This window comes from Mycobacterium sp. MUNTM1 (genome assembly GCF_054660795.1).
This window is the reverse complement of sequence record NZ_BAAGDE010000051.1, coordinates 1-44,351: the sequence shown is the minus strand read 5'-3', so window position 1 is coordinate 44,351 and position 44,351 is coordinate 1. Positions and strand designations below refer to the sequence as shown.

Here is a 44,351-nt window from a genome sequence, read left to right as displayed (position 1 = left end):
GACGCCGCCCCCGCGGCGGCGGCTCCGGGGTTCGGTCCTGACACGCCGCCCACGCAGGACTTCATGTACCCGTCGATCGGCTCCAACTGCCTGGCGGACGGCACCAGCGCCATCGCGACCGCGCTGTCGGTGGCGGGGCCGGCCAAGATCCCGGCGCCCGGCCCGGGCCCCGGCCAGACCGCCTACGTGTTCACCGCCGTCGGCACACCCGGACCCGCGGAGGTGCAGAAGCTGCCGCTGAACGTCACCTGGGTGAACCTGACCACCGGCAAGTCGGGAACCGTCGCCTTACAGCCGCGTCCGGACATCAACCCGGAGGGTCCGACGACCTTGAGCGCGATTGTCGACACCGGCTCGGGCAGCATCATGTCAACGATCTTCGGGCAGGTCACCACCAAGGAAAAGCAGTGCCAGTTCTTGCCCACGATCGGTTCGACGGTGGTGCCGTAACCGGTCGGCGCCGCCACCGTCTCGTCGCCTGCGCATGCGCGTGTCCCCGACCGGGGGCACGCGCATGCGCGTCGGGGGGACGCTAGTACGCCATGAACAAGATGGCGTCGCGGTCGTACTCGAGGCCAGGATGAGCGCTGGCGAGGTGAGCCTGAGTCAGCTCGACCAGTTCGTCCTCGTCCTTGCCGACGATGGCTTCGCCGCACGGACACGTTATGTGTGTCTTCACGTTGTCGCCCTTCCCTTCTGTGGACCTGCTACTTCGCCGCTTTGGCTGCTGCTTTCATCTGTTTTTTATAGGCGCGCACTTTCCCCATCGACTGGGCGTCGACGATGTCGGCGACGGATATGTGCGAACCGGCCTTGCCGAAGTCCCCCGCCGCCGCGCGCCAGCCTTTCGGTGTCACGCCGTACTGCTTGCCCAGCAGTGCCAAAAAGATCTGCGCCTTGATGTCGCCGAATCCGGGCAGTCCCTTGATCCGCCGCAGCAGCTCGCTTCCGTCGGGGTCGCCCGCGCTCCACAATCCGGCCGCGTCGCCGTCGTAGCGGTCCACGATGATCTGCGCCAGCGTCTGGATGCGCTTGGCCATCGACCCCGGAAAGCGGTGTATCGCAGGTCTTTGCGAGCACAATGCGGCGAATTTGTCGGGGTCGTACTCCGCGATTTCGGCGGCATCGAGGCTGCCCATCCGGTCCGCGATCCGTTTCGGCCCGGCGAACGCCGTCTCGAAAGGGACCTGCTGATCCAGGACCATCCCGATAAGCAACGCCAGCGGACTCTCGTCGAGCAGCCTGTCGGCCTCAGGATCTTGGGCGAGGCAAATTTTCACCGTCAACGATCTTCCTTTCGCTGAACATCCTGGGACCGCGGACCCATCGGTCGCAAGACTACTCACCAGCGATGACCGCGTTATCGTGGCGTGGTGGTGGACGAGGGCAAGTTGGCGCTGATGCTGGCGCGCGACGAGTTGCGTCAGCTCGTCAACGCTTACTGCCGGGCCGTCGACCGCGCCGACTACGACACGCTGCGCAGCCTGTACCACCCCGAGGCGACCGATTCGCACGGCTCGTTTTCGACCGGTGGCGTCGAACAGTTCATCGCGCAGCTGCAAGCGGCGGAACCGTATGTGCGTGTCTCCCAACACAACATCACCACGACGAACTTCGTGGTCGAGGGTGACACGGCGCGCGGTGAGATCTACTGCCTGGTGTTTCACACGTTCGCCGGCCCCGAGCACCACGTCGACGTCATCATCGGCGGGCGCTACCTGGACACCTACGCCAAACACGACGGCCGCTGGAAATTCGGTCAACGCACCATCGTGGCGGACTGGGCATATCAAAACGACCCGTCCCGGGTGGACTTCGCACACCCCAGCACCCGGGGAAGCCTGCGCGGCCAACCCGGCCAAGCCGACCCTTCGATCGGCCTGTTCACCGCGCCGGAAGGCTGATGCCCGCGAAACATTCTGGCGCACATCATGTTTCGCGAGCGACCGTCAGCCGCTCTTGCGGCGGAACTCACGGCGGCTGCCCACCGCCCCGTGCGCCCGCGATTGCTTGCCGGCGCCGTCCTTGTGGTCGGACCCGCTCGGGGATTTCGCCATCTTGCGGTCCAGGGCTTCGCGGAATTTGCGCTTGGTGTCGTCGTCGGACCCGAGCGATTCAGCGGCCCCCGAAGGCTCCGACGACGCGGAACCCTGCCGGGCATTCGATTCAGCCATACGGGGCAGCCTAGCCCGGGTTTGGGAGAAACGGTCGGGTACGCGGCGCGGCTACCGCATGCCCGGCGGCATGCCGTACAGATGCGAGATCGGCAGCGTCAGCAGCACCCGCCGGTCGGTGACCATCGCCTGCCGGTATTCGTCCCAATCCGGGTGTTCGCCGGCGATGTTGCGATACAACGCAATCAGCGCCTCCACGGTGTCGTCGTCCGGCGCGGCAGCGGGCGGCGTCAGCTCGGCGGTGCCCTCGGCGACGGCGTACGACCAGCCGTCGTCGGCGTCGACCAGGATCGAGGCCCGCGGATCCCGACGCAGGTTGCGGGTCTTGGCGCGCGGCTCGGTGATCGACACCTGGATCGCCACGCTGCGCGGGTCGAAGTGATAGCTCACGTTCGACAGCTGCGGGCGCCCGTCGCGCTTGATGGTGGCGAGCACCCCCAGGGAGTGTCCGCTGATCAAGGCCAGCAATTTGTCGTCGAAGACTTGGCGTCCCATGACGAAAGCCTACGTCGCGGACGGCCGGAGCGGCCCGGGCTATTTGTCGCGCGGCCGACCTGGTGGAATCGGGGCATGACCAAGTACGCGGCGTTCCTGCGTGGCGTCAACGTCGGGGGCGTCAACCTCAAGATGGCCGAGGTGGCGGCCGCGCTGACCGAGGCGGGGTTCACCGGTGTCCGCACCGTCCTGGCGAGCGGCAACGTGCTGCTCGAGTCGAGCGCCGGCGTGGCGTCGGTGCGCAAGAAGGCCGAAGCCGCGCTGCGCGACCGCTTCGGCTATGACGCGTGGGTGCTGGCCTACGACATCGACACGGTGCGCGCGGTGGTCGACGCCTACCCGTTCGAGCGTGAGGTCGACGGCTATCAGTCCTACGTCACGTTCGTCACCGATACGGCAGTGCTCGATGAACTGACAGCGCTCGCCGCGGTGGACAAAGACGCGGTTACCCACGAGAAGATCCGCCGCGACGACGGCGTCATCTACTGGCAGGTCCCCAAGGGCGGCACGCTGGACAGCCGCATCGGTAAGACGATGGGTAAGCCGCGGTACAAGTCGTCGACCACGACGCGCAACCTGCGCACGCTGGACAAGGTGCTGCGCTGACCCTGAGCTAGCAAACCGGCCGTGCGCCAAGGGTTTTCGGCACCCGCCGGGCACCCGTCACTCGTCGGGCACCGCTTCGATGTAGCGCACCGCGTCGGCCTTGCCCAACCCCAGTCCGCGCGCCACCCGGACGTACTCGCGGGCCGCGGCCGCCATCGCGGCGTCGGTCGGGTCGTAGCGGGCGATGAAAGTGCCGAAGCGCCCGCGGGTTTCGATGATGGCGGAGCTCTCCAGCTCGCGGTAGGCGCGCGCCACGGTGTTGACGGCGACGCCGAGCTGGCCGGCCAGGTCCCGCACGGTCGGCAGGCGGGTGCCGGGCGGCAGCGCGCCCTCCCGAACTCCGTCGATGACCTGCGTCCTGAGCTGGTCGAACAACGGCTTGCCCGCCTTCATGTCGACCTTCAACCAGTCACCCAGCTCCACCCGTCCAGTATCCCCCACCCCCGGCTATCTTGGTGAGATGCGAGTAGCGGTGCTCAGCGGCGCGGGGATCTCCGCCGAAAGCGGTGTGCCGACCTTCCGCGACGACAAGAACGGATTGTGGGCCCGCTTCGACCCTTACGAGCTGTCCAGCACCCAGGGATGGCGCGACAACCCGCAGCGGGTCTGGGGCTGGTATCTGTGGCGTCACTACCTGGTCGCCGACGTCCAACCAAATGCGGGTCACCGCGCCATCGCCGCCTGGCAAGACGACGCCCAGGTCAGCGTGATCACCCAGAACGTCGACGACCTGCACGAGCGCGCGGGCAGCCGGTCGGTTCACCATCTGCATGGCAGCCTGTTCGAATTCCGTTGTGCGCGTTGCGGTACGGGCTATTCCGGTGCGCTGCCCGCGATGCCCGAACCGGCGCTGGAGGTGGAGCCCCCGGAATGCCACTGCGGCGGGCTGATCCGGCCCGACATCGTGTGGTTCGGTGAGCAGCTGCCCGACGAGCCGTGGCAGCGGGCCGTCGAGGCGACCGAGACCGCCGACGTCATGGTGGTGGTGGGGACCTCGGCGATCGTCTATCCGGCGGCCGGGCTGGCCGAGCTGGCGCTGTCCCGCGGCACCGCGGTCATCGAGGTCAATCCCGAGGTCACGCCGCTGTCGGGCAGCGCGACGATCAGCATGCGTGCGACGGCCAGCGAGGCGCTGCCCGGTCTCCTGCAGCGGCTGCCGGCGCTGCTGAACTGACGGGCCGGCCGTCAGGGCCGGTGCGCGCGGCCGAGCAGGAGCTCGGAGACGGGCATCGGCGCCCAAACCGGCAGCGTGAATTCGCGCCGCGACGTGTCGATTTCGAAGCCCGCCTCGACGATCGAGCGCTCGGTGTCGCGGTGGGTGTGGCAATTACCGAACAGCCGCGGCCACAGCGTCGCATCGGCGAAACGCTGAAAGCGGCCCCGCGCACCGGCACTGGCGATGTGCTCGAGATAGCGCAGCTCCCCGCCCGGTCGCAGCAGCGAGTAGAGGCGCCGCAGCACGCCGCCGGGGTCGCGCACCGAGCACAGCACCAGCGAGCACACCACCGCGTCGAACGGCTCGCCGCCGCTGAACGCCTCGGCCGTCTCGCCGGTCACCACGACGCGCGTGGGTACCGCCTCCGCCGCGGCCCGGGCCTGGGTCGCCAGCCGCGGTTCGGGTTCCACCGCGACCACCTCGTCGACCGAGTTTGGGTAGTGGGGAAAGTTCGTGCCGATGCCCGCGCCGACTTCCAGCACCCGGCCGGACAGGCCGGCCAGATTCTCCCGGCGCAGGGCCCGGATCGCCTCGGCTTCATGGGTGGCGACGACTGGCCAGACGCGCGCGAAGAAGGGGTTGTCGACGACCACCGTTGTCATATATCTGTGAACCTTCCGACTCGGATGAGCCCCACAATAGGGTCCGCGATGACGAACCGGTTGGCGTTAAACGGAATTAGGCACCGGTTCGCCCACCGGTGCGCGGAGCTCGACGGCTTCCGCGGCCGGCTCGAGGTATTCGGGGATCTCTTCGGCGCCGCCCTCGCTGATGCCGAACCGGTCATGCAGCCACGCCAGAGGTTTGGGCGCCCACCAATTCCATCGACCCATCACGTGCATGAAGGCCGGCACGACCACCATCCGCACCAGGGTGGCGTCGGCGAACACCGCGAGCGTCAGGCCGAGGCCGAACATCCGCATGAACGAGACGTGGGCGGCGATCAGCGCGGCGAACGACATCGACATCACCAACGCGGCCGCGGTGATCACCCGTCCGGTGCGGGCGACGCCGAGCGCCACGCTCTCGTCGTTGGCGGCGTGGGCCTGCTTCGCGGTCGGCCTCGCCGGACGGGCGGCGCCGGACGCCAGCCAGTACTCCCGGATCCGGGAGAGCAGGAAGACCTCATAGTCCATGGACAGCCCGAAGGCGATGCAGAACAGCAGCACCGGCATGTTGGCCACCAGCGTCCCGCTCGGCGTCGTCCCGAGCGCACCCAGGTGACCGTCCTGGAAGATCCACACCAGCGCGCCGAACGCCGCCGTCAGCGACAGGAAGTTGCAGGCCAGCGCCTTGGCCGGCAGCAGAACGCTGCCGGTGAGCAGGAACAGCAACACGAAGGTGATCGCCGCCATCAACCCGAGAACCAGCGGAAGCCGGTCGGTCACGGCGTCGACGCTGTCGCGGTTGACCTGTGCGACCCCGCCCATCTCGACGGATCGGCCGCCGGGTCCGGGCACCTCGTGCAGCCGTTTGAGCTGGGTGTCGTTCGCCGTGGAAAACAGCGGCGCCGTGCTGCTGACGGTCAGGAAGGCGCTGCCGTCGTGCAACCCGGTGGCCCCGGCCGGCGGTCCCACCCGGTTGCCGGCCGCGAAGGTGCCGCCGGGCGCCGCCACCGCTGACACGTCGGCAACCCGCGACAGATCGGCGGCGTAGTTGTCGAAGTCCGCCGGGCCCAGGCCGGTGGCGTCGGGGATGACGATGGGCACCGATGTCGCCGAGTCGCGCGCGAAATCGTTGCGCAGCTGGTCGCCCACCTGATGTGCCGACGCCGACCGCGGCAGCACCCGGTCGTCGGGGAAGCCCCACGTGACGCGCAGGAACGGATACCCGAGCAGCAACAGCAGCGCGACGACGGTCAGGCCGATCGGCGCCCAGCGGCGCATCACGAACTTGGTCGACCGATACCAGAACAGCTGCTCGACGGGTTTGTGCAGCGGCTCGGGACGGCCCAGCATCCGACGCCCCAGCCGGCGGACGTTCAGGGCGTCCAGCCTGGGGCCCAGCAGCACGATCGCGGCCGGGGTGATCACGATCGAGGCGGTCGCGACGAAGGCGACGGTCGCGACGCCGGCGTAGGCGAACGACTTGAGGAAGTACATGGGGAAGGCCACGGTCGCCGACATCGACAACGCCACGGTGATCGCGGAGAACAGCACGGTTCGCCCGGAGGTGGCCATGGTCCGGACGAGCGCTTCGTCGCGGTCGTGGCCCTCGGCCAACTCGTCGCGGTAGCGGCTGACGATCAGCAGGGTGTAGTCGATGGCCAGCGCCAGGCCCAGGGCGGTGCTCAGGTTGAGGGCGAAGATCGAGACCTCGGTGGTGAAGGTGATGAGGCGCAACACCGTCATCGACCCGACGACGGCCAGCGCCCCCAGCGCCATCGGCAGCGCCGCGGCCAGCAGGCCGCCGAACACCCAGATGAGCACCAGGAAACTCAGCGGCAGCGCAATCATCTCCATGACCAGCAGGTCGGCCTGGTTCTGGGTGTTGATCTGCGCGTACTGCATCGCCGCGCCGCCCGCCCGGACGGTGACGCCGTCGCGGTCGTGGATGAATTGGTCCGCCAACGTCTGCGCGTTGCTCTGGGCGTAGTTCTCGCCGCCCTTGAGGTTCACCACGACGAGCCCGGACTTGCCGTCGCGGCTCACCAGGTCGGCCGAGGCCTGGGGCGGTGCGGTCCACGGCGACGAGACGTTGTAAACCAGCGGGGACTTCTGCAATTGGTCGACGAGGTCGGCGCCCACCTTGCGGGCCTGCTCGCTGTTGGTGCCGCCCGGGGCCGTCACCAGGATCAGCACCTGCTGGCCGCTCTGCCCGAACTTTTCGCTCAGCACGCTGATGGCGCGCGCCGACTCGGAGTCCGGGTCCTGGAAGCCGCCCGGCGACAGGCTCTTGGCGACCGGGACGCCGAAGATGGCGGCGGCGATGAAAACCAGCACACCGGTCGCGATGATGCGGCGCGGCGCCCTGATGGCGACTCGGGCGATTCTTTGCAGCATGTCGTGCCCTTCCGCTGCCGGTGCCCCATTGCGCCTGGCCGCTGGCTTTTCCCGCGACAACCTAGCAAACGCTAATTTCCACGCGTCAAACAGCGTTCCCCTTAAGCACGCAGTCGGGTGCCTGAAGAGTTCAACGCCAGAGTTTTAAACCGCGCCGACGGTAAGAGTCCGGCCAGAAAAATGTGCCGTAATTAAGCAGCTCAGGGCCTAAATCGCTGCGCGGGCGCCGGTCAACCTACTTGCCGGTAAATTGCCAAGATTTTCCGAATCGTGACTCAAAGATTCCTTAATGGTGGCCCATACGCTCAGTGTCATGTGGATCGACGACACAAGTGCCGACGTCATCAAAGTTGACTTCGAAGCCCTCTACCACGGCGACGTGCTGGTGGAAGGCGAGACCTCCGAGCAGTTCGACGAACTGCAAGCGGCGAGCTGAGGCAGACCATGAGCATGCTCGCACGGCTGTTGATGGCCGAACCCAACGTCAGTCGGTGGTTCCGTAAGTAACCATCATTCCTGGATTTCACGAAAGCCTCCCGCGGATGCGGGGGGCTTTCGTGTTGTCCGTGCGTATTGTCCTTGCGGCTCAGCGAGGCGCCATGCGAATGGCGCCATCCAAGCGGATGACCTCGCCGTTGAGCATCGGGTTCTCGACGATGTGAACGGCCAGGGCGCCGTACTCGTCGGGGTCACCCAGCCGGGCGGGATGCGGCACCTGCTTGCCCAGCGAGGCCTGCGCCTCCTCGGGCAGCGAACCCAGCAGCGGCGTCTTGAACAGGCCCGGCGCGATGGTCACCACGCGGATGAGCTCGCGCGACAGGTCGCGCGCGATCGGCAGGGTCATGCCGACGACGCCGCCCTTGGACGCCGAGTAGGCGGCCTGGCCGATCTGGCCCTCGAACGCGGCGACCGAGGCGGTGTTGATGATGACGCCGCGCTCCTCTCCGACCGGCTCGGTTTTGGCGATGCGCTCGGCGGCCAGCCGCAGCACGTTGAACGTGCCGATCAGGTTGACCCCGATGACCTTCTTGAAGCCGTCCAGCGGGAACGGGCCGTCCTTGGACAGCGTCTTGATGGCGTTGCCGATGCCGGCGCAGTTGACGTTGATGCGCAGCGTGCCCATCGACTCCGCGGCGTCCAGCGCCTTGCCGACGGCGGCCTCGTCGGTCACATCGGCCTCGACGAAGCGGGCGCGATCGCCCAGCTCGCGGACCGCGTCTTCGCCGCGCAGGTCGATGACCACCACCTGGGCACCGCGGTCGAGCAGTCGCTTGGTGGTGGCCAGGCCCAGGCCTGACGCTCCCCCGGTGACGACGGCAACGGCGTCTTTGATCTCCATCCGAGTCCTTCCTGATCCGTTTGAGTCCAGCCAACTGGTTGGTTGGGACTATACCCAGTCCCCGAGCACCGCTTCGGCGTCGGCCACCGGCGCCGCGGGACGCGGCGTCTCCGGTGCGGTGCGGGAGAACCGCGGCGCCGGCAGCGGCTGCAGGCCGCCGTCGACCTCGTAGAAAGTGTTCCGCTCGGTGATGTGCGGCTCGGTCTGCACCTCGCCGAACGCCAGGATCGGCGTCACGCAGGCGTCGGAGTCGGCGAACACCTTGGCCCAGTGGTCGCGGTCCTGGCTGCCGAACTTCTCGGTCAGCACCGCCCGCAGTTCGGGCCAGCGGCTGACGTCGTTCTGGCCGGGCAGGTCGGCGCCGTCCAGGCCGAGTCCGGCCAGCATGGCGGCGTAGAACTGCGGTTCGATGGCGCCGACCGCGACGTAGCGGCCGTCGGCGCATTCGTAGGTGTCGTAGTAGGGGGCGCCGCCGTCGAGCAGGTTGGTGCCGCGGGCGTCGGTCCACATGCCCGAGGCGCGCATCTGCCACATCATCTGGATCAGCACGCTGGAGCCGTCCACCATCGCGGCGTCGACGACCTGCCCCTTGCCGGACGTCTGGCGCTCCCACAGCGCGGACAGGATGCCGAGCAGCAGGAACATCGAACCGCCGCCGAAGTCACCGACCAGGTTCAGCGGCGGGACCGGCCGCTCGTTCGCCCGGCCGATGGAGTGCAGGATGCCATTCAGCGAGATGTAGTTGATGTCGTGACCCGCCTGCTGGCTGCGCGGGCCGGTCTGGCCCCAACCGGTCATCCGGGCGTAGACCAGCCGGTCGTTGACCTTGGCGCAGTCCTCGGGGCCCAGTCCGAGCCGCTCGGTGACGCCGGGACGGTAGCCCTCGATCAGCACGTCGGCCTTGGCGATCAGCTTGAGGACGAGGCCTCGGCCTTCGTCGGACTTCAGGTCGGCTGTCACCACCCGCCGGTTGCGCATCATGGCGTCCTTGGCGACGCCGCCGGGACCCGAGGACGGGCGATCGATACGCACCACGTCCGCGCCCAGATCCCCCAGGATCATCGCCGCGTGCGGGCCGGGGCCGATACCGGCCAGCTCGACAACTCGCAGTCCCTTCAATGGTCCAGCCACGATGCACCGACCTTTCGTCTGCTCTGACGCCGTTGACCGTTCGCAACCAAACAACCGGTCGTTCGACATCTTCGCAGCCGCGCCGGACGGCCGCGCAGCCCGGTCACTTATGGTGAGCCCATGCCTTCATCCGCGATCGCCGCCCTCCCCCAAGTCGCAGGCCTGGACGTCACGCTGTCCGACGGCGTGTTGTCGGTGACCATCAACCGGCCCGACAGCCTGAACTCGCTGACCATTCCGGTGATCACCGGAATCGCGGACGCGATGGAGTACGCCGCGACCGACCCCGAGGTGAAGGTGGTGCGGCTCGGCGGCGCCGGACGCGGCTTCAGCTCCGGTGCGGGCATCAGCGCCGACGACGTCTCCGACGGCGGCGGCGTCCCGCCCGACGAGATCATCCTCGAGATCAACCGGCTGGTGCGCGCGATCACCGCGCTGCCGCACCCGGTGGTCGCCGTCGTTCAGGGCCCCGCGGCCGGCGTCGGTGTCTCCATCGCCCTGGCCTGTGACGTCGTATTGGCTTCGGAGAGCGCATTTTTCATGCTCGCCTTCACCAAGATCGGATTGATGCCCGACGGCGGCGCGTCGGCGTTGGTGGCGGCCGCGGTCGGCCGGATCCGGGCCATGCAGATGGCGCTGCTTCCGGAACGGCTGACCGCCGCCGAGGCGTTGTCGTGGGGCCTGGTCACCGCGGTCTATCCGGCCGCCGATTTCGACGCCGAGGTGGACAAGGTGATCGCGCGATTGCTGGGCGGTCCGGCGGTGGCCTTCGCCCAGACCAAGCTGGCGATCAACGCGGCCACGCTGACCGAGTTGGACCCGGCCCTGCAGCGCGAGTTCGACGGACAGTCGGTGCTGCTGAAGTCCCCCGACTTCGTCGAGGGCGCAACGGCGTTCCAGCAGCGGCGCGCCGCAAACTTCACCGACCGCTGAAAGTCGTTGCGGTGATCGGCCGCAACGCTTAATCCCGCTGGGATGCGGTAATCCTCCTCGTCAGACCAACTGACGAACGGCGGAGGACCTATGCCCGAACAGGTGCGGTGCCTGGTAACCGGAGCGACCGGCTACATCGGCGGGCGCCTGCTGCCCCGGCTGCTCGACGAGGGCCATCGCGTTCGGGCGCTGGCGCGCAACCCCGACAAGCTCGCGCAGGTGCCGTGGCGGCAACAGGCGGAGGTGGCGCGCGGCGACCTCGGGGACGTCGATTCGCTGATCGCCGCGTTCGACGGCATCGACGTGGTGTACTACCTCGTCCACTCGATGGGCGCCTCGAAGGATTTCGCCGCCGAGGAAATCCGCGCCGCCCGCAACGTCGTGACGGCCGCTCGGCGCGCCGGCGTGCGCCGGGTCGTGTACCTGAGTGGGCTGCATCCCGAAAATCGGGATCTCTCACCGCATCTCGCGTCGCGCAAGGCGGTCGGGGACGCGCTGATCGATTCCGGCATCGAGACGATCGTGTTGCAGGCCGGGGTGGTCGTCGGCTCGGGTTCGGCGTCGTTCGAAATGATCCGGCACCTCACCGATCGGTTGCCGGTCATGACCACGCCGAAATGGGTGCACAACAAGATTCAGCCGATCGCGGTGCGCGACGTGCTCCATTACCTCGCCGCCGCCGCAGCCGCGCCGGTGCCGGAGTCGCGCAGCTGGGACATCGGGGGGCCCGACGTGCTGGAATACGGCGACATGATGCGGGTTTATGCCGACGTGGCAGGCCTGGGCCGGCGCTATCTGATCGTGCTGCCGTTCTTGACCCCGACGATCGCCAGCCTGTGGGTCGGGGCCGTCACGCCGATCCCCTCGGGCCTGGCGCGCCCGCTCATCGAATCGCTGGAATGCGATGCGGTGCTGCGTAATTCGGACATCGACGGCATCATCGAGCCGCCACCGGGCGGGCTGACCGGCTACCGGCGGGCCGTCGAACTTGCGCTCGCGCGCTCGGCTCGTGGTGTCCCCGAACCCACGTGGTCCTCGCTGCGGTCCGAACCGGCCGAGGCGCTGCCCACAGACCCGGACTGGGCCGGCGAGATCGTCTACACCGATGTGCGCACCGCTGCGACCGGCGCCGAACCCGCGAACGTCTGGAAGGCGGCGGAGGACGTTGTGAACTCACGGGCGAACGGATGGACGGTCGAGGAGCGTGCGGCGGGGAGGCTGTTGCGGCTGCGCTCCACCAGGCGGGCGCCGGGACGGGAGTGGCTCGAGATAGCGGTCGCCGGCCAGAACGGTCGCGGCACCCGCTATACCCAGCGGTCCACCTTCCTGCCGAGGGGCATCCCTGGGCGCGTGTACTGGTTCTTGTTCCGGCCGGTGCGCACCGCAGCAATGCGGGCGCTGGCCCGCGAGGTCATCGGTTCGGCGCGATAGCCGGCGTCAGACGCCGAACATCGGGGGCAGCGCGAGAACCATGATCAGCCCCCACACCAGGTGAGTGAGCACCGGCGCCAGGACGCCGCCTGTCGCTCGGCGCTCCACCGCGCACACCGTCCCCAGGATGATCGCTGCGAAGCCGAGCATCGGGTTGCCACTGGCCAGCGTGGCGCAGGTATAGAGCACGGTCGAAATCACGAGCGGGTGGTAGCGGCCGAGCGCGGTGTAAAGCGCGCCGCGGAAAAACAACTCTTCGGCGACGCCGTTGATCAGCGTGATCGCCACGATCGCCGGATACCAGCCGTGGTGGGCGTAGAGCAGGACGCGGGTAATCAACTCCGCCACCGGCGTGATCTGCCGGGCGATCAGTCCGCCCACGACAAATGCGGCGCCCAGCAACAGGCCGACGCCGGTGCCGGTGATCACCGGCCGCTGGTTGCGGCCCCGCCAGCAGATGCCGCCCAGGTGCAGCGGACCGGAGATCAGCGCCCCGGCGGTCCACACCCCCGCCAGCGCCAGGGTCAGCCAGTAGAAGCTGGACTCCCCCGGATGGCGCCGCAGCGAATACCCGAGCACCACGGCGCCGATCACCAGTGTGATCGCGACGACGAGGCGCCGGCGGCGCACGATCGCAGGCGATTCATTATGCGGCACAGCAACATTGGTGATCGCACGGCGCAACTCGGAGATGACGCCGGTGTGGTGGGGACTACTGGTCGACTGGGTCATGCTGGACGCACCTTCGGGGTCAGGGCGATCAGGATGTCGAGGCCGGTACGTACCGCTCCGGCCACCGGTCCGGGGACCCTGTTCACCAGCCCCAGGGTCGGCCGCACGATGGAGGGGGTGACCCGGCGCGCGAGTCGGCGGATGCGCAGCGCGTCGCCACCGGCCCAGACGGGATCGGTGTTGGCGAGGTGGTGCGGATCGGCCAGGGCGTTGACGGGACGCGGCCGGTGCGTGGACCGGCCGGCCAAGGCCAGGGCAATGGACTCGTCGATGCCGAGCAGGCCGCCGGGCGGATCGGGAACCCGATCCCGCAGGCCGCTGGCCGATGCCACCATCGGGTGGTCCAGCGATTCGACCAGATCGCCCGCCAGCCCCGGCGGCACCGGCAGCGCGACGCCGGTGATCAACGAGGCCAGCGAGGTGTCGACCCTGCCCACCGGCAGGCCGGTGTGCCAGCGGCCGGAGGCGCGCGCATACGCCTTGAGCAGGTCCCGGTAGGTCGTGGTGTCCGGGCCGGCGATGTCGTACGCCCCGGCGGGCACCAGATCGCGATCGGCCGCGGCGACGAGATAGTGCAGGACATCGCGGATGGAGATGGGGTCGATCGGGTTGTCCATCCAGCACGGGATCGGGATCAGCGGGAAACGGTCGCCGACGTAGCGCATCATCTCGAACGACGTCGATCCGGCGCCGATGATGATCGCCGCGCCCAGCCACACCAGTTCGGGGCCGTCCGGGATGGTCAGCGCCTCGGCCACCTCGGCCCGGCTGGTCAGGTGCTCGGACAGGTCTTCTTCGGCGGGCACGAACCCGCCCAGGTAGACGATGCGAGGCACTCCGGCGTCGCGGGCCGCCGCCGCGAAGTTCGCCGCCGCGGTCTTGTCGGCGTCGCGAAAACCGGGCTGGCCGATCGCGTGCACCAGGTAATAGGCCACGTCAACGGGCCCGCAACCGGCGAAGGCGGCGGCGAGCGACGCGGGGTCGGCGGCATCCAGTCGCACCGCCGTGACGTCGTCGAACCAGCCGAAACGCTTGAGGCGCGCCGGGTTTCGCGTCGCCGCCGCCACCTGGTGCTGATCGGCCACCAGCGCGGTGACCAGCCGTGATCCCACATAACCGGTGGCACCGGTGACCAGAGCCCGCATACCCCGACCCTAGCGGCCGGGCCGCGCGGCGGGCATTTGAACCGGCGGCGCGGCGGCACCGTCATCCCTGCATGGACTACGGGGGAAATCGTGATCTCGCCGGCTCGACGGGCATTGCGCTGAAAAATCCGTCCATCGCCGGAGTCGCGGTGAAGTTTCCACCCAATCGCTATACCCAAAGCGAAGCCATTCGCGCGCTGACGGACATCGCCGGTCCGGACTTTCAGCGTTTCGCGCGCAGCAGCGGGGTCGAGTTCCGCAACACCGCGTTGCGGCTGCCCCGCTACCGCGAGCTGAGCGGATTCACCGAGGCCAACGACGCCTATCTCGAGGTCGCGCTGGAGCTGGGCGAGCAGGCCCTGCTGGCCGCCCTGGACCAGGCCAGGGTCAAACCGGCGGAGCTCGACATCGTGTTTTCGACGACGGTCACCGGGCTGGCCGTGCCGACGCTGGAGGCGCGGCTCGCGACGCGGCTAGGGCTGCGGCCGGACGTCAAACGCGTCCCGCTGTTCGGGCTGGGCTGTGTGGCCGGCGCCGCCGGCGTGGCCCGCATGAACGACTACCTGCGCGCGTTCCCCGACCAGACGGCCGCGCTGCTCGCGGTGGAACTGTGCTCGCTGACCGTTCAGCGCGATGACAAGTCGGTCGCCAATCTCGTGGCCACCAGCCTTTTCGGCGACGGGGCGGCCGCGGTGGTCACCGAGGGTGCCCACCGGGCGGGCCGGGAACACACCGGCCCCCGGGTGCTGGCGACGCGCAGCCGCATCTACCCGGACACCGAAGAGGTCATGGGCTGGAACATCGGCGGTGACGGCTTCCGGATCGTGTTGTCCGCCGACGTGGCCACCATCGCGCACCAATACTTGGGCGACGACGTCCGCGATTTCCTGGCCGACCACGGCCTGTCGCCGCGCGATGTGGCGACCTGGGTATGCCATCCGGGCGGACCGCGGGTGATCGAGACCGTCGAGAGCGTCCTGGGCCTCCCGGCGGACGCGCTCGACCACACGCGAAACTCATTGCGAGAGAATGGAAATCTGTCGTCGGTCTCGGTGCTCGACGTGCTCGCGGCCCACATGGCCGATCCGCCGCCGACGGGGTCGATCGGGCTGATGATCGCGATGGGCCCGGCATTCTGTTCCGAGCTGGTGCTGCTGGCCTGGTAGAGCTGGTAAAGACTGTAACCATGTATTACCTGCTGGTGCTGGCGGTCGGCCTCGAACGCGTCGCGGAGCTGGTGGTGTCCACCCGCAACGCACGTTGGTCGTTTACCAAGGGCGCCACGGAGTTTGGCCGATCGCACTACCCGGTGATGGTGATCATCCACACCGGGCTACTGGTCGGCTGCCTCGTCGAACCGTGGGCGCTGCACCGGCCGTTCATCGCATGGCTGGGCTGGCCGATGCTGGCGGTGGTGGCGGCCAGCCAGGCGTTGCGGTGGTGGTGCATCACCACGCTGGGGCGGCGGTGGAACACCCGGGTGATCGTTCTGCCGCAGGCGCCGTTGGTGCGCCAGGGTCCCTACCGCTGGCTGCACCATCCGAACTATGTTGCAGTGGTGGCTGAGGGGGTGGCATTGCCGCTGGTGCATACGGCGTGGCTGACCGCGATCATCTTCACGCTGACCAACGCCGCGCTGCTCAGGGTGCGGCTGCGGGTGGAGAACTCCGCGTTGGGTTACACGTGAGCGACCACGCCGGCGACGATGCTTCAGCGATGCGATGAGGAGGAGCGGCGCTCATGGCCTACGACGCGGACCTGTTGATCGTCGGTGGCGGCCCGGGCGGGCTGGCCACGGCGTTACACGCTCGCCGCCAAGGGCTTTCGGTGATCGTGGCCGAGCCGCGCGACGGCCCCATCGACAAGGCCTGCGGCGAGGGATTGATGCCCGGCGGGCTGGCCGAACTGACCTCGCTGGGCGTGGATCCCGTCGGCATCCCGTTCCACGGGATCGCTTACCTGAGTGAAGGACGGCGGGCCCAGGCGCACTTTCGCAGCGGGCCGGGGCGCGGCGTGCGGCGCACCACGTTGCACGCGGCGCTGGCCGCGCGGGCCAAAGAAGAAGACACCGACTGGATCCGCACGCGGGTGACCAGTGTCGCGCAGGACGCGCACGGCGTCTCGGCCGCCGGGGTGCGCGCGCGATGGTTGGTGGCGGCCGATGGACTGCATTCGCAGGTCCGGCGCGCGGTCGGAATCGCGGCGACGGCGGGGACGCCGCGGCGCTACGGCGTGCGGTGGCACTACCGGGTGCCGGCGTGGTCGGACGTCGTCGAGGTGTATTGGTCGCGCTGGGGCGAGGCGTACGTGACGCCGGTCGAGCCGGACCTGGTCGGAGTGGCGATCCTGTCGCGTGGCCGGCCCGACCTGGCCTGGTTCCCGCGGCTGGCCCGCCGGCTGCAGGGCGCCGCCCCGGGGCAGCACCGCGGCTGCGGCCCGCTGCGGCAGGTGGTCTCGCGCCGGGTCGCGGGGCGCGTGCTGCTGGTAGGCGACGCGGCCGGCTACGAGGACGCGCTCACCGGCGAGGGCATCAGCCTGGCGTTCAAACAGTCCGCCGCGGCCGTCGACGCCATCGTCAACGAGGCGCCCGCGTCATACGAGCAGGCCTGGCACCGGATCACCCGCGATTACCGGCTGCTCACCCGCGGGCTGGTGCTGGCCAGCACGCCGCGGGCGGTGCGTCGGGCGATCGTGCCGGCCGGCCAGCTGTTGCCCTCCGCGTTCCGCTTCGGGGTCAACATCCTGGCGAGTTAGCGCGCCTTCCAGACCGGCTCCCGCTTCTCGGCGAACGCCAGCGGTCCTTCCTTGGCGTCCTCGGATCGGAGCAGGGCCTTCATCTCGCGGACCGTGCGCTCCCAACCCGGTTCGTCACCGACGACGACCCCGTCGTCGACACCGTAGGCGATCCGCTTGCTGGCCTGCACCGACAGCGGCGCGTTCACGGTGATCCGCGCGGCCAGCGCGAGCGCGGCGTCCAGCACCGAGCCCTGGGGGACGACCTCGTTGATCAGACCCCACTCGCAGGCGGCGGCCGCGGTGAGCGGTTCGCCAGTCAACAGCAGCTGCATCCCCACCTTGCGGGGCAGCTGCTCGGCGATGCGGAACACGCCACCGGCGGCGGCGATCAGCCCCCGCTTGACCTCGGGCAGGCCGAACTGCGCCCGCTCGTCGGCCACCACCAGGTCACTGGCCAGCGCCAGCTCGGTGCCACCGCCCAGGGCGGTCCCGTTGACCGCCGCGATCGTGGGCTTGTCGATGAAGTGGTGGACGTATCCGGCGAAGCCCCACTCGGGATGGTCGGGGTGATAGAGGTTCTCCCGCCGGGCGATCGCCTTGAGGTCGGCCCCGGCGCAGAACGACTTGTCACCCGCGCCGGTGACCACCACCGCGCGCACCTCGGGGTCGTGCTGCGCCTCTTCGAGCGCATCCCCGAGGCCGATGCTGACGGCGGCGTTCACCGCGTTGCGGGCTTCCGGCCGGTTGATGGTTATCACCATCACGTTGCCCCGGCGTTCGGCCAGGGCCCCCGGCTCCTGGGTCACAACAGTTCCACGATGGTGGCGTTGGCCTGGCCGCCGCCCTCGCACATGGTCTGCAGGCCGTACTGAATTCCCTTGTCCCGCATGTGGTACAGCAGGGTGGTCATGATCCGGGCACCGGATCCGCCCAGCGGGTGGCCCAGCGCGATGGCGCCGCCGTTGGGGTTGAGCTTCTTTTCGTCGGCGCCGATGTCCTTGAGCCAGGCCAGCGGAACCGGCGCAAACGCCTCGTTGACCTCGTAGGCGCCGATGTCGCCGATGGACAACCCGGAGCGCTTCAGCACCTTCTGGGTCGCCGGGATGGGCGCGGTCAGCATGATCACCGGGTCCGCGCCGGCCAGGGCCGCCGTGTGCACCTTGGCGATCGGCTTGAGCCCGAGCTCCTTGGCCTTCTCGGCGGACATGAACAGGATCGCCGCCGAGCCGTCGGAGATCTGCGACGAGTTGCCGGCGTGAATCACGCCGTCTTCCTTGAACGCCGGCTTCAGCGAGGCCATCTTCTCCATCGGGGTGCCGCGGCGGATGCCTTCGTCCTTGAGCACCACGTTGCCGTCCTGATCCTTGATGCCCACGATCTGGTCGTCGAAGGCGCCGGCATCCTGTGCGGCAGCGGCCTTTTCGTGCGAGTCGAGGGAGAACTGGTCGAGCGCGGTGCGGTCGAACCCCCACTGCTCGGCGATCATCTCCGCGCCGATGCCCTGGTTCGGGATCTGGCCCTCGTACCGGTCCAGGAAGGCCTGCGGGTACGGGCGGCCGCCGTTGGCCAGCGATGCGCCCATCGGGGTCCGCGACATCGACTCGACGCCACCGGCGACCACGACGTCGTAGTGCCCGGCGATGACGCCGGCGGCGGCGAAGTGGATGGACTGCTGGCTGGAGCCGCACTGCCGGTCCACGGTCACGCCCGGGACGGTCTCGGGCCAGCCGGCGGTCAGCAGCGCGGTGCGGCCGATGTCGAGGGCCTGCTCCCCGGCCTGCATGACACAGCCCCAGATGACGTCGTCGACCAGGCCCGGGTCGACGCCGGCCTTGTCGACCAGGCCGTTGAGCACCTGAGCGGACAGATCCGCCGGGTGCACCCCGGACAATCCGCCGTTGCGCTTGCCGATCGGTGAACGCACTGCCTCGACGATGACGGCTTCAGCCATGGTCTTGTCTCCTTTGACACGTGGACTTCGAAAAGAGTGGAGTCTTGCGTTGATTGTCAACCAAGGGGTTGGGCGGGTGAAGCCCGGGGTGGTCGTGGGCATGGAAGCCGGCGCTCAGCGCCGCCGGGTGAACCAGAATTTTGCTCTCATCGCTCGAGGCGCACGGCAATAATGGTCGAGTGCAGCGGCTCAACGGTATGGACGCGATGCTGTTGTACAGCGAGACGCCGAGCCTGCACACGCACACCTTGAAGGTGGCGATCATCGACGCCGCCGACTACGACGGGGAGTTCACCTTCGACCTTTTTCGGCGTGCGCTACGCCGGCGGTTGCATCGGCTGGAGCCGCTTGTACGGCGGCAATGCCATCGGAAAGCCCTGCCGCAGCGTGTATTTCGCAGAACGCGTTGGCCATGGCGTCGGTGAGTTCATGGGTGTCGCCGAGTCGGCCCAACCATCCCGACATCGGCCCGACGAACATTCCGTGGTGTCCGAGCGTGTACAGCGGGCGCTGGTAGCCGAACCTGCGGTAGAAGGCCGCGGCGAAGATCAGCACGTCCGGCGTGAGCATGCCGCCCGAGTGGTTGCCGACGATCAGGGCACCACCGCCGGACGGCAACGATTCCAGCCCGCGCACGTCGAAGCGAAACCGGGCCCGTGCCAACGGTTCTGCCGCGCCCACCAACCGCTCGGTGAAGCCGGGGCCCCACTCGCCGACGTCGCGGTCGCTCACGAAATCGGGGTGAATTCGAGGTGCAACTGGCTCAGACCCCGCATCTGCCACGTCGGGTCGTAGATGTAGCGGCGGGCGTCCGGCGGCCCGTGCTCGGCCTCTGTGATGGCGATGTCCGCCATCCGGTCGAGTATGCGGTTCAGCGAGATTCGCCCCTCCGCGCGGGCCAACGGCGCGCCCGGACAGGAGTGATTGCCGCGGCCGAAGGCCACATGCTCGCGCACGTTCGGCCGGTCGATGCGGAACTCGTCGGGCCGCTCGAACTTGCGGGCATCCCGGTTGCTCGCGCCGGGCAGCAGCATCACCGTGCTGCCCGCCGGGATCTCGGTGTCACCGATCGTGGTCGTCGTGCGGGCCATCCGAAAATGGCACTTGACCGGACTTTCCATGCGCAGCGTCTCTTCGACGAAATTCGGTATCCGGCTGCGGTCTTCGCGGAGCAGCTTCTGCAACTCCGGCCTCTCGGCGAGCGTGCGGACCCCGAAGCTGAGCAGCTTGGTCGTGGTTTCCTGGCCGGCCGCGAACAGGAACGTTGCCAGCCGGACCACGTCGATGACTTCGGGAGTCGAGCCGTCGGGATACTTCGCCTGGGCCAGCTCGGTCAACACGTCTTCGCGTGGCTGCCGGCGGCGTTCGGTGATGTGGGTGGTGAACTTATCGTCGAGGTATTCCAGCGGATTGTGTGCGCGCGTCACCGAGTCGTCCTCGACCCCGCCGGAGAACTTGCCCGAGAACACATCCCGAAACTCTTCGTGATCCTCGACGGGAACTCCAAGCAGGTCGGCGATCACCAACCCGGAGAACGGCCGCGCATAGTCGTCGAGGAATTCACAACTCCCGCGGGACAAGAACTCGTCGAGCTGCTGATCGGCGAGCCGCCACATGAAGTCTTCATTTTCCTTGAGCCGCTTGGGCGTCAGCAGGCGGCTGAGCAGACCTCGCGTCCGGGCATGCTCGGGTGGATCCTGAGTCACGATGTGTTCGCTCATCGGGATCTGCGAACGATGTTGCTCGATCAGGCTGCCGATATCGTCACCCTCGGGCTCGAACGGCAACCCCGAAAACGGGCCGGCGACCGAGACACACGACGAGAACGCTGGATCCTTGTAGACGGCGAGCGCCTCGGAGTGCCCCGTTACCGCCATGACGCCCTGATCGGGTCGCGGCAGCACCGGGCAGCGCGCCCGGAGATGATCGAAATACGGGTACGGGTCCGGAATCAGGGACACGTCCGTGAAGAAATCAACCGATTCAAATTCGCTCAACAGGACTCCTAGGCATCCACGTAACCGCCCCCACCAACGCCAGCCCGGGCGACGTAACCTCTCCCGCCAATCTAGGACTGAACAAATATTAGGTCAAGTTGATGGCCCGGCCGGTTGAGCACTCCGGCACCGGGCCCGGTTCGTGAGGGGAATCAAACGGCGCGTGGTGGCCGGCCCCCAGCGATGGGAGAGCACCTTCATCGGGCGCGCCGAAATCGTGGGCTCCTCGGTGCAAGGAGTCAAAGTCGGCGGTGAGATTTCGTGTGGGGCATCGTCTGCACACTCAAACGGCCGCTGCCGCCGGTCCACAGCGAGATTGCCGCCACGGTCGCGATCAAGCCCGAAAACCGCGACCCTGACGGCAATCTCGCCGAAGGGTGATTCCTAGCCGGCGGGGTAGGCGACCGACTTGATCTCGGTGTACTGGTCGAATCCGGCGATACCGTTCTGGCGTCCCACGCCGCTCTCCTTGTAGCCGCCGAACGGTGTGTCGGCACCGTACGGGGCGCCGCCGTTGACGCCCATGAAGCCGGCCTTGATCCGGCGGGTCACCGACAGCGCACGCTCGAGCGAACCCGCAAACACGTTGCCCGCCAACCCGTACACGCTGTCGTTGGCGATCCGGATCGCGTCCTCCTCGTCGTCGAACGGGATGACCGAGAGCACCGGGCCGAAGATCTCCTCCTGCGCGATGGTCATCTTGTTGTCGACGTTGGTGAAAAGCGTTGGGCGGATGAAGTATCCCTTGTCGAAACCGGTTTCCGCACCGGGACCGCCGACCAGCGCCGTGGCGCCCTCTTCGACGCCCTTCTTGATGTAGTCCGTCACGCGGTCGAACTGTCGTTGCGAGATCACCGGTCCACACAGCGTCGCGGGGTCCTGCGGGTCGCCGCACGTGACGTTCTCGTAGATGTTCTTCAGGATCTCGACGCCCTCGTCATAGCGTGACCGCGGCAGCAGCAACCGGGTCGGGTTCGCACAACCCTGACCGGCGTGCATGCACGGCGCGATGCCGACCATGCACGCCGTGCCGAAGTCGGCGTCCTCCAACACGATGGTCGCCGACTTGCCGCCGAGTTCGAGGAACAGCCGCTTCATGGTCGCGGCGCCCTTCTCCATGATCCGCTTGCCGACCACTGTCGATCCGGTGAACGAGATCAGGTCGACCTTCGGCGACAGCGTCAGCTCCTCGCCCACGAAGTGATCCGACGCGGTGACGACGTTGACGACGCCCGCGGGGATATCGGTCTTCTCGGCGATCAGGCGGCCGAGCCGGTTCGCGTTGAACGGGGTGTTGGGCGCCGGCTTGAGCACCACGGTGTTGCCGGTGCCCAGCGCCTGGCCGAGCTTGTTGAGGGTGACCTCGAACGGGAAGTTCCACGGCACGATCGCGCCGACCACGCCCACCGGTTCCCGCCACACCTTGCGGGTGGTCAGCGTGCCGGTCAGGCTGATCACCTTGTCGCCCAGGTCGGTTTCCCACGCGTACTCGTCGATCAGGCGTGCGGGGTACTTCAGCCCGTCTTCCAGCGGGGCGTCCAGCTGGGGTCCGAACGTGATGGCCCGGGGAGAGCCGACCTCGAGGATGAGCTCCTCGCGCAGCTCGTCGATCTCGGACTCGATCGCCTCGTGCAGCTGCAGCAGGCAGCGCTTGCGCAGCTCCTTGTTGGTCGACCAGTCGGTCTCGTCGAAGGCGCGCCGGGCGGCGTCGATGGCCCGGTGCATGTCCTCCTTCGACGCGTCCGAAACCTCGCCCAGGGACTCCTCGGTCGCCGGGTTGATGTTGGTGAAGGTGCCGGCCTGGCCCTCGACGAGCTTGCCGTCGATCATCATTTTCGGCTCGAAGCGGACCTTTACAGCCTCAGTCATATCTGTCACTCTCTTCTGACTCGTTAGAGGGGCGTCCCGCAGAGCGCTGGTTACCCTACGGGGAGCCTTACTGGAAACTAGCCGATTGGCAAGTGGAGCCTCGGACGGGGCCGGTTATTGGGGGTCGAACAGCACCGGGACCGACGTCGGCGACCGGAAGACCTGGCCGCGAATGTGCGGGTCATCGCCCCCGGGGTCCAGCCGCAGGTTCGGCAGCCGGTCGAGCAGAAGGTTGATGGCCGTGCGCATCTCGAGCCGCGCCAGGTGCATGCCCAGGCAGACGTGCACGCCGTGCCCCCAGCCCAGGTGGCCCTTGGGCGAGCGGAAGATGTCGAACGAGTCCGGTTCGGGGTATCGGTCTTCCTGCCGGTTGGCGGCGCCCAGCATCGGCATCACGCTTGACCCGGCCGGGATCGGCACCCCGCCGAGTTCGGTGTCACGGGTGGCGACCCGGGTGATGGTCAACAGCGGCGGTTCCCACCGCACACCCTCCTCGATGGCCTGCGGCAGCAGCGAGCGGTCCGCGCGGATGGCGTCCAGTTGCTTGGGATCGGACAGCAGCGCGAGCAGCAGGTTGCCCAGCGCGCGGTAGGTGGTCTCCACCCCGGCCGGCAGCAGCAGGCGCAGAAACGAATAGATCTCTTCGTCCTCGAGCTTCTCCCCGTCGATCTCCGCCTGGGCCAGCGCGCTGATCAGATCGTCCTTGGGCTCGGCGCGGCGGGCCGCCAGGATCGGCGCGAAGTAGTCACACAGCGCGGCCGACGCGGCAAGTCCGCGTTCCGGATTCAGGATCCAGCTCAGCAGCGAGATGGACCAGCGCTGAAACTGTGGGTAGTCCTCCTCGGGCAGGCCCAGCAGCCCGGCGATGATCTGACTCGGATAGTCGAAGGTGAATTCCTTGACCAGGTCGGCCTTGCCGTTGGCGGCGAACTTGTCGATCAGGCCGTTGGCCACCCGGCCGACCAGCTCGTCCTCCCAGCGCGCCAAGGCCTTCTGCGAGAACGCCTTTGACACCAGTGACCGCAATCGACCGTGTATCGGCTCGTCCATGCCGAGCATGACGCGCTCCCCCAGGACGGGGCCGAACGCGGCGATGACGGCCGCCGAGGAGAACGTTTCGTTGTCGCGCAGCATCTGCTGCGCCTCCTCGTGCCGGTAGACGATGAAGACGGGCTTGGATTCCTCATGGGGCATCCCGGAGGTGTCCAGGCGCTGAATCGGTTCCTCGCGACGCAGCCGGGCCAGTTCGGTGTACGGGTCGCGCACGTCCCCGGAGACCGCATCGTCGAACGCGCCGAAGTCTTCCAGATCGTCGAAAAGTTGTTCCATGACTGCCCCTTAATCCCCTTGCGGTGCCGCATTTTTTTGTGACGAGAACCGACCCGCCACTGCGGCCAAACGCTGCATTACCGGCTGCGGAAGAACACGGGCGACGAAGACCATCGCCTTTTGACTTGTCGTCAACGGCCACGCACCATCGCGCATCGACCCCTGCCGGGGTATGCCCAGCACGATCCGCGACAGGTGGTGCATGCCCGATGCAGGAAGAATCCTGTTGGCCACCAACAACATCGAGGCGTCCGGGCCGATGCCCCGGCGGCGGAATGCCCCCCGGTCATCGATCGCCTTGAGCAGGCCGTCGGTGAAGCGCTCCGGCGGCCGTGCCATTTTCATCGCGAAGCGACCGCGGCTGTTCATGGTGTTGTGCAACCGGGCGTACGGGCCGCCGAAGTTGCGGTCATCGGTGGTGCCGGCGTCGGTGATGATCTCGGTGTCATATGTGCCGGCCACCAGAACCGTGACACCGAGGCCGAACGGCGCGATTTCGCACGCCATCGATTCCCCCCACCGCTCCAGCGCTCCCTTGGCCGCGGAGTACGGCGCGGTGGCGGGCTGGCCCCGCACCCCGGCCGCGCTGGATACCAGGACGATCCGCCCCTGGCCCGCCGCGCGCATCGACGGCAGCAGGGCCTGGGTGAGCGTGACGGGGCCCAGGACGCTGGTGGCCAGCATGCGCTGCCACAGCGCCATGTCGGTCTCCTCCACCATTCCGGCGGCGGAGATACCCGCGTTGTGCACCAGCGCGTACGGTGCACCCACGGTTTCTTCGATCGTCTTGGCCGCCGCGGCGATCGACGCGCTGTCGGTCAGGTCGAGCTGGACGCCGATCAACCGTTCGTCGTCGACGTCGGCTCCCGCGGCATCTTGAATAGCCTTGCGCAGCAGCGGCATTCCCCGGTCGGGGGTGCGCATGGCCGCGACCACGCGCCACCCCTCCCGATACATCCGCACCGCCGAGGCGAAGCCCAGTCCGCGCGACGCGCCGGTGATGACGACCGTACGCGGCTCAGCCATGCCGGCCCACCTTATGATCCTGGACAGCACACGCGCCCTCACCGGGCGGCGGAGGATCGACGTGGGGTCGCCCGTTGGGCTCCCCGCTCGCCCAGGTTGACCAGATGCCGACCGAGTACGGGCCCTGCGCGCCCGCCTTCTCGTAATATCCTTGGGGGTCATACACTTTCGCCTCGGGATACGGCCACGGACACGCGACCGAGGTGGCGGCATGGCTGACCTTGATGGCCCAGAACCAGCCGCCGTAGGCGAAGTAGGACACGTTGATGATGACGAACATCACCAGGAACGTGCCCAGCACCGGGCGCGACGGGAACAACTTCGCTTTTGCGGCAAGCTTTTCCGCCACCGACTTACCGGTGTCGTCGCGATAGCAGAGGATCGCCGCGGGCACCATCACGAAGCACACCGAGAACGATTCCCAGATCAGCGGGAACTGGAAGGTGGTGCCGGCGAACACCGAGCCCCAGGGGATCACCTGCGAGTAGATGTACATGCCCCAGTGGATCAGGATGTTTTCCAGGAAGGCATCGAAAATGAACCCGATCACCAGCGTGATCAGCCCCAGGCTGACCAAGGGGTGTCGCGACACGTAGCTGGTGGGTCCGTACTTTGCCTGCAGCTTGCGCAGCAGCCAGACCGCCGGGAAGTAGGGGCCGAAGTAAAACATCACGTAACCGAAGACCACGAACGGTTCCACGGTCGGCGACAACGACACCAGCGGCCAGGATTCCGGCCAGTGGACGAGGTCCGGGTTGTACACCGCGAACGGGGACCAGTTCATGATCGGGTCCTGCCACACGATGAGCGTGGTGCACAGGAACATCAACATCACCGGGCTACCGGGATTGCGGCGCCAGCCCCTGACGAAGACGATCAACAGCACGATCAGCGCCACGACCGTGGCCCAGTCCAGAAACCCGATGTAGTCCAGGCCGAACGTGAACTTCACCGGCCGCGGCCGGCCCTGCACGTTCGGGTTCGCGACGCGAGGGTCGAGGGCCACACGGCAATTCGCGATGAAGAACAGCGCGAAGGCTGCCAGCGCCGCGCCGGCGATCCAACCGCCCCAGCCGCGCTTGGCTTTTCGCTGTGGGGCGGCCGGTTCCTCCTGCTCGGCAGGCGATGTGGTTTGTTCCGTGGACATCAGTCTTCCTCTCCGAAGCGATCCACCAGGTGCGAGTTGATGCCGTCGGCGTCGAGGGTGCGTGCCACCAGGTATCCGGCACCCATCCAGGCCCGGCGTGTCCATTTGCCGAACGACACGCGGGTACCGGGCGCGCCGGACGCGGCGGGCATCATCTTGACCCGCTCCAGCGCCTCTTTGACGCCCCGGGGGCTCAACGGATGCGCGTCGGTGAACGCGCGCACCAGCGTCGCGGCGACGTCGCGGTTGACCACGGTCACGCAGAACTCGGGACGACTCCCGTTGTACTTTTTCGCGTAGCTGTCGAGGAAGTCCTGGCCGATCCGGTTCGCCTCGTCGTACTGGTCGACACCGATCCAGCCCATGAACGCGTTCCACATGATCGGGTTCACCCAGGCGTTCTGCCACGCCGTCGTGGTGAAGCGCGGCGGGTCCCAGCCGAGGGACTCGAGTGCCGGGTTGATGAAGACGATTCCGAAGCCGAAGCCCAGGTGCACGATCGCCTCGGCCTTCGCCTCGTGCAGCGTCTGCACGGCGGTGTTGATGTCCTGGGCCGTCTGCGCGATCGCGACTTCCGCGACGATCCGAATGCCCTTGCGCCGGCAGGCGCTTCGCAGATTCTTGAGGTAGCTCTCACCGATGAGGCTCTGCTCGACCAGGACACCGATTTCGCCGAGCCCGCGCTTGGCGATGAGATCGGCCAGGAAGATCGGTTCGTCGGTCATCGATCCCTGGGGGAAGGAGAAGGTCCACTCGCCAAGCCAGTCGTCGGTGCCGGTCACGCTGATCGCGGGAACTTTGAACCGTTCCTCGATCGCTTCCCGCAATGGGACGCAGTTATCGGTGATGTTCGGGCCGAAGACCACCAGGCAGCCCTCGTCGACCAGTTCGCCGTACGCGTCGATCACCGCCTTGACCGAACCCTTGGGCAGCCCCTCCACCTCGCGATAAATCATCTGCACGGAGCGGTCCATCACGCCCTGGGCGACGGCCTCTTCGAAGATGAGGTCGAACGTCTGGGTGAAGGAGGCGAACAGGTCTTCGGGGAACCCCGGCGGAAGGGTGAAGTCCATCAGGTAGCCGACCTTGATCGGCTCTGCGCTGCTCTCGTAGGACATCCGACCTCCCAGGTGACTGAATTGCGCGCGCCGATCCGAAAACCTAATATTTGTTCAGACCCTAGCGGGGGCGGTATGCAGCGTCAATCATCGGACCCGCCGGACCCGTCCGAACCGAGGTAAATCTGGATCATTTCGCCCAGCGCCTTGCCCACCGCGACGTCGTCGGTCAGCGGGCCGGCGATGGCGGCCCGGGCCGCCTCGCGCATGCTCAGGCCCTCGGCGACCAGCCTGCCCGCGGCGATCAGCACCCGCGTCGACGCCACCTCGCGCAGCCCGCCCGTCTCCAGCCGGCGGATGGCCTGCCCGAACCGGACCAGCTCGGACGCGGTGGTCCCGTCGACGCCCGCCTCGTGCGCGACGATGCCCTCTTCGATATCGGCTGTGGGGAAATCGAATTCGATGGCCACCATCCGCTGCCGCGTCGAATCCTTCAGATCCTTCAGCACGCCCTGATAACCGGGGTTGTAGGACACCACCAGGCCGAATCCGGGCGCCGCGTCCAGCGTGACGCCGAGTCGCTCGATCGGCAGCTGACGCCGGTGGTCGGCCAGCGGATGCAGCACCACCGTGGTGTCCTGCCGGGCCTCCACCACCTCGTCGAGATAGCAGATCGCGCCTTCGCGCACCGCCCGGGTCAGCGGACCGTCCACCCACACCGTCTCGTCGCCGCGCAGCAGGTAGCGGCCGACCAGGTCCGCCGTGGTGAGGTCGTCATGACAGGCGACGGTGATCAGCGGCCGCCCCAGGTCGTGTGCCATCGCCTCGACGAATCGGGTCTTTCCACACCCGGTCGGACCCTTCAGGACCAGCGCGAGGCCCTGGCGGTAGGCCGCCTTGAAAACGGCCTCTTCGCCGCCGACCGCTTGGTAGTAGGGCCGCACGTCTTCCTTCCCGTCCGCGTCGGACGGACCGCCGTTGAAGTATGCAAGCCCGGACTCGTTGGCCATAGCTTCCCTTCTGCTACTTCCGGCGGTTGAAGCCTAACCGGAACAGATGTTTGTTTTCAAGCGCCCGGATGGGCCGTGTTGACGCTCCCGCGCGCCAACTGTGTTCTGGGACTTGGCATCACCGATATCCGGCGGCGAACCTCCGCCGAGCGCAGGGCGGATCGGAACAGCGGTCCGATGACACCGGCGAGCTGATCGGGGTGCGCGATGGTGGCGTGCGCGGTGCTGCCGAACACCCGGCGCAGCGACGGCACGTCGGTTCCCGCGCCGATCGTCAGGCACACGCAGCCCGTCCCCCGGCGGCGAGCCTCGGTCAGCGCGCGGCGCGCGTCCGCGGCGCCGTAGGCCCGCTCGTATCCGTGGTCGTAGGCCAGGCCGTCGGAGAGCACCACCAACAGCCGCCGTGACGTACCGCCGCGCGCCTCCAGGGTCGCCGACCCGTGCCGGATGGCCGCGCCCAGCCGTGAATACGCGCCCGGTTCCAGGCTGTTGAGCCGCCGGATCACCTGGGCGTTCAGGTGGTCGTCGAACCGCTTCACCGGCACCATGTTCACCGCGCGACGACCCTGCGAGTAATACGCGTACAGGGCGACGCGGTCGCCGAGGTCGTGCAACGCCACGGTCAGGCTGGCGACCGCCGCCCGCTGTTGTTCGTGCACCGTGCGCCCGACCGTTCCCGGTTCGCCCGACGAGCCCGACACGTCGAGCAGCAGCAGCACCGACAGGTCGCGCCGGCGCCGCAGGCTGTCGAGATACACGGCCTCGTCGGGCACCGACCCGGCCCGCACCTCGACCCGGGCCTCAACGGCCGCGTCGATGTCGATGTCGTCGCCCTGCGCCTGCCGGTGCCGACGGTGCAGGCCCATCCCGAGCCGCGACAGCGGCCGCCGCACGCCGATGGCGTCGTCGATGGCCTGCGTTGCCGACGCCTTGATCTGCGGCTCGACCTCGCGCACCGTGCACCACGCGGGCCGGTAGCTCTTGCGCGCGACGTCCCATTCCGGATACCGCACACCGTCCGCAGCGGCGTGGCCCTCGTGATCGGCGTCCCCCTCGTCACCGCCGGAGGTCGAGGCCAGGGACGTCACGGCGTACACGCCGCGCTTGCCCGAGTTGGTGCGATGCGTCGGGTTGTCCGCGCCGGGGGGCCCGCCACCGCTGCCGGTCTTGCGCGCCGACGAGAGCATCTTCTTCAACCACTTGCCGATGAATCCGCCCCCGCCGACCGGGCTGGTGAACAGGTCGGGGTCGTCGGAGTCGTCGACCTCGCCGTCGTCGAGCTCCTCGAGTTCCGTTGTGCCGTTACGGCGCGGCACATGGCCGGCCTTCGCCTCGTCGCCTTGTTTGGCCGAACGGGCGAACGCGGACATCACCTTTGCCGCGCGGATCACGCCGAACTCCGGCGGCGGGTCTTCCAGCGCCACCCGTGCGGCGGCAATGTCGAGCGACGCGTTGGGTGAGTCGCTGCGCCCCGCGATGCCGCGGTCGCCCAGCGACGCCAAAACGGTTGGCAGCAAGGGGGCGTTGGCGGCCAGAGCGCGGTGGCCTTCGACCGAGAGGTAACGCTTGGCCAGCTTGCGGCGGCGAACCAGCGCGCCCACCACATCGGGCTCCAGGCTGCCGGCGGCGATCATCGACGCCTGCACGGCTACGGCTTTCAGTTGCGCGCGCGGCAGCGCCACGGCATCGACGTGAATCGTCTGGCCGTCGGTCCATGCCGGTTCACCCGGGGGCAGCCCGGCGACCGCGACGGCCCGGCCCGCGAGCGCGGAGGCGAGCATGCCCAGGGCCTGCAGTCGGTCGGCACCGGCGCCGTCCTCCACGCTCAACCTCCAGAGTGTTGACCAAATATCTGTTCCACCGTAAAGTCCGGCTGCACAGCAGTCAATGAATCAGGAGCACATGATGATTGACTTCACCGGCCAGGTGGCGGTGGTGACCGGTGCCGGTCGGGGACTCGGTCGGCTGTACGCGCTGGATCTGGCCCGCCGCGGCGCCGCCGTGGTGGTCAACGATCTCGGTGGCTCGATGCGCGGCGACGGTTCCGACAGTGGCGTCGCCGACGAGGTGGTCGACACGATCAAGCAGGCCGGCGGGACCGCGATCGCTTCGTACGACTCCGTGGACAACCCGGCCGGCGGCCAGGCGATCATCGATGCGGCCGTGGACACCTTCGGGCGCCTGGACGCCGTCATCAGCAACGCCGGCATCTTCGGCAGCGCGCCCTTCGAAGACATCACGCACGACGACTGGACGCGGATGCTGCGCGTGCATCTCGACGGCGGCTTTCACCTGTCCCAGCCCGCGTATCGCGTCATGAAGAACAACGGCGGCGGACGATTCGTGTTCATCTCGTCCTCCGCCGGGATCTTCGGCCAGCCGATGGAGGCCCACTACGCGGCGGCGAAGGCCGGTCTGGTCGGGTTGACGAACGTCATCGCCATCGAAGGCGAAGCACACGGAATATTGGCCAATTCCGTTATGCCGACCGGTTTCTCGCGGATGGTCACCGAAACCGTCGGCGACGAGAAGTTCCTCGCCGAATCGGGCTTCATGCAAGCCATCCAGCCCGAGCTCGTCGTGCCGCTGGTGACATTCCTGGCCAGCGCCGCCTGCACGTTCAGCCACCGCAACTATTCCGCGGCCGCCGGCCGCTACGCGCGGGTGTTCGTCGGTCTCGCCGAAGGCTGGCTCGCCGACGCCGAAAGCCGGCCCACCGCCGAGGACATCGAGGCGAATCTCGAGCGGATGTCCTCGACGGAGAAGTTCATCGTGCCCGCGTCGATCGTCGACGAGGTGCTGGAAGTGTGTGAGCGGCGTGGCGTCAGCCCGATGCCGGGCAACGTTGAGATCGCATTCCCCCAACCCCGAGGGAGCTGACCGTGGATGACGAATTACGCGATCAGGTCCGGCATCTCACCGACCGCGCGGAGATCCACGACTACATGCAGCGCTACGCGCGCGGAATCGACAGGCAGGACCGGGCATTGCTGCGGTCGGCCTACCACGACGGCGCCATCGACGGCGATGAGGCCCACGCGGAGACCTACTACCTGTTCGTCGGGACCGACCGTGAACCGGCGAACCACATGACGGTCTCCGAGGCTCGTCACGTGGATCGCCTGGAGCGGCGCGAAGGGCGTTGGGCCATCGTCGATCGCGTCTGCCTGGTGGAGTTCATGAACGAATCGCAATCGCTGCTGACTGACACAGCCATCGCCATGGTGCCCGGAACCCGCACACCCCGCCACGACAGGACGGACGCCTCGTACGACCGGCCGCTCGCGGCCTCGCGCGCGGCCGCCGACATCGTTGACCAGATATCCGCCCAACCGTAGAGTCCCGCTTGGTCAGGGCTTTACGACGCTGAAGACAGAGGATCGTGGACTTTTCATACCCGGCGGAAGTGGAACAGTTCCGCGGCGAGCTGCGTGACTGGCTCTCGGAGAACCTGACCGACGAGCTGGTGGCGGCGCGCCGGCCCACCGGCCGTGACGACGCCGCGTTCGAGATGTTGCGCGCGTGGAACGCGACGATGGCCGACGCGGGATGGGCCGCCGTGTCCTGGCCGCCCGAATACGGTGGGCGCGGCGCAACGGTGCTCGAGCAGCTGGTCTACACCGAAGAGACCACGCGCGCTCGAGCTCCGATGCCGCTCAACGTGATTGGGCTGAACAACATCGCCCCAGCCATCATGCAGTACGGGACCGAGTCGCAAAAGCTCACGCTGCTCCCCCGCATGATGCGCGCCGACGACATCTGGTGCCAGGGCATGTCGGAGCCCGAGGCGGGATCCGATCTCGCGTCGCTGCGCACCCGCGCCGTGCGAGACGGCTCTGACGTTGGAGACTTCGTCGTCAACGGCCAGAAGATCTGGACCTCACTGGGGCATCGGGCCGACTGGTGTCAGCTCTACGTGCGCACCGATCCCGAGGCGCCCAGGCACAAAGGGATCTCCTGCCTGATCGTGGACATGGCGCTGCCGGGCATCGAGGTCCGGCCGCTGGTCACGCTCAACGGTGACGCCGACTTCGCAGAGGTCTTCTTCCACGACGTGCGGGTGCCGGCGGACGCGTTACTCGGCCCGCTCAATGCGGGCTGGCAGGTCGCCACCACCACGCTCAGCCACGAGCGCGCCGGGGCCGCCAGGCTGTACGCGGAGATGCAGGTGCGGCTCGAAGAGTTGGTCAACGATCTGGCCGCGGCGGGCACCGGCGCGCTGGACGATCCGGTGACGCTGCGGCGCCTCGGCGAAATCGCGGTCCGCATCAAGTATCTCGAGGTCCTGTGTCAGCGGTCGATCTCGGCCACGATGCACGGCGCCTCAGAAAAACAAGCGCTGGGGTCGGCCAGCCTCGCCAAGACCGTGTGGGGCGAGATCGGCCAGGACCTGGCCGCGCTGGCCTTCGACGTCCTGGGCACCCGGGGTGCCGGCGCGCCGTGGGCGAACTACCGTCTGACGTCGCGGTCGCTGACCATCGCGGGCGGTACCACGCAGATCAACAAGAACATCACCGCACAACGGGTGCTGGGACTGCCGCGCAAATGAACCTCGAACTCACCGACGAACAGGTGGCGCTGCGCGACACCACACAGCGCTTTCTCGCCGAGAAGGCACCGATTTCGCAGCATGTGCGAGGGCTGCTCGAAGATCCGGCCGGAACGGACGAGGCGGTCTGGCGCGGTCTCGCCGATCTCGGAACCACCGGCCTGCTGGTGCCGGAGGAGTACGGCGGCACCGGCATGACGATGGTCGAGGCCGGCATCGTCGCCGAGGAGCTGGGCGCCGCGTTGCATCCGGGGCCGTGGTTGTCCACGGCGGTGGCCGCCGCGCGGACGCTGACCCGGTTCGGGGATAACGACCTCGCACCGAAGTTGTTGCGCGGCATCGCCGACGGCACCACGGTGGCCACCGTGTGCTTCCCGGATTCGGCGGACCCCTCGATCGTCGCGAGCCGACGCGATGACGCGATCGTGTTGCGCGGCGAGATCGTCGCGGTTCCCGACGCAGCGGCCGCCGATGTTCTGCTCGTGGTCGCCGGAGACGACCGTGGCAGCGCGCTTTTCGCGGTGCGGGCCGGCTCGTCGGAGTTGTCGGTCGTGCCCGAGCACGGCATCGACCAGACCCGCAAGCAGTTCCGCGTCACGTTCGATGCGGTGCCCGCGCAGCGACTGGCCGCGGCCCCCGCGGACGACCTGGCGGCGGTGATCGACGACGTGCTGATCGCCACCGCGGCCGACGCGCTCGGCGCCGCACGCGCGATCATGGGCCTGGCCGTCGAATACGCGAAGAGCAGAACACAATTCGGCCAGCCGATCGGCTCCTTCCAGGCCATCCAGCACCTGTGTGTGGACATGTTCGAGACGGTCGAACTGGCTCGCAGCGGCGTGATCCACGCGCTGTGGGCCAGTGCCGCGTTTGCGGGAGCCGACGGCCAGTCCGGCGAAGAGCGTCACCTTGCCGCGCTGCGCGCGAAGGCGTTCGCCGGGCGATTGGCCACCGTGGCAGACACCGCCATCCAGGTATTCGGTGGGATCGGCTACACCTGGGAGCACGATGCTCACCTCTACCTCAAGCGCCTGCTGAGCTGGAGCGCGTTGCGCGGCGGTCCGGACGAGTATCTCACCGAACTCGGTGCGCGCCTTGCCAAGAGAGGCCGTCAGTGATGGATATCGAGTACCTGCTCACCGCGACGCCCTCGGCCCGCAAATCGCTCGACCTCGACGCGCAGGTGGACCCCGACGACATCCGCGACTGCCTGCGGATCGCCCTGCAGGCCGCGAACGGGTCGAATGCCCAGGCTTGGCGCTGGCTGGTGATCTCGGATCCAGCGCTGCGCACCAGGATCGCCGAGCTGTATCGCCAGGCCTACCTGCTGCGGGTCGGTGGACAGCTGATCGCCGACCTGATGCCCGCGGGGACTCCCGAGAGCCGGGTGATGTCGTCGACGGAGTGGCTGGTCGAGAACATGGCGAGGGTTCCCCTGCTGGTAATCCCTTGCTATGAGCCCTATCTGCCCCGCATCGAGGGCGACGAGTCGTTTCACCTGGCCACGTTGTACGGCTCGATCTTCCCGCCGGTGTGGAATTTCCAGTTGGCGCTGCACACCCGGGGTTACGGGGCGTGCATCACCACCCTGCATCTGCATCACGAAGCGGAAATCCGGAACCTGTTCGGGATCCCGCCAACCTACGTTCAGGGTTGTCTGTTGCCGGTGGGGCGGCTGCGGGCGGGCCGCACGTTCTCACCGGCGCCCCGGCGGCTGCTCGAGGAAGTGGTTGCGCGCGACCACTGGGACGGCGCCTCGCTCTAGAATGGGGCTCTCACCGCTTTGTGCAGCGCATTCATCGCGCGCAGTCTGATAGCCTCTAACAAAGATTTGGTTCGGCAAGAGAGGACGAATGCGAATGTTCGCCACCCCGCACTCGTCCGGATTTGCACCCCGCTAACCATGGCGAAGGCCGAGTCACTGCGAGCCAGCGGCACAGCTGATTCTCCGACCCGCCGCGCCGAGATCCTGGCCACCGCCGCGTCACTGATCGCATCGTCGGGGCTGCGGACGTCGCTGCAGGAGATCGCCGATGCCGCAGGCATTCTTCCCGGCAGCCTGTATCACCATTTCGAGTCCAAGGAAGCCATCCTCGTCGAACTGATCCTGCGCTACCAGGAGGACCTGGAGCGCATCGGACGGGCCGCGCAGGAGAGGCTGGACGGACCCGACGCTCGCCCGGTCGCCGACCAGATCATCGAGCTCGGCTCCGCGATCGCCAACTGCGCCGTCGAACACCGCGCGGCCTTGCAGATGTCGTTCTACGAGGGGCCGGGTACGGATCCGGAGCTGACCAAGCTGACGCAGCAGCGGCCGGTGGCCATCCAGGAGGCGATGCTGCAGACGCTGCGCGCCGGCCGGTGGAGCGGCTACATCAAACCCGACATCGATCTGCCGACGTTGGCCGATCGCATCTGCCAAACCATGCTGCAGGTCGGCCTCGACGTCATGCGGCACAGCTCATCGGCCAACCAGGTTGCCGAACTGTTGTGCCGAATCATCCTGCAGGGCTTGGCAACTCGTCCTCCCACCGACTCCGCGCTGGACCGGTCCAACGCCTTCGCCGCCGCCAAGGACGTCATCGCGACGTGGTCCGACGACAGCGACGCGGACCCGAGCGACAAGGCGGCGCTGGTGCGCGCGGTGGCGCGAACCGAGTTCGGGCGCAGGGGGTACGAGGTCACGACCATCCGGGACATCGCCTCGGCGGCCGGCCTGGGCACCGGCACGGTGTACCGGGTGATCGGATCAAAGGACGAACTCCTGGACTCGATCATGCGTTCTTTCGGCAAGAAGGTGGAGGCGGGCTGGATCAGCGTGCTGCGTTCCGACGCCACCCCCACCGAGAAGCTGGACGCGCTGAGCTGGGTCAACGTCAATGCGTTGGATCAGTTCTCCGACGAGTTCAGGATTCAACTGGCCTGGATGCGGCTGTCGCCGCCGACCGCGAATCCGGGCTGGTCGTACACGACGCGCCTGCGGCAGATGAAATCGCTGCTGTCCGAAGGGCTTCGCTCCGGGGAGATCGCGATGGACGCCCCGTCGACCGCCATGCTGGCGCGCTGCCTGATCGGCCTGCAGTGGATTCCGGAGAACATCCTCGCCGAGATCGGGAAACGCCCCGCTTTGCTGCATGTTCGCGACACGGTGCTGCGCGGCGTCGCCGTCCGCGGCAAGTAAACCCCAATTAACCGCCCCGGTATTGAACCAAATAACTGTTACCCATACAGTTGAGCAGTTAGAACCGCGTTGGCATTATCCGAGAAGGGGATTTCCATGACCATTGTCGATCGGTTGCGCTACGACGGCAAGCGCGCTCTCGTCGTTGGCGGCGCGACTGGCATGGGCGCCGCAGCGGCCAAGTCAGCGGCCGAGCTGGGTGCCGAAGTCATCGTGATGGACTACGCGCCGGTGGACTTTCACGTCGCCCAGTCCGTTCAGGTGGACCTGCGCGACCCCGCGTCCATCGATTCCGCCCTCGAGCAGATCGAGGGCCCCATCCACGCGGTGTTCTCCGCCGCCGGCGTCGCCGACGGCACGATCGACCTGATGAAGATCAACTTCATCGGTCACCGCCACCTCATCGACCGGCTGCTGGAAAAGAACCAGCTGCCGAACGGCGCGGCGATCTGCTTCATCTCCTCCGTGGCCGGCATGGGCTGGGAGAACGACCTGGACCTGATGCTGGAATTCCTGGCCACGCCGGACTTCGCGGCGGCCGAGGCATGGTGCCAAGCGCACGAGGCCGAAGGCATCAACCATTACGGCACCAGCAAGAAGGTGATCAACACCTACGTGGCCACCCAGGGCTATCCGCTGGCGAAGAAGGGCATTCGGATCAACGCGATCTGCCCGGGCCCGACGGATACCCCGCTGGCCCAGGCGAACGCGGACCTGTGGCTGTCCTTCGCCCAGGACTACCGCGACGAGACCGGCTCGAAGGTGCACACCCCCGAGCAGATGGGCGACGTGATGACCTTCCTCAACAGCGAGGCGGCCTGCGGCGTCAGCGGGATCACGCTGCTGGTGGACTCCGGACACACCATGGCCTCGATGACCGGTGCCTACGCGCCCGGCAAGCCGATCATCGACATCATCATGGGCAAGGTGAAGCTTTAGTGGCGATCGCGAGCGCGGCGTAGCCCGGCGAAGCGGGTCGCCACCATCAGGCTTAGCCACGCTACCGTCGGGGGCATGGCACGAGTCATCGTCGTCGGCGGACACGGCAAGGTCGCGCTGCAGCTCGCCCGGATCCTGACCGAACGCGGCGACCGGGTGAGCTCGGTCTTCCGCAATCGCGACCAATCCGACGACGTCGCGGCCACCGGCGCCGAGCCGGTGGTGGCCGACATCGAGGGGCTCGACACCGACGCGCTGGCCACCCTGGTGGCCGGGCACGACGCGGTCGTCTTCTCGGCAGGGGCGGGCGGAGGCAATCCGGACCGGACCTATGCCGTCGACCGCGACGCGGCGATCCGGGTGATCGACGCCGCCGCACGGGCGGGCGTCAAGCGGTTCGTGATGGTGTCCTACTTCGGCGCGGGTCCCGATCATGGTGTGCCGCAAGATGATCCGTTCTTCGCCTATGCCGAGGCCAAGGCCGCCGCGGATGCCCACCTGCGGGACAGCGGGCTGGACTGGACGGTGCTGGGTCCCGGCCGGCTAACACTGGAACCGGCGACCGGCAAGATCGTCCTTGCGAAGGGCAAGGGAGAGGTATCCCGCGCAGACGTCGCGCTCGTCGTGGCCGCCGCGCTGGCCGACGATTCGACCATCCGGCGGACCATCGAATTCAACAACGGCGACATCCCGATCGCCCAAGCGCTCGCGAACTGACTAAACTGCTCCTCGCAGCTGGTCTGCTTGCGTCGCAACCGCGGCGCGGGCATCGAGCGAGGCAACGTTAGTAACGCTTCGTGAGAGGGAACCCGGTGAGAATCCGGGACTGTCCCGCAACGGTATGCAGGAACGACCGCCGTCAGAGTTTTTGGCAAGCACTGGTCACCACGACTGGGAAGCGACGGCCATTAGGAGCACCGCCCCGGTGCACGCCTGCGAGTCCGGAGACCTGCCAGCTGTGCCGGGCGCGCCGCGTCCGGCGGCTCATCGCCTCGTGGAATGGGCGTTAGGCTGCAGCCGTTGCGGTTAGTACTCGGGTACGCACCGCTAACGGATCGGCTGCACGTCCGCCGGCGGTGACCACCACGTCGATTGAAGGACGAATATCGTGACCCCTCAAGCATTCACCGCAACGGTTGTCGGCTCGCCACGCATCGGTCCCAAGCGCGAACTCAAGCGCGCCACCGAGGGCTACTGGGCCGGACGCACCAGCCGAGCCGATCTGGAAAAGGTCGCCGCCACGCTGCGCCGGGACACCTGGAAGGGCTTGGTCGACGCCGGCCTGGACTCGGTGCCGGTGAACACCTTCTCCTACTACGACCAGGTGCTCGACACCGCAGTCATGTTGGGCGCGCTGCCGGACCGGGCCGCGCAGGTCGCCGACGACCTCGACCGCTACTTCGCGGCGGCGCGCGGCAACTCCGAGGTCGCGCCGCTGGAGATGACCAAGTGGTTCGACACCAACTACCACTACATCGTCCCCGAGATCGGGCCCGCGACAACGTTTTCGCTGAACCCGGACAAGGTGCTCTCGGAGCTGAAGGAAGCCCGAGGCCTTGGGATTCCGGCCCGGCCGGTGGTCATCGGCCCGGTCACGTTCCTGCTGCTGAGCAAGGGCGTCGACGGTGGCGGCGCGCCGATCGAGCGGCTCCAGGAGCTGATCCCGATCTACTCCGAACTGCTGTCGCTGCTCGCCGACAACGGCGCGCAGTGGGTCCAGCTCGACGAGCCGGCGCTGGTCACCGACATCTCCCCCGACGCGCCGGCGCTGGCCGAGGCGGTCTACAACAAGCTGGGTTCGGTGAGCAACCGGCCGGCCATCTATGTGGCCACCTACTTCGGTGACCCCGGCGCCTCGCTGGCCGGGCTGGCCCGCACGCCGGTGGAGGCGATCGGCGTCGACCTGGTCTACGGGGCCGACACCGCGATCGCCGGGGTGCCCGAGCTGGCCGGCAAGACGCTGGTGGCCGGTGTCGTCGACGGACGCAATATCTGGCGCACCGACCTGGACTCGGCGCTGGGCACGCTGGAGACGCTGCGGGGCTCCGCGGCCCACGTGGCGGTGTCCACGTCGTGCTCAACGCTGCACGTGCCGTACTCGCTGGAGCCCGAGACGGACCTGGACGACGCACTGCGCAGCTGGCTGGCGTTCGGGCAGGAGAAGGTCGCCGAGGTGGTGACGCTGGCCCGGGCGTTCAACGAGGGCCGCGACGCGGTCGCCGACGAGATCGCCTCGTCCAACGCCGCGGTGGCGTCCCGCAAGAGCGACCCGCGCCTGCACAACGACCGCATCCGGGACCGCATCGACTCGATCGTCGCATCGGGTACACACCGGGGTGACGCCGCCCAGCGCCGCGCCAGCCAGGATGCGCGACTGCACCTGCCCCCGCTGCCGACCACCACCATCGGGTCGTTCCCGCAGACCGTCGAGATCCGCAAGGCGCGCGCCGCGCTGGTCGCCGGCGAGATCGACGAGACCGAGTACCAGAGGCGGATGAAGCAGGAGATTGCGGATGTCATCAAGCTGCAGGAGAGCCTCGGGATCGACGTGCTGGTGCACGGCGAGCCGGAGCGCAACGACATGGTGCAGTACTTCGCCGAGCAGCTAAACGGCTTCTTCGCCACCAAGAACGGCTGGGTGCAGTCCTACGGCAGCCGCTGCGTGCGCCCACCGGTGCTCTTCGGCGATGTGGTCCGCCAGCACCCGATGACGGTGGAGTGGGCCAAGTACGCGCAGTCGCTGACCGACAAGCCGGTCAAGGGCATGCTGACCGGCCCGGTGACGATCCTGGCGTGGTCGTTCGTCCGAGACGACCAGCCGCTGGCCGACACCGCCAACCAGGTGGCGCTGGCCATCCGTGACGAGACCGTGGATCTGCAAGCGGCGGGCATCGCGGTGATCCAGGTCGACGAGCCCGCGCTGCGGGAGCTGTTGCCGCTGCGTCGCGCCGACCAGGACGACTACTTGCGTTGGGCCGTAGGGTCTTTCCGCTTGGCCACCTCCGGCGTCGCGGACTCCACCCAGATCCACACCCACCTGTGCTACTCGGAATTCGGCGACGTGATCGGAGCCATCGCCGACCTGGACGCCGACGTGACGTCCATCGAGGCGGCACGCTCACACATGGAGGTGCTGGAAGATCTGAACTCGATCGGCTTCTCCAACAGCGTGGGCCCGGGCGTCTACGACATCCACTCGCCGCGGGTGCCGAGCACCAACGAGATGGCCGAGTCGCTACGCGCGGCGCTGCGGGCCGTGCCGGCCGAGCGGCTGTGGGTCAACCCCGACTGCGGTCTGAAGACCCGCAACACCGACGAGGTGAACGCGTCGCTGAAGAACATGGTCGCCGCCGCCCAGGAGGTCCGGGCCGGCGTCTAACCCTCAGCGGGGGGCCGAGCGACACGCCAGCGTGGCGCTCGGCCTTCGCCGTCACTCTGGCGTGGCACTCGACGGCGACTCGTCCGAAAGCAGTTGCACCGGAACGTCGTCGGCCCACGGCTGGCGGACCACCATGTCGGCGACCCGGACGATGCCGCGCTCGAATTCACCCGTCGCCGCGTCGACCAACCGGTACTCCTGGGTCTGCTTGTGAATCGGTTGCGCGTCGAGCAGAACCACGCGGACCTCGCCCGGTTCGAAGTGGCAGCGCTGCTGCAGGGCGGCGATCAGTTGCTCGTTGTGCATGTGGCCGTCGCCGAAGTTCCAGCCGATCGCGGTGCTGCAGATCCGCTCGCCGTCGGTGATGACGTAGTCGTCCTCGTTCTGCCCCGCCATGGCGCGGTGTGCCAGCGTGAACAACGCGCGGCCGTGAGTGTTGAAGCCGCGGAACGCATATCCCATGTAGATCGGGATCTGCGCCGCCTCGGGGCTGCCGTAGAACCGCTCCAGCTGGGCCTGCGGCATGCTCGCGATCGCGACGATGCCCCTGCCGATCTTGTCGCTGGCCGAGGGCTTGATGCACCACAGCGTGGTGTCCCAGTTGCCCGCGTAGTAACGCATCCCGGGCAGGAACGAGATTTTGCGTGGAAACATGTTGCCCAGCACGACGATTCCCGCGATGACGACGAACAGGACCGCCACCACGATCGGGTGGCGCAGGTCGCGCAGCCCGATGTGGGTGTGCGCGACGAACAACGACAACACCCCGAAGATCATGAAGACGTTCCACTCCAGCGGCACGCCCATCGGGATCGAGACCAGGATCCCCAGGTGGAAACAGACCATCGCGATGGCGGCGATCGTGACGGGCAAGCCGCCGTGACAGAAGAACAGCGGTAGCGGCACCAACATCTCGATGGCGGTACTGGCGTGCGCGATCCACCGCGACAGCCGTCCCGGCCGCAGGTCATCCGGGAAGCTTTCGAAGAAGCGCCGTTTCAGCCAGCGGGGCCGCACCAGCGGGTTGTTGGACATCATCGTGGAGATGACGAACGGAAAGTGTTTGTTGAGCTTGGACGTGGCGGCTCCCATCCAGATCACCAGGAACACCACCTTGGACCCGACGATCATGTCGGGCGCGGCGAACAGGAACGTCACCGCCATCGTCGCGTACACCTCGCCCCGGGCGGCCAGGAAGATCACCTTGTCGCGCAGTCCGACCACTGCGAGCAGCAGCAGGATCAGCACGATCTTCCACGCGGGCAGCAGCCCGATCGTGGTGCCCAGTTCGGGTATCGGCCCGGTGCCGTCGGCGAACAGCGCCGCCAGCGTCACCAGAAGGAAGAGCGCGTACAGCGCGACGTCGACCGGTTTACGTTTGGTGCCCTTGGTCAGCGGGACCCGATCCGGCCACGGTGGCAGCCGGATGGTCCCGAAGCGCATCCAGTACAGAATCGAACCCATCGGCGGGAAGAACCGGTTGTTCAAAGGGCCGAAGCCGCAACCCAGCCCGATCACCTCGAAGAGCATCGTGTAGAGCACGACCTTCTCGAACACGATCGGCTCCGACCACCACGACGCGACGCGGGTGAAGCCGCCGAGCCCGTTGGTCGCCGACGCGAACAGCCATGCGCCGAGGATGTACAGCAGGATTTTGACGACATAGAACAGATGCAGCACGACCGGCGTGCCGAAGCCCACCTCGGCCCAGTGCTTGGCCATCGGCCGGATCTTTTCGCTACGCGTGCCCTTGTTCCATTCGGCCATGTCGAGCTGCGGCAGCTCGGGCTTCAGAAATCCCATGGTTTCACAGACTAGAACCTGTTCTAGGGCTGCGTGCTGCAACCTTGGCAAGAACCCTTTGCCTGCGCCTTTCGCGTAGATACCGTTGAAGGCGGGTCGTCGTGCGCTTAGGGGGATTTTTCATCATGAGCAAGCCTTGGTCCCTCGCCTGGGCAACGGTTACCGCCATCGTCGCGATCACGTCTGCCGCCGAAGGCCGTGCCGATCCGCCGATGCCCGGTGACGAGTGCACGGTGTTGCACGCGACCGCCCAGGACGTCAACCACAGACCGATGTGGTGCAACCCGACAGCGACCGGACCGCATGCGCTGGTGTGGCAATACGGCGGCCCTTCCGCAGCAGATTAGCCTGAGCACCAACATATTTCAACTATCCGACGCACCTGCGTCACTACCCGCCCGGCGGCCGGGTGCGCGAATTCCCGTGGAAATCTGAATTAACCGGCCACTGCGGGCACCCGATCAGTGTAGTTTGCTGCTGGGGTGGACGAGGTTGAGGAGCCAGACCCGGGAATCATGTGCGTCATCACCGAAGGGCCCGCGGCGCGCCGGCTGACAAGCCTCGACGAGGCCGAGCGCAGGGCGGTAGTCGTCGACGAACTCGTCGACCGGTTCGGCCGCAAGGCCAAGGCGCCGCTGGAGGTCCACGAACAGAATTGGACGGTGGACCACTACTCCGGTGGCGGAATGATCGGCCACGCCCCCACCGGCGTGCTGACCGAATTCGGCTACACCCTGCGCGAGCCCTGCGGCCGGATCCATTGGGCCGGCACCGAGAGCTCGGCCGTCATGTGCGGGTGGATCGACGGAGCCATCCGCTCCGGGGAGCGCACCGCGGCCGGGGTGACCGAGGCCGATACCGCCGCCGTCGCCTAGCCAAATCACTTGCGCCACTTTTGTTCAGTGGTTTCGGGGGGACGGTTGTTGTCGGCGGTCCCGCATATCATTCGAACATGTTTTCGAATACCTGCGAGGGGATCGGGGAGGCCATCGATGCGCTGCGCGCGGCGGTGTCTTATTTCCAGGGGCATTCGTACGAGGAGTTGACCAACCCGGAGCGTCTGGCGCTCTTGGAGATATTCGAATGCGAAACTCGCAAACTTCAAGCGCCCAGCCACCAGTTGATCAATCAGTTGGCCGCGCAGTCGGATCCGGCCGAGTTGGGGGGCAAGCTGTCCTGGGCGCTGGCCGATCGGCTGCACATCACCCGGGCGGAGGCCGGACGGCGCATCGCCGACGCCGCGGATCTGGGGCCGCGCCGGGCGTTGACCGGGGAGCCGTTGGCGCCGGTATTGCCCGCGACCGCGGCGGCCCAACGGGACGGGACGATCGGGGCCGACCATGTGGCGGTGATCCGGCGTTTTTTCCACCAGTTGCCCGAGTCCGTCGACCTCGAGACCTGTGTGCACGCCGAAAAGCACCTGGCGGTCAAGGCCGCCGAGTTCCGGCCCGACCAATTCGCCAAGCTGGCCCGGCGCCTGATGGACTGCCTCAACCCCGACGGCAGCTACAGCGATGCCGACCGAGCGCGGATGCGCGGGCTGGTACTGGGCAACCAACAGGCCGACGGCATGTCGCGGCTGAGCGGATGGCTGACGCCGGAGGCGCGCGCCACCTGGGAGGCGGTGCTGGCCAAGCTCGCCGCCCCCGGCATGTGCAACCCCGACGATGACGCGCCCGTCGTGGACGGCGCCCCGTCCGAAGAAGCGATTCACCGCGACACCCGCAGCGCCCGCCAGCGAGCCCACGACGGCCTCAACGCCGCCCTACGCGCGGTGCTCGCCAGCGGAAACCTCGGACAGCACAACGGCTTACCGGCCTCGATCGTCGTCACCACCACGCTGGCCGAACTCGAATCGACCACCGGCAAAGGTCTCACCGGCGGCGGCACCTTGCTACCCATGTCCGACGTCATCCGCCTGGGCCGGCACGCCCACCACTATTTGGCGATCTTCGACCACGGCAAACCCCTGGCGCTGTACCACGCCAAACGCTGGCCTCACCCGGCCAGCGCATCGTCCTGTACGCCAAAGGCCGGGGGTGCAGCGCCCCGGGCTGCGACGTCGCCGGCTATTACTGCGAAGTGGGCTTGCCCGTGTTTGACGGACAGTTTTCATGTGATTCTGACGTAGCTTCGTGGTGTCTGGTACCCCAGCGACGAATGCAGCCGCTTG

Annotated in this window: 43 protein-coding genes, 3 pseudogenes and 1 riboswitch; of the genes and pseudogenes, 23 read left to right on the top strand and 23 right to left on the bottom strand. The window is 67.7% G+C overall.

The window, feature by feature from the left end; all coding sequences use genetic code 11:
• A partial coding sequence (locus tag ACYQ8K_RS23665; RefSeq protein WP_459972807.1) for an Rv1157c family protein occupies positions 1-450 on the top strand: 450 nt, incomplete at its 5' end.
• Between the two features lie 82 nt (positions 451-532).
• Here ACYQ8K_RS23665 and ACYQ8K_RS23660 read toward each other — a convergent pair.
• Both ACYQ8K_RS23660 and ACYQ8K_RS23655 read right to left on the bottom strand, forming a co-directional pair.
• Positions 533-679 carry a hypothetical protein gene (locus tag ACYQ8K_RS23660; RefSeq protein WP_064952447.1) on the bottom strand — a complete coding sequence of 49 codons (147 nt, stop codon included), beginning with the start codon at positions 677-679 and terminating at the stop codon, positions 533-535.
• A 28-nt stretch (positions 680-707) separates the two neighbouring features.
• Positions 708-1,280 (bottom strand): HhH-GPD-type base excision DNA repair protein, encoded by a 573-nt coding sequence (locus tag ACYQ8K_RS23655; RefSeq protein ID WP_459972816.1) that lies wholly within the window; start codon positions 1,278-1,280, stop codon positions 708-710.
• Between the two features lie 90 nt (positions 1,281-1,370).
• Here ACYQ8K_RS23655 and ACYQ8K_RS23650 point away from each other — a divergent pair, with 90 nt between their 5' ends.
• Entirely contained in the window at positions 1,371-1,904 is a 534-nt protein-coding gene (locus ACYQ8K_RS23650) for a nuclear transport factor 2 family protein (protein ID WP_459972805.1), read from the top strand.
• A 45-nt stretch (positions 1,905-1,949) separates the two neighbouring features.
• On the opposite strand, the gene ACYQ8K_RS23645 is transcribed toward ACYQ8K_RS23650, so the two are convergent.
• Together ACYQ8K_RS23645 and ACYQ8K_RS23640 are read right to left on the bottom strand one after the other, a co-directional pair.
• Positions 1,950-2,174 carry a DUF5302 domain-containing protein gene (locus ACYQ8K_RS23645; RefSeq protein WP_459972803.1) on the bottom strand — a complete coding sequence of 75 codons (225 nt, stop codon included), beginning with the start codon at positions 2,172-2,174 and terminating at the stop codon, positions 1,950-1,952.
• A 51-nt stretch (positions 2,175-2,225) separates the two neighbouring features.
• Positions 2,226-2,669: a PPOX class F420-dependent oxidoreductase gene (locus tag ACYQ8K_RS23640; protein WP_065056034.1), complete on the bottom strand. Its 444-nt coding sequence runs from the start codon at positions 2,667-2,669 to the stop codon at positions 2,226-2,228.
• Positions 2,670-2,744: 75 nt separating this feature from the next.
• Between ACYQ8K_RS23640 and ACYQ8K_RS23635 the strand changes: the two genes are divergently transcribed.
• Positions 2,745-3,275, top strand: coding sequence for a DUF1697 domain-containing protein (locus tag ACYQ8K_RS23635; protein ID WP_459972801.1), 531 nt, complete (start codon positions 2,745-2,747; stop codon positions 3,273-3,275).
• Positions 3,276-3,332: 57 nt separating this feature from the next.
• Here ACYQ8K_RS23635 and ACYQ8K_RS23630 read toward each other — a convergent pair whose 3' ends face one another.
• The gene (locus tag ACYQ8K_RS23630) at positions 3,333-3,698 is read right to left on the bottom strand and encodes a GntR family transcriptional regulator (RefSeq protein WP_459972815.1); all 366 of its coding nucleotides are present in this window, start codon (positions 3,696-3,698) and stop codon (positions 3,333-3,335) included.
• A 37-nt stretch (positions 3,699-3,735) separates the two neighbouring features.
• On the opposite strand from ACYQ8K_RS23630, the gene ACYQ8K_RS23625 reads away from it, so the two are divergent.
• On the top strand, positions 3,736-4,449 hold the full coding sequence (locus ACYQ8K_RS23625; protein ID WP_459972799.1) for an NAD-dependent deacylase: 714 nt from the start codon (positions 3,736-3,738) through the stop codon (positions 4,447-4,449).
• 11 nt (positions 4,450-4,460) lie between these two features.
• On the opposite strand, the gene ACYQ8K_RS23620 is transcribed toward ACYQ8K_RS23625, so the two are convergent.
• Positions 4,461-5,093 (bottom strand): class I SAM-dependent methyltransferase, encoded by a 633-nt coding sequence (locus ACYQ8K_RS23620; protein ID WP_459972798.1) that lies wholly within the window; start codon positions 5,091-5,093, stop codon positions 4,461-4,463.
• Between the two features lie 66 nt (positions 5,094-5,159).
• Positions 5,160-7,493 (bottom strand): MMPL family transporter, encoded by a 2,334-nt coding sequence (locus ACYQ8K_RS23615; protein WP_459972797.1) that lies wholly within the window; start codon positions 7,491-7,493, stop codon positions 5,160-5,162.
• Between the two features lie 313 nt (positions 7,494-7,806).
• On the opposite strand from ACYQ8K_RS23615, the gene ACYQ8K_RS23610 reads away from it, so the two are divergent.
• Positions 7,807-7,929 (top strand): hypothetical protein, encoded by a 123-nt coding sequence (locus ACYQ8K_RS23610; protein ID WP_003878506.1) that lies wholly within the window; start codon positions 7,807-7,809, stop codon positions 7,927-7,929.
• Between the two features lie 150 nt (positions 7,930-8,079).
• Here the strand turns inward: ACYQ8K_RS23610 and ACYQ8K_RS23605 are convergent, their stop codons facing one another.
• The gene (locus ACYQ8K_RS23605; protein ID WP_459972795.1) at positions 8,080-8,832 is read right to left on the bottom strand and encodes a 3-hydroxyacyl-CoA dehydrogenase; all 753 of its coding nucleotides are present in this window, start codon (positions 8,830-8,832) and stop codon (positions 8,080-8,082) included.
• Positions 8,833-8,880: 48 nt separating this feature from the next.
• The gene (locus ACYQ8K_RS23600; RefSeq protein WP_459972793.1) at positions 8,881-9,963 is read right to left on the bottom strand and encodes a CaiB/BaiF CoA transferase family protein; all 1,083 of its coding nucleotides are present in this window, start codon (positions 9,961-9,963) and stop codon (positions 8,881-8,883) included.
• A gap of 120 nt (positions 9,964-10,083) precedes the next feature.
• Between ACYQ8K_RS23600 and ACYQ8K_RS23595 the strand changes: the two genes are divergently transcribed.
• Together ACYQ8K_RS23595 and ACYQ8K_RS23590 are read left to right on the top strand one after the other, a co-directional pair.
• The gene (locus ACYQ8K_RS23595) at positions 10,084-10,896 is read left to right on the top strand and encodes an enoyl-CoA hydratase (protein WP_459972792.1); all 813 of its coding nucleotides are present in this window, start codon (positions 10,084-10,086) and stop codon (positions 10,894-10,896) included.
• 90 nt (positions 10,897-10,986) lie between these two features.
• Positions 10,987-12,327, top strand: a complete 1,341-nt coding sequence (locus ACYQ8K_RS23590) for a DUF2867 domain-containing protein (protein WP_459972790.1) — start codon at positions 10,987-10,989, stop codon at positions 12,325-12,327.
• A gap of 6 nt (positions 12,328-12,333) precedes the next feature.
• On the opposite strand, the gene ACYQ8K_RS23585 is transcribed toward ACYQ8K_RS23590, so the two are convergent.
• On the bottom strand, positions 12,334-13,059 hold the full coding sequence (locus tag ACYQ8K_RS23585; protein ID WP_459972788.1) for a CPBP family intramembrane glutamic endopeptidase: 726 nt from the start codon (positions 13,057-13,059) through the stop codon (positions 12,334-12,336).
• Positions 13,056-14,204, bottom strand: a complete 1,149-nt coding sequence (locus ACYQ8K_RS23580) for an NAD(P)H-binding protein (RefSeq protein ID WP_459972786.1) — start codon at positions 14,202-14,204, stop codon at positions 13,056-13,058. The genes ACYQ8K_RS23585 and ACYQ8K_RS23580 overlap by 4 nt, the downstream gene beginning before the upstream one ends.
• A 71-nt stretch (positions 14,205-14,275) precedes the next feature.
• Here ACYQ8K_RS23580 and ACYQ8K_RS23575 point away from each other — a divergent pair, with 71 nt between their 5' ends.
• Genes ACYQ8K_RS23575 through ACYQ8K_RS23565 form a run of 3 tightly spaced genes read left to right on the top strand, consistent with a single transcriptional unit; the run spans position 14,276 to position 16,958 of the window.
• Positions 14,276-15,370, top strand: coding sequence for a type III polyketide synthase (locus ACYQ8K_RS23575; RefSeq protein ID WP_459972785.1), 1,095 nt, complete (start codon positions 14,276-14,278; stop codon positions 15,368-15,370).
• A gap of 20 nt (positions 15,371-15,390) precedes the next feature.
• Positions 15,391-15,891, top strand: a complete 501-nt coding sequence (locus ACYQ8K_RS23570) for an isoprenylcysteine carboxyl methyltransferase family protein (protein WP_459972783.1) — start codon at positions 15,391-15,393, stop codon at positions 15,889-15,891.
• A gap of 53 nt (positions 15,892-15,944) precedes the next feature.
• Positions 15,945-16,958 (top strand): NAD(P)/FAD-dependent oxidoreductase, encoded by a 1,014-nt coding sequence (locus ACYQ8K_RS23565; RefSeq protein ID WP_459972781.1) that lies wholly within the window; start codon positions 15,945-15,947, stop codon positions 16,956-16,958.
• On the opposite strand, the gene ACYQ8K_RS23560 is transcribed toward ACYQ8K_RS23565, so the two are convergent.
• Positions 16,955-17,746 (bottom strand): crotonase/enoyl-CoA hydratase family protein, encoded by a 792-nt coding sequence (locus ACYQ8K_RS23560; protein WP_459972779.1) that lies wholly within the window; start codon positions 17,744-17,746, stop codon positions 16,955-16,957. The genes ACYQ8K_RS23565 and ACYQ8K_RS23560 overlap by 4 nt on opposite strands.
• Positions 17,743-18,891 carry a thiolase family protein gene (locus ACYQ8K_RS23555; protein ID WP_076053468.1) on the bottom strand — a complete coding sequence of 383 codons (1,149 nt, stop codon included), beginning with the start codon at positions 18,889-18,891 and terminating at the stop codon, positions 17,743-17,745. Before ACYQ8K_RS23555 ends, ACYQ8K_RS23560 begins: the two co-directional genes overlap by 4 nt.
• Positions 18,892-19,070: 179 nt before the next feature.
• Between ACYQ8K_RS23555 and ACYQ8K_RS23550 the strand changes: the two are divergent.
• Positions 19,071-19,241, top strand: a pseudogene (locus ACYQ8K_RS23550) (wax ester/triacylglycerol synthase domain-containing protein); the annotation flags it as partial.
• Here the strand turns inward: ACYQ8K_RS23550 and ACYQ8K_RS23545 are convergent.
• The 9 genes from ACYQ8K_RS23545 to ACYQ8K_RS23505 form a co-directional block, all read right to left on the bottom strand.
• A complete protein-coding gene (locus ACYQ8K_RS23545; protein ID WP_459972814.1) occupies positions 19,183-19,527 on the bottom strand; it encodes a 1-acyl-sn-glycerol-3-phosphate acyltransferase in 345 nt (114 codons plus the stop codon). The pseudogene ACYQ8K_RS23550 and the gene ACYQ8K_RS23545 sit on opposite strands and share 59 nt — an antisense overlap.
• Positions 19,528-19,619: 92 nt before the next feature.
• Positions 19,620-20,888: a cytochrome P450 gene (locus ACYQ8K_RS23540; RefSeq protein WP_459972777.1), complete on the bottom strand. Its 1,269-nt coding sequence runs from the start codon at positions 20,886-20,888 to the stop codon at positions 19,620-19,622.
• 384 nt (positions 20,889-21,272) lie between these two features.
• A complete protein-coding gene (locus tag ACYQ8K_RS23535) occupies positions 21,273-22,757 on the bottom strand; it encodes an aldehyde dehydrogenase family protein (protein ID WP_459972775.1) in 1,485 nt (494 codons plus the stop codon).
• A 114-nt stretch (positions 22,758-22,871) separates the two neighbouring features.
• Positions 22,872-24,086 carry a cytochrome P450 gene (locus ACYQ8K_RS23530; protein WP_459972773.1) on the bottom strand — a complete coding sequence of 405 codons (1,215 nt, stop codon included), beginning with the start codon at positions 24,084-24,086 and terminating at the stop codon, positions 22,872-22,874.
• Between the two features lie 9 nt (positions 24,087-24,095).
• Positions 24,096-25,112 (bottom strand): SDR family oxidoreductase, encoded by a 1,017-nt coding sequence (locus tag ACYQ8K_RS23525; protein WP_459972771.1) that lies wholly within the window; start codon positions 25,110-25,112, stop codon positions 24,096-24,098.
• Entirely contained in the window at positions 25,105-26,259 is a 1,155-nt protein-coding gene (locus ACYQ8K_RS23520) for a spirocyclase AveC family protein (RefSeq protein ID WP_459972770.1), read from the bottom strand. The genes ACYQ8K_RS23525 and ACYQ8K_RS23520 overlap by 8 nt, the downstream gene beginning before the upstream one ends.
• Positions 26,259-27,377, bottom strand: a complete 1,119-nt coding sequence (locus tag ACYQ8K_RS23515) for an ABC transporter substrate-binding protein (RefSeq protein ID WP_459972768.1) — start codon at positions 27,375-27,377, stop codon at positions 26,259-26,261. Before ACYQ8K_RS23515 ends, ACYQ8K_RS23520 begins: the two co-directional genes overlap by 1 nt.
• Before the next feature lie 83 nt (positions 27,378-27,460).
• Positions 27,461-28,327: an AAA family ATPase gene (locus ACYQ8K_RS23510; protein ID WP_459972767.1), complete on the bottom strand. Its 867-nt coding sequence runs from the start codon at positions 28,325-28,327 to the stop codon at positions 27,461-27,463.
• A 56-nt stretch (positions 28,328-28,383) separates the two neighbouring features.
• On the bottom strand, positions 28,384-30,150 hold the full coding sequence (locus tag ACYQ8K_RS23505; protein WP_459972812.1) for a VWA domain-containing protein: 1,767 nt from the start codon (positions 30,148-30,150) through the stop codon (positions 28,384-28,386).
• Positions 30,151-30,232: 82 nt separating this feature from the next.
• Between ACYQ8K_RS23505 and ACYQ8K_RS23500 the strand changes: the two genes are divergently transcribed.
• From ACYQ8K_RS23500 to metE, 9 genes are all read left to right on the top strand, one after another.
• Positions 30,233-31,207, top strand: a complete 975-nt coding sequence (locus ACYQ8K_RS23500) for an SDR family NAD(P)-dependent oxidoreductase (RefSeq protein ID WP_459972765.1) — start codon at positions 30,233-30,235, stop codon at positions 31,205-31,207.
• A 2-nt stretch (positions 31,208-31,209) separates the two neighbouring features.
• Entirely contained in the window at positions 31,210-31,665 is a 456-nt protein-coding gene (locus ACYQ8K_RS23495) for a nuclear transport factor 2 family protein (protein ID WP_459972763.1), read from the top strand.
• A gap of 44 nt (positions 31,666-31,709) precedes the next feature.
• Entirely contained in the window at positions 31,710-32,876 is a 1,167-nt protein-coding gene (locus ACYQ8K_RS23490; protein ID WP_459972761.1) for an acyl-CoA dehydrogenase family protein, read from the top strand.
• Positions 32,873-33,994, top strand: coding sequence for an acyl-CoA dehydrogenase family protein (locus ACYQ8K_RS23485; protein ID WP_459972759.1), 1,122 nt, complete (start codon positions 32,873-32,875; stop codon positions 33,992-33,994). The genes ACYQ8K_RS23490 and ACYQ8K_RS23485 overlap by 4 nt, the downstream gene beginning before the upstream one ends.
• Positions 33,994-34,641 carry a nitroreductase family protein gene (locus tag ACYQ8K_RS23480; RefSeq protein ID WP_459972810.1) on the top strand — a complete coding sequence of 216 codons (648 nt, stop codon included), beginning with the start codon at positions 33,994-33,996 and terminating at the stop codon, positions 34,639-34,641. The genes ACYQ8K_RS23485 and ACYQ8K_RS23480 overlap by 1 nt, the downstream gene beginning before the upstream one ends.
• Before the next feature lie 138 nt (positions 34,642-34,779).
• Positions 34,780-36,057, top strand: coding sequence for a TetR/AcrR family transcriptional regulator (locus ACYQ8K_RS23475; RefSeq protein ID WP_459972757.1), 1,278 nt, complete (start codon positions 34,780-34,782; stop codon positions 36,055-36,057).
• A gap of 96 nt (positions 36,058-36,153) precedes the next feature.
• On the top strand, positions 36,154-36,996 hold the full coding sequence (locus ACYQ8K_RS23470) for an SDR family oxidoreductase (protein ID WP_459972756.1): 843 nt from the start codon (positions 36,154-36,156) through the stop codon (positions 36,994-36,996).
• Between the two features lie 75 nt (positions 36,997-37,071).
• Positions 37,072-37,713 carry an SDR family oxidoreductase gene (locus tag ACYQ8K_RS23465; RefSeq protein ID WP_459972754.1) on the top strand — a complete coding sequence of 214 codons (642 nt, stop codon included), beginning with the start codon at positions 37,072-37,074 and terminating at the stop codon, positions 37,711-37,713.
• Between the two features lie 51 nt (positions 37,714-37,764).
• Positions 37,765-37,967: riboswitch (cobalamin riboswitch) on the top strand.
• Positions 37,968-38,104: 137 nt separating this feature from the next.
• Complete coding sequence (gene metE, locus ACYQ8K_RS23460; protein WP_459972752.1) at positions 38,105-40,375, top strand: 5-methyltetrahydropteroyltriglutamate--homocysteine S-methyltransferase; 2,271 nt, start codon at positions 38,105-38,107, stop codon at positions 40,373-40,375.
• Between the two features lie 51 nt (positions 40,376-40,426).
• Here the strand turns inward: metE and ACYQ8K_RS23455 are convergent, their stop codons facing one another.
• Positions 40,427-42,178, bottom strand: coding sequence for a DUF3556 domain-containing protein (locus ACYQ8K_RS23455; protein ID WP_459972750.1), 1,752 nt, complete (start codon positions 42,176-42,178; stop codon positions 40,427-40,429).
• 125 nt (positions 42,179-42,303) lie between these two features.
• On the opposite strand from ACYQ8K_RS23455, the gene ACYQ8K_RS23450 reads away from it, so the two are divergent.
• The 3 genes and pseudogenes from ACYQ8K_RS23450 to ACYQ8K_RS23440 form a co-directional block, all read left to right on the top strand.
• The gene (locus ACYQ8K_RS23450; protein ID WP_459972749.1) at positions 42,304-42,525 is read left to right on the top strand and encodes a hypothetical protein; all 222 of its coding nucleotides are present in this window, start codon (positions 42,304-42,306) and stop codon (positions 42,523-42,525) included.
• Positions 42,526-42,684: 159 nt separating this feature from the next.
• Positions 42,685-43,053: pseudogene (locus ACYQ8K_RS23445) on the top strand (flavin monoamine oxidase family protein); the annotation flags it as partial.
• Positions 43,054-43,130: 77 nt separating this feature from the next.
• Positions 43,131-44,263, top strand: a pseudogene (locus ACYQ8K_RS23440) (13E12 repeat family protein); the annotation flags it as partial.
• Between the last annotated feature and the right edge of the window lie 88 nt (positions 44,264-44,351).

Coding starts and splice junctions, on each gene's coding strand:
- ACYQ8K_RS23645 (WP_459972803.1), bottom strand. CDS start 2,174: ATGGCTGAATCGAATGCCCGGCAGGGTTCCGCGTCGTCGGAGCCTTCG.
- ACYQ8K_RS23640 (WP_065056034.1), bottom strand. CDS start 2,669: ATGGGACGCCAAGTCTTCGACGACAAATTGCTGGCCTTGATCAGCGGA.
- ACYQ8K_RS23635 (WP_459972801.1), top strand. CDS start 2,745: ATGACCAAGTACGCGGCGTTCCTGCGTGGCGTCAACGTCGGGGGCGTC.
- ACYQ8K_RS23625 (WP_459972799.1), top strand. CDS start 3,736: ATGCGAGTAGCGGTGCTCAGCGGCGCGGGGATCTCCGCCGAAAGCGGT.
- ACYQ8K_RS23620 (WP_459972798.1), bottom strand. CDS start 5,093: ATGACAACGGTGGTCGTCGACAACCCCTTCTTCGCGCGCGTCTGGCCA.
- ACYQ8K_RS23615 (WP_459972797.1), bottom strand. CDS start 7,493: ATGCTGCAAAGAATCGCCCGAGTCGCCATCAGGGCGCCGCGCCGCATC.
- ACYQ8K_RS23610 (WP_003878506.1), top strand. CDS start 7,807: ATGTGGATCGACGACACAAGTGCCGACGTCATCAAAGTTGACTTCGAA.
- ACYQ8K_RS23605 (WP_459972795.1), bottom strand. CDS start 8,832: ATGGAGATCAAAGACGCCGTTGCCGTCGTCACCGGGGGAGCGTCAGGC.
- ACYQ8K_RS23595 (WP_459972792.1), top strand. CDS start 10,084: ATGCCTTCATCCGCGATCGCCGCCCTCCCCCAAGTCGCAGGCCTGGAC.
- ACYQ8K_RS23590 (WP_459972790.1), top strand. CDS start 10,987: ATGCCCGAACAGGTGCGGTGCCTGGTAACCGGAGCGACCGGCTACATC.
- ACYQ8K_RS23585 (WP_459972788.1), bottom strand. CDS start 13,059: ATGACCCAGTCGACCAGTAGTCCCCACCACACCGGCGTCATCTCCGAG.
- ACYQ8K_RS23580 (WP_459972786.1), bottom strand. CDS start 14,204: ATGCGGGCTCTGGTCACCGGTGCCACCGGTTATGTGGGATCACGGCTG.
- ACYQ8K_RS23575 (WP_459972785.1), top strand. CDS start 14,276: ATGGACTACGGGGGAAATCGTGATCTCGCCGGCTCGACGGGCATTGCG.
- ACYQ8K_RS23570 (WP_459972783.1), top strand. CDS start 15,391: ATGTATTACCTGCTGGTGCTGGCGGTCGGCCTCGAACGCGTCGCGGAG.
- ACYQ8K_RS23565 (WP_459972781.1), top strand. CDS start 15,945: ATGGCCTACGACGCGGACCTGTTGATCGTCGGTGGCGGCCCGGGCGGG.
- ACYQ8K_RS23555 (WP_076053468.1), bottom strand. CDS start 18,891: ATGGCTGAAGCCGTCATCGTCGAGGCAGTGCGTTCACCGATCGGCAAG.
- ACYQ8K_RS23535 (WP_459972775.1), bottom strand. CDS start 22,757: ATGACTGAGGCTGTAAAGGTCCGCTTCGAGCCGAAAATGATGATCGAC.
- ACYQ8K_RS23530 (WP_459972773.1), bottom strand. CDS start 24,086: ATGGAACAACTTTTCGACGATCTGGAAGACTTCGGCGCGTTCGACGAT.
- ACYQ8K_RS23525 (WP_459972771.1), bottom strand. CDS start 25,112: ATGGCTGAGCCGCGTACGGTCGTCATCACCGGCGCGTCGCGCGGACTG.
- ACYQ8K_RS23520 (WP_459972770.1), bottom strand. CDS start 26,259: ATGTCCACGGAACAAACCACATCGCCTGCCGAGCAGGAGGAACCGGCC.
- ACYQ8K_RS23515 (WP_459972768.1), bottom strand. CDS start 27,377: ATGTCCTACGAGAGCAGCGCAGAGCCGATCAAGGTCGGCTACCTGATG.
- ACYQ8K_RS23510 (WP_459972767.1), bottom strand. CDS start 28,327: ATGGCCAACGAGTCCGGGCTTGCATACTTCAACGGCGGTCCGTCCGAC.
- ACYQ8K_RS23500 (WP_459972765.1), top strand. CDS start 30,233: ATGATTGACTTCACCGGCCAGGTGGCGGTGGTGACCGGTGCCGGTCGG.
- ACYQ8K_RS23485 (WP_459972759.1), top strand. CDS start 32,873: ATGAACCTCGAACTCACCGACGAACAGGTGGCGCTGCGCGACACCACA.
- ACYQ8K_RS23480 (WP_459972810.1), top strand. CDS start 33,994: ATGGATATCGAGTACCTGCTCACCGCGACGCCCTCGGCCCGCAAATCG.
- ACYQ8K_RS23475 (WP_459972757.1), top strand. CDS start 34,780: ATGGCGAAGGCCGAGTCACTGCGAGCCAGCGGCACAGCTGATTCTCCG.
- ACYQ8K_RS23470 (WP_459972756.1), top strand. CDS start 36,154: ATGACCATTGTCGATCGGTTGCGCTACGACGGCAAGCGCGCTCTCGTC.
- ACYQ8K_RS23465 (WP_459972754.1), top strand. CDS start 37,072: ATGGCACGAGTCATCGTCGTCGGCGGACACGGCAAGGTCGCGCTGCAG.
- ACYQ8K_RS23455 (WP_459972750.1), bottom strand. CDS start 42,178: ATGGGATTTCTGAAGCCCGAGCTGCCGCAGCTCGACATGGCCGAATGG.
- ACYQ8K_RS23450 (WP_459972749.1), top strand. CDS start 42,304: ATGAGCAAGCCTTGGTCCCTCGCCTGGGCAACGGTTACCGCCATCGTC.